Raw genomic sequence first — 57,671 nt, forward strand, 5'->3', positions numbered from 1 at the left:
ATCGAAGCTGAGAAATTCGACTGTCGTGCTATTGAATGTCTGATCCTTGATGAAGCAGACCGCATGCTAGACATGGGCTTTGGTAAAGTGGTTGAGCGTCTAAACCATGAGTGTCGCTGGCGTAGCCAAAGCTTACTATTCTCTGCAACCCTTGAAGGTAAAGGTGTTCGTGAGTTCTCAGAAAAGATCCTAAACGAGCCTGTAGAAGTAGAAGCGGAGCCTTCACGTCGTGAACGTAAGAAGATCCACCAGCTTTACCACCGTTGTGACAACATGGAGCACAAGCTAGCACTATTAGAAAACATTCTAAAAGAGCAAGCAGAGCGCACCATCATCTTCGTTAAAACTCGTGAGCGCCTAGCTGTGCTTCGTGGTCAACTAGAGACAATGGGGATCCCTTGTAACTGGATCCAAGGTGAGATGGCACAGTCGGCACGTAATAACATGATCACCCGTTTTCGTGATGGCGTGATCAACGTATTAATTGCAACCGACGTTGCTGCTCGTGGTATCGACTTACCAGATGTTAGCCATGTTGTTAACTTCGACATGCCACGTACTGCGGATGTTTACCTACACCGTATCGGTCGTACAGCCCGTGCAGGTAAGAAAGGTACCGCCATTTCATTAATTGAAGCACACGATCAAGCAATGATTGAACGTGTTAGCCGTTACATGAAAGAAGAAGTGCCAGAGCGCTTTATCGATGGTCTACGTCCAACAACGAAAAAACCATCAACGGTGAAGAAAAAGAAAAAAGTCGATAAAAAGACGAAAGTTGCGAAGCAGAAGAAAAAGCTTAAGAAAGCGAAAAAAGCATAATCGCAATAACGCTTTAAAATCTCACAAAAAAGGGCTGATGATTCAGCCCTTTTCTTTTATCTGTTTTCGTGTTGGCAATGCGTTCTTATTGCTCTTCACGCTTAAACACGAACTCTTTCTCTGTCGATTCAGCTTCAACAAAATAATAACCTGCGGTATCAAATTGCTTTAGTGCTTCAATCGATGAGATCTGATTATCTAAAATATAACGCGCCATCATGCCACGTGCTTTCTTCGCGTAGAAACTGATCACCTTATATTGACCATTTTTACAGTCTTTAAATACTGGAGTAATTAGCTGCGCATTTAGCTTCTTCGGTTTTACTGATTTAAAGTATTCATTTGAAGCGAGGTTAATAAGAATATCGTCGCCTTGCTCAGCTAATGCTTGATTCAGTTTGTCAGTAATAATATCGCCCCAGAACTGATACAAGTTAGTACCACGAGGGTTCGCCAGCCTAGTACCCATTTCTAAACGGTAAGGTTGCATTAAATCCAATGGACGCAATAAACCGTACAAACCAGAAAGCATACGCAAATGCTGCTGAGCATAGGCAAACTGCGCTTCCGTCATACTCTCTGCATCAAGACCAGTATAAACATCGCCTTTAAACGCTAAAATAGCCTGACGTGCGTTATCTTGAGTAAATTGTGGCTGCCACTCAGCAAAACGTGCCGCATTTAAGCCAGCAATTTTATCGCTCACTTTCATTAAGCTCGCAATGTCCATTGGCGTTAACTCACGACATACATCGATAAGCTCTGCAGAGTGCTCCGTTAGCTCTGGCAAAGTATAGGTTGATGTTGCCAATGGCGATTCATAATCAAGGGTTTTAGCGGGGGAAACCACAATTAACATAAGGCTTTTTCCTTTAAAGTCTGACTAGAAAAGACTATCACTAAACAACAAAAAAGCCACTTAGAAACTAAGTGGCTTTAGTTATTTCAGCAATAGGAGCACGCTATGATTTGCTCTTATCCCAAATACCTTCTTCTAGCTGGGCATGAAGCTCTGGGTAATCATTACTATCAAACGTTGGTACTTTCCCCTGTGATAACTGCTTATTGTAATCCGTCGCCAGTTTCACCACGGTGCCAGACAACAAGACAATCGCTACAAGGTTGATCAATGCCATCATACCCATCGATACATCCGCCATCGCCCACACTGTTGGTAGATCCGCTAACGCGCCAAACATCACCATGAACAGTACCACGACACGGAAAATGTTCAGTCCCGCTTTATGATTATGCTCAAGGAAGATCAAATTGGTTTCTGCGTATGAATAATTCGCCACTAATGAAGTAAAGGCAAAGAAGAAGATTGCCACGGCTATAAATACTGAGCCCCAATCACCCACTTGTGAACTTAACGCTCGTTGTGTTAATTCAATCCCCGTGACTTCACTGTGTGGTACGTATTCGCCTGACATCAAAATAATCGCAACCGTCGCTGAACAGATCACAATGGTATCCATAAACACCCCTAGCATCTGTACATAACCTTGCGAAGCGGGATGTGGCGGATAAGGGGTTGCAGATGCTGCCGCATTCGGTGCCGAACCCATCCCCGCTTCATTAGAGAACAAGCCTCGTTTCAAACCATTGATCATCCCTTGGGCAATGGTATAACCCAATGCGCCTGATGCCGCCTCTTCTAGACCAAATGCACTGCGGAAAATCATCATGATAATATCTGGCAGCTTTTCAATGTTAACCACCATGATAAACAGCGCTAACAGCAGATAACATAACGCCATTGCTGGTACTAAAATTTCTGCGGTACGGGCAATAGCTCGCAGACCACCAAAAATAATCACCCCAGTCATAATAACCAGCGCAATACCGACATACACAGGTGACCAACCAAATGCCACATGTGCCGCTTGGCTAATCGAATTTGCCTGTACCGAGTTAAACACTAAACCAAAAGCAACGATCAAAAAGACAGAGAACATCACGCCCATCCAGCGCATGCCTAAGCCCTTCTCCATATAATAAGCAGGACCACCACGGTAATTACCGTCATCATCACGGGTTTTATAAAGCTGTGCGAGTGCACTTTCAGCAAACGCCGTTGCCATTCCCAACATGGCAATTAACCACATCCAGAAGATCGCCCCCGGACCACCTAAAGTCAGTGCGACCGCAACCCCAGCCATATTGCCAGTACCGACCCTTGCCGCCAGACTGGTACACAAGGCTTGAAACGATGAGATCCCCGCACTGTCTGATTTACGACTATTTTTCATCACTTTGAACATATGACCAAAGTGACGGAACTGAATAAAACTCAAACGATAGGTGAAATAGATCCCAACACCGATCAGTAAATAAATGAGTACTGAGCCCCAAAGTAAGTCATTTAAAAAGTTTATTTGACTGGACAAGTGAGTACCTTCTAAAACGTAGTACGTATTTGATAAAAATATAAACCGCTAAATCATTAACAATTTAGCAATAAATTCACGCTGTTTTTCTAATCGTTATTCTTGATTAACAAGCGTACCCTGCTCTTTATAGTGTGGCTTAAAAAACCGAGCTTTATTACCACATCACATGTACTAAGGGTATATATTTACAGTAAATAATGAAAAATAGTTAAGCGAATCCAAACATAAATTCTGCACCACTGCGAGTTATTTACTCCAAATTTCGGTCATAAACAGGATATATTTGACCTTTTTCACATAAAAATTTCATCTTTGAGCAACAAATGAGAAACACTTCAATTTTACTCTACCCCATATTGTGATACTTAATGACCTTGTAGCTTATAGTTAGCTAGATCATAGGAAGAGGTGCTTTATGGATAGCTTTGCATTTGATGATATGTTCGCAACAGATACGGTTTCTCGTCGCACACGTGCTAAACCAGAAAAACGTAAATGGCGCGAAATTGAAGCCTTAAAAGATCGTCAACGACTTCGCCGCGAGCTTCAGGACATGGATATGTGTGGCAGTTATGATGCGGATGAATTCGACTTTTAACCTAATTGACCTAAACAAAAAATAAAACGCCAGCATCTCGCTGGCGTTTTGTTATCTGCGCTATCTCTCAGTTTATACTTGCCAATCGATCGGCGTTTTCCCCATCTCCGCTAATAACTGATTTGTTTTAGAGAAATGCTGACAGCCAAAGAAGCCTCGATACGCTGATAACGGTGACGGATGCGCTGAATGCAATACGTGGTGACGTGTTTTATCTATCTTCTTACCTTTCTTTTGCGCATGTGCACCCCACAACAAGAAAATCACGCCTTCAGTATTATCATTGATATATTCAATCGCGCGATCTGTAAATGTTTCCCAACCAATCTTCGCATGTGAGTGAGCATTACCTTGCTCGACAGTTAATACCGTATTTAATAGCAACACACCTTGCTCAGCCCATGGCTGTAAATAGCCATGCTCGGGAATAGTAAAACCGTCGATATCAGTCGCTAACTCTTTATACATATTTGCCAGTGACGGTGGTGTTTTCACACCCGGTAATACCGAGAAGCTAAGACCATGCGCTTGCTTAGGTCCGTGATACGGATCTTGACCTAAGATCACGACTTTGGTTTTCTCAAGTGGCGTACTGGTAAACGCATTAAAGACATCTTCTTGAGGAGGATAAACCACTTTACCAACATTGCGATCAGCATCGACAGCCTGCTCAATATCGGTGAAATATGCTTGCGTTTGTTGCTGCGCTATAAAAGTAGACCAACTGGCGGTCATAAATCACTCCTCATTTATAATCTATACGGCGTAAGGGTATCAAAAAACGATAAATCATAAGAGGAAGATCACCGCTTCCTCTATATATAGTTACTTTTCTGCCGAAAACGCACGCAGAGTGGCAATTTCTTGATGCCAGATATCAGGATTAATCGTCTCTAGAATAAGTGGGATATTATTAAAACGATCATCTCGCATTAAATAGCGGAAACAATCCCAGCCGATCTCCCCTTCACCTAAGCTGTGGTGGCGATCTAAATGACTACCCAAGCCACCTTTTGAATCATTTAAGTGCATACCACGTAAATAATGCATGCCAACCACATTATCAAATTCAGCGAATGTGCGATCAGTCGCGGTCTCACTGCTCAAATCATAACCAGCAGCAAAGGTATGACAGGTATCAATGCACACCCCAACACGGCTTTTATCTTCTACTTGATCGATAATTTCCGCTAAATGCTCGAAGCGCCAACCTAAATTTGACCCTTGTCCTGCGGTATTTTCGATCACTGCAACCACATCACTGACTTCTTGATGAGCCAAATTAATCGACTCTGCGATAAGTTTTAAACAATCTTTTTCAGAAATTTTTTTCAAATGACTGCCCGGATGGAAGTTCAAAAGGTGTAATCCAAGCTGGTTACAACGGGACATTTCATCAATAAAAGCCGCACGTGACTTTTCTAACTTTTCCGTCTCTGGGGCGCCTAGGTTAATTAAGTAAGAATCATGGGGAAGAATCGCATCAGCGTTATACCCCAATTGCGCACAGCGAGCTTTAAAAGCAGCGATAGCATCCGCTTCTAGTGGTTTAGCGACCCATTGGCGTTGGTTCTTAGTAAATAGTGCAAACGCATTTGCATTAATCTTTTCAGCGTTAGTCGGTGCATTAAATACACCACCAGCTGCGGAAACATGAGCACCAATCAACTTCATAGTAAAATACCTTACAAACAGCACTTGGCATTACTAGCCAAACGCACACAAAAAAGAAACATCTGATACATAACCAATCATTAATTATGTAGTAAAATTACAACATATTGATATTAAAATATTTTTTGTTATTTCATATTTTTTGTTGATTAACCATAAAAATGGCGTTAGATTGACTTAGCTCAATAAAACAGCCCTATTTAATTTAAGGTTTTTTGTTGTAATTTGATCTCAATCAATGCACAGGAGACCGAGTTGAACTATATAATAAATAGCTCAACAAAAATGGATAAATTTACGCCAAAACTCTTGGAGAAAAGTTATGATTACTGGTATTCAAATTACTAAAGCAGCAAACGACGAACTACTAAACTCTATCTGGATCCTAGACAGCGAATCAAACGAAGCACGTTGTGTTTGTGCAGCATCTGGTTTTGAAGCTGACCAAGTTGTAGCTCAATCAGACCTAGGCGATATCGAGTACCGTGAGCTAGCTATCGAAGCACCAGCTAAGATCGAAGGCGGTCAGCACCTAAACGTAAACGTTCTTAAGCGTGAAACGCTAGAAGACGCAGCTAAGCACCCAGAAAAATACCCACAGCTAACAATCCGTGTTTCTGGTTACGCAGTACGTTTCAACTCACTAACTCGTGAGCAACAACAAGACGTTATCGCACGTACTTTCACTAACAGCCTATAATTCTGTTAGCGACCTTAATTTAAGGTACGTAGCAATAAAAAAACGGCACAGAGTGCCGTTTTTTGTTATCTGTCTTTATGCTCTGCATGAGTAGAATACTAAAAAAGGAGCCGCAGCTCCTTTTTGATTTTCAATTCTCGCTCAATAAATCCCTATTGAACTGAACGTAATACGGCTTTCACAGCTTCAAAATCATTACCACGCTCTAGTGATAACAACTCCATCGCATTGTGCTTCGCCAAAGGCCCTGGTAATGGAATGTCTGTCTCTAAGATTTCATCAACCACTTCTTTAAATTTCGCAGGGTGCGCGGTACATAAGAATAGGCCAGTTTCACCTTCATTCAACTGCTCGTTAAGAATACGATAAGCAATCGCACCATGAGGCTCACACAAATACCCTTCTGCATCCATCTGCTTTAAGGTCTCAGCTGTTTGATCATCTGTTACCGCGCCATAGCCTAGCTCGCTCAAACCCCAGCCTTTAAGCTGACATAGCTCTTCGATACGTGGCCAGTTGTTTGGTTGACTCACATCCATCGCATTTGAAATAGTCGGTACTGTCACTTTCGGTGACCATTCACCTGTTTGCAAGTAACGTGGCACTGTATCATTAACATTCGTTGCCGCAATAAAGCGTTTAACTGGAAGACCAAGCGATTTCGCCAATAAGCCGGCAGTTAGGTTACCGAAGTTACCACTTGGCACTGAGATAACAACCTCTTTGCGCTCTGCTTTTGGCAGTTGTGCTACAGCTTCAAAGTAGTAACAGATCTGCGCCATTAAACGGCTAATGTTGATCGAATTGGCAGAGTTTAGACCAACTTCTTGGCGCAATTCTGCATCATCAAAGGCTTGCTTCACCAACGCTTGGCAATCATCAAAAGTACCGTTAACTGCAACAGTGGTAATGTTCTTGCCTAGTGTACAAAACATTTTTTCCTGTAGCGGGCTGATCTTGCCTTTCGGATACAGGATCACCACCTTGATGTTATCCATGCCATAAAACGCATGAGCAACAGCAGCACCAGTATCACCTGATGTCGCAGTCAGAATGGTAATTTTACCGTCACTATCTGTTACAGCAGCCAGTGATTGCGCCATGAAACGGCCACCAAAGTCTTTAAATGCTAAGGTTGGGCCGTGAAACAACTCTAACGCATACACGCCATCTTTTACTTTATTGATTGGTGCAGGGAATTGAAATGCTGTATCAACCATTTGGCTAACTGTCTCAGCACCGAGTTCATCACCAATGAAAGCCGATAAGATCTTGCTGCTGCGTGAGATAAAATCCATCTCTAGTAACGCATCAATATCACCTAACTGTGGCAACTCTGATGGAAAGAATAGGCCTTGATTACGACCTAAACCTTGACGTACCGCCTGACCAAATGAAACCTGCTCTGCGTGTTCTTTTAAGTTATATAACTTCATTGTTAAAGCTCACTTCCTGTTACTTTTGCGCCCAAGCTGTCAAGACGACAGACATGAACAAATCCTTCATCATTTTGAACATAATGTTCTTCAAGCCAACGTGCAAGTCGTTTAGCTACGTCTAAATCGGTACAAATACTAAACATGGTTGGGCCTGAGCCCGAAATCCCACTCGCAATCGCTCCAGCATCTAATGCATATTGACGTGCTTTAGCAAAGCCTGGCAGTAGTTTTTCACGATAAGGTTCTGCCACCACATCTTTGATCATTTTAGCGGCTAACAACGGTTGATTTGAGTGACAAGCGTGAATAAAGCCCCCTAAGTAACGACCATGAGCAATCACATCTTGACGACGATATTGCGCAGGTAAAATCGCACGGGCTTCAGCGGTCGGTACTTTGATCCCCGGATACGCCATCACCCAATACCAATCATCAAAACAAGGCACTTTTTGGCTGATAATACCCAGCTCTTCAACCATAAATTGCAAGCCCCCCAAGTAGCATGGAGAAACATTATCATAGTGAAGACCACCTGATATCTCGCCTTCCATTTCACCCATTAGCGCTAATAATTCGGTTTCATTGAGCGGTTGATCATGAAAACGATTAAGTGCATCAAGGGCTGCCACAATCGAACATGCGCTCGAGCCTAAGCCCGAGCCAATAGGCATGTTTTTCTCTAGCGTCATAGCTACAGGTAATAGTTTGATTGCTTTTTTATCTAGCTCACGGGCAAATACCTGCCAGCAGCGATAAACAATATTTTCTTCAGCTTGTTGCGGCAATTTATCAACAAATGCACCAACACACTGCAAGCTAAATGGCGTATCACCATCAGCCACTTTCACCCGATCACCTAACAAGGTGCCATCAATAGGAGAAACCGCTGCACCTAATACATCAAAGCCTACGCTGACGTTACCAATCGATGCAGGAGCATAAACAACAACACTCATTTTATACTCCTCGTTTCCAACCTAATGTACGCATCAGATCGGCAAACACACCTGCTGCCGTCACTTCAGTACCTGCACCGTAACCACGCAGTACTAATGGAATTGGCTGGTAGTAACGGCTATAGAAAGCAAGGGCATTTTCACCATCTTTGATCTTAAACATAGGGTCATCAGGGTTAACCGCAACAATTTTCACCGAGCACTTACCGTTATCAATTTCACCAACATAACGCAGTACTTTGTCTTCTTTTGCAGCATCTTGCGCAAGCTTAGTAAAGTATTCATCCGCTTGTGGTAAGCGTGCCATAAACTCATCAACCGATCCTGATGCATCAAAACCCGGTGGCAGCGCTTGTTCAACATTCACATCAGAAAGTTCTAACGCTAAACCTGATTCACGAGCCAAGATCAACAACTTACGCGCCACATCCATACCCGATAAATCATCACGAGGATCTGGCTCTGTAAAGCCGTTATTACGTGCAACCGTTGTCGCCTCGCTAAAGCTCATACCTTCATCTAACTTACCGAAAATGTAAGACATAGAGCCAGAAAGAATGCCTGAGAAACGCTGCAGCTCATCACCGGCAGCCATCAGATTTTGAAGGTTTTCGATAACTGGCAGACCAGCACCAACTGTGGTGTCGTACATAAACTTACGACGGCTTACACGTGCTGCTTGACGCAATTGTTGGTAGTACGCCATGCTCGCCGTGTTTGCCTTTTTATTAGGTGTGATCACGTGGAAACCTGCAGATAAGAAATCAGCATATTGCTCTGCGATGGTTTGGTCTGACGTACAGTCGATGATCACAGGGTTAATAATGTGATTACGTTGAACAAGTTGGATCATACGAGCAAGGCTTAATGGCTCGCTCACTGCACCCATTTGATCGCGCCAGTTATCTAAATTGAAACCGTCACTATTGAGTAGTAAGCCTTTGCTGTTTGCCATACCGCAAACACGGATCACAATGCCATCATCTGCGAGTTTGCTTTGCTGACGTTGGATCTGATCAACTAATTCACCACCGACACCACCAACACCAATCACGAACACATCAAGGAAGTGCTGACTGTTAAATAGATTTTCATGACACGCTTTCACCGCTTCAGATACTTTGTTTTGTGGAATAACCGCTGAAATGGCACGCTCAGAAGAGCCCTGTGCAATCGCAACAATGTTCACATCCACTTCAGCGAGTGAGGTAAAGAAGCGAGAAGCGACACCGTGAGAAGTACGCATACCGTCACCAACTAAGGTCACGATAGAAACATCATCCGAAAATTCAACAGGCTCTAATAACCCTTCTTTAAGCTCTAGCTCAAAGCTTTCACTTAATGCCTTTTCAGCTTGAGCACGATCCGAAGTTTCAATACAGAAACTGATACTGTATTCAGAAGAAGATTGAGTGATAAGTACAATCGATACGCCAGCAGATGACATCGCACCAAATACGCGTGCCGCCATACCGACCATGCCTTTCATACCCGGACCTGATACGTTAACCATGGTGAGATCTTTTAGGGTCGTGATCCCTTTAATCGCTAACTGATCTTCACCGGTATCTTGACCAATTAATGTACCTGGTGCTTGTGGACTAAAGCTGTTTTTGATCAGACATGGAATTTGGAATTGAGCAATAGGTGCGATGGTTTTCGGGTGAAGTACTGAAGCACCAAAGTAAGAAAGCTCCATCGCTTCTTGGTAGCTTAATGATTTAAGTAAACGCGCATCAGGCACTAGGCGAGGATCGCAGCTGTAAACACCGTCAACGTCAGTCCAGATCTCACAACAATCTGCACGTAGACAGGCAGCCAGTACAGCAGCTGAGTAATCAGAGCCATTACGACCAAGCGTCACTAACTCGCCTTTACTATTACCTGCAGTAAAGCCCGGCATGATGCAGACATGACCTTCAGGTAATGGCTGACGACGGAAGTTTTGCGTTGAGATCTCAATGTCTACATGCGCTTCAAGGTAACTCCCTTCCGCATATAAGTATTGAACAGGATCAATAAGGCTAGCAGGTTGCCCTTTTGCTTCAAGTACCGCTTTCATTGCCGCAATTGAAATACGCTCGCCCTTACTGATAATCGTCGCATAGACATTATCAGGGCAGAGACCTAATAACTTAATGCCGTGAACATACTCTTTTAATTGACCTAATGAGCTTACTAGCTTGGCATCTAACGCTGCTTTATCAAAACCTGGCTCAAGGGTTTTCAAACCACTAAATAACTCAACAAAAACTTGCTCAAGATCGGCAAGTTGAAGTGATGCATCGCCAGTTTTAACAGCGTTATCAATCACAGAAACCAGCTTGTTTGTCACTTTACCCGGTGCAGATAGCACCACAGAGACATCACCTTGCTGAGCATTATTCGCAATAATATCAGCAGCTCTTAAAAATCGCTCTGCATCGGCTAATGATGAACCACCAAACTTAAATACTCGCATTCCCTACTCCCGAGTCTCTATCCTGAACTATCTAGTTTTAACAGCTAGATATACTCAAATATGTGAATTAAAAATCGTTAAAAAAAAACCCGCAGCTCTTATGAGTTGCGGGCTTATTGTTAATCTTTGCGCGTATCAGCCCGCACTAACACCTAAAATGTTAATGGTAATAATCGTGCGTGTAGTGCCGTTAAAGCTGAATACTTTTTTCATGTTGCTATGAATTCTCTTTTTGCTGATAGTTTACGTTTACAGCAATCATGGGTTAGAGTCAATAATATCTTCACAATTACACAACACAACAGACAGCAAAGTTTTACCATTAATCAACCGTTCTCATTAACAATTGTCACTTGCTATATTGGTAGCCTAATGTGCTATGTTGCATAATTCATATAATACCGATACACCAAGAGAGGTACGCCATGAGTACAGCGATGGAATCTTTAATAGCTCACACTATATTGCAAGGCTTTGATGCCATGTATGGTCGCTTTCTTGATGTCACAGCTGAAGCTCAACAGCGCTTTGAAAAGCAACAATGGGGCAATGTTCATCATGCATTAAAAAAACGGATCAGCTTTTATGATCACCATGTGGAGCTGGTTACCAATCAAATCCAAATCATGCTCGGTGAACGTTATGCTAACCATGATTTTTTAATGGCCGTAAAAATCGCTTATCAAGATTTATTATTGGATTATCCTCGTTACGATATTGCTGAAAGCTTTTTCAATTCCGTTTATTGTCGTATTTTCAAACACCGCAACATCAATCGTGACAAGTTGTTTGTGCATACATCACAAGAAGATCGCGTTCCCCCTTACCCAACCTCATTAACACGACATTACCAAGTTCAAACAACCCTACGTGCGATGTTTGAACGTATGCTTGATGACACTCCATTCACCCTACCCTGGCAAAATAAAGCGCGAGATATCGACCACTTACTTAACTATTTGCAACGAGATCTCGGCGCAAAATTCGATCAAGGCACGACATTAGAGCTCATTCGTGAACCTTTCTACCGTAACAAAGCCGCATATTTAATTGGTAAACTGACCTTTGCTAATGGTGATTTTTCACCTTTTGTTATTCCTATTTTTAACGATCATAACCATGAGATTTATCTCGATGCTTGTATTTGTGATGTGAACGATATCAGTATCATCTTCGGCTTTGCCCGTTCCTATTTCATGGTTTATGCGCCAGCACCAGCAGCACTTGTGCGCTTTCTCTCACAACTGATTCCCAATAAAACACTAGCAGAGCTTTACACCGCTATTGGCTGTCAAAAACACGGAAAAACAGAGCTATATCGTGAATTTTTAGCTCATTTAGCAACAACTAATGACAAGTTTGTTATTGCTCCGGGGATCAAAGGAATGGTGATGTCGGTCTTTACCCTGCCTTCTTACGACTTTGTTTTTAAAATCATTAAAGACAAATTTGCGCCACAAAAAGACATTAACCACAACACGGTTAAAGAAAAATATCAGCTGGTAAAAGAGCACGATCGTGTTGGCCGCATGGCTGATACCCAAGAATACAGAAACTTTTGTTTCCCAAAAGAGCGTTTTAGTGACGAGCTTATTGCAGAATTACAAGCAATTGCTCCTTCGATAATCACTATTACCGACGACACCATTATGATCGCGCACCTCTATATGGAACGTCGCATGGTGCCATTCAATCTCTATATCGAAAATGCGAGTGATGACGAACTGCGCTACGCTATCGATGAATATGGCAAAGCCATTAAGCAACTTGCCGCAGCCAATATTTTCCCCGGAGATATGCTATTTAAAAACTTTGGGGTAACGCGCCATAAACGGGTGGTTTTCTACGACTACGATGAAATTACCTATATGACAGAAATGAATTTTCGAAAGATCCCGCCACCACGTTATCCTGAGGATGAGCTGGCAGCTGAGCCTTGGTACAGCGTTGGAATTAACGATGTTTTTCCTGAAGAATTTCGCACTTTCCTGTTAATTAATCCCAAAGTCAGAACGCTATTTGATGAACTGCATAGCGATCTATTTGATGCCAACTACTGGCAACAACTTCAGCAAAATATTAACGATGAAAATTACCCCGATGTGATCCCGTATCCTGAGGAGTATCGCTTTATACACCATTACATCAGCGATAAGGATAGCGCCACCTCTCTGTAATAAAGAAAGTACTATTTACATAAACAGGCGTTGTAGATCATACATTGAAAAACTCATTGCATATTTCTCACATCTGCAATGCCATTTTCAACGGCGATCCCCTACAGTTAGAAGCATAAAATAATAATTAGAGAATAAGCTGATATGGCAAGATTATTTTTAGGGATTATTTTTTGTTTGGGCTCTCTTTTTCAGCCGGTAATGGCAACAGAATTTGAAGACTTAGGCTTAACTTATGACGGTGGTAAAAAGCTATCGTCAGGCTGGTTTCTATCTTCACAATCACGTCATCAACAAGCCTTTGATGTTTGGCAGATCGACAGCGGCTATTCATATCCAATATCAAAAAATACGCAGGTTTATTTGAGCACCCAACTGACCTCAACCACAGAGCAACAACATGGATCTCGTGGTATAGCCTCTGGTGTAAAATACAACCTAACACCTAAAGTAAGCCTGCAAAGTGAAATTAATACAGCCACAATGGCTGAAAAAACCAAAGTCGGCATTGAGGTTAGTAGCCAATACAAAGTATCAGATAAATTAAATCTACGTGCTAGTGTCGATTATGAAGAGCTTGAACAAGTAATTGAATTAGGGTTGGGATTCAACTTTTAGTTATGTTAGTTCAGAACTGATAAATCTAATGCTGTTTTAGACAGAATAATGCCGTTTAAATCAGCGTAAATATAATCTCCCGGATACACTAGATTTTCATGGATATTCAACGTGACATTTAACTCACCCATCTGACGTTTAATGGTTTTTATTGGGCAAGCTCCTATCGCCTTTACCCCTAAATCCAATGTAGCCAACGTACCTATATCACGAACGGCCCCATTAACGATAATCCCTTGCCAATGGTTTTTAATGGCTAACAAAGCCAATTGATCCCCAAGTAACGCTCGTCGACAACTGCCATGACCATCAATCACCAGGACTTTACCTGTACCATCTTGCGATAATATATCGCGGACTAAGCTATTATCTTCAAAGCATCGCAATGTCACACACTGCCCATAGAAAATAGCTCTACCACCATAATCGTGGCAAGTTAAAGGAAGAAAGTAGATATCTTGTTCATAGTGATCACAGAGATCTGGCAATAAATCTTTCATTATTCCCTCCTAAAACCGTCCATATGTTACAAATAAGAATTTTAACAATACTCACTGGCATATTAACAACCAGCCTACCTATTTATAGTTAGTCGTTTTTAAAAAACCACCATCAACCCAAAGTGTAATTTACTTCGAATACTCACAGAGAATAATGCCATATTCCCGATTATTCATATTAAATAGTTAAAAATCATGTTTAGAGTAACAACACATAAAACATGCAACTAATCGATGACGATGTTACAATTAAAAAAATAACGTAAATAACATGTTGTTGTTAATGTAAGTTATAGCTTTAAAAACATACAAACGGTATGTTTTTGATTAATTTTTAATGTGGAATTAATCAAATCTCAGTGATTTTATCAAGATTGTTAAAAATCTTGATAACGAGCGCTAATGCTTCACTCTGTTTGATATAAATCAACAAAGTTATAAATAGCTATACTAAACAAACGTACAATATTGTTAGAGAGCTGTTAAGTGAATACAATCGCTGCATTAATTAGGGAGAGTGTAGCCAACACCTCAATTTTTGAGGTATTTCGATAGCATTTACTATCGGGAAAAGGATGGTGTACCAACATAGGCAGCGATTTCGTAACAAATAAGTATTTTTGTTAATACTTTGCCTATATGTGAATTTTTTTATAGAATTTAACTTATTCTGTTCATCGCAGATTAGTTTTTGATATTAGGTACTGCCAATGCAAACCCCTCACATTCTTATCGTAGAAGACGAGCACGTAACACGTAATACACTAAAAAGTATCTTTGAAGCGGAAGGTTACACAGTTTTTGAAGCAAACGACGGCGCAGAAATGCACCAGATGCTTTCTGAAAACCCTGTTCACCTAGTGATCATGGACATTAACCTACCAGGTAAAAACGGTCTTCTACTAGCTCGTGAGCTTCGTGAACAAGGCGATATGGCGCTAATGTTCCTAACAGGTCGTGATAACGAAGTTGATAAGATCCTAGGTCTTGAAATTGGTGCTGATGACTACATCACAAAACCTTTCAACCCTCGTGAATTGACGATTCGTGCACGTAACCTACTAACTCGTGCAATGAACCAAGGTCTTCCAACTGAAGATAAAAAGCTAGTTGAGCGTTACGAGTTCAACGGTTGGTCTCTAGAAATTAACAGCCGTTCACTAGTAAGCCCAAGCGGTGATCAATTCAAACTTCCACGTTCTGAATTCCGTGCTCTACTTCACTTCTGTGAGAACCCAGGTAAAATCCAAACTCGTGCTGATCTTCTTAAGAAGATGACTGGTCGTGAACTTAAGCCACATGACCGTACGGTTGATGTAACCATCCGTCGTATCCGTAAGCACTTCGAATCTGTTGCTGATACCCCAGAGATCATCGCAACAATTCACGGTGAAGGTTACCGTTTCTGTGGCGATCTAGGCGAAGAGTAATTCGTTTAGTGGTCCAATAAAAAAGGCTCCGAAAGGAGCCTTTTTTGTATCTGTGATAAATGAATATCGGTATTTTACTTACCGTACTGCTTCAACCATGCTTTCAATACTTCAATGTCGTTTTGATAGCAGTTTTTGATTTCATCAACCCAATCATTAATATTTTCCCACCAAGCTGGTAGCTCTGGCGATTGCGCTTTTTGCGCCACTTGCTGAATATGTTTTAGGCCAATAGAGCCGGCAGCCCCTTTGATTTTATGCGCTTCAAACTTAATCCCATCTTGATCTTTTGCGACCATGTTGGAGTCTAAAATCGCAATATAATCTGGCATCATTTTTTCAAACATCTCGATGCTAGCATAGACAGGCTTAGTACCAACAATATCAACATACGAGGTCAGCATTTCAAGATCGAGCAATTTATCAATCATACTTTCGCTTGGACCTGATTGCTCATTGTCAGATTCTAATTGCTCAGTCACTTCATCTTCTTCATAACTGCAACTGAGCACTAGATTTTCGATCACGCCAGTAATTGCTTTAACACTTAATGGTTTGCTGATCGCTTCATCCATGCCTTTTTCAAGATACTCAGTTTTATCACTGATCACATTGGCTGTCAGTGCAACTAAGGCTGGTAGATCTTGGTATTTTTCACGCAGTTTCTGGGCAATATCAAATCCTGTCATATCGGGAAGTTGGATATCTAACAGCACTAAATCGTAATCTTCAGGTTTGAACATGGCTAAGGCTTCATCACCTCGCATTGCCACCGTTACTTCATGACCTAAACTTTCTAGTAGTGATTTCGCAACCGTGATATTTAACTCAATATCTTCAACCATAAAGATGCTTAAACCTGTAAGCTCAGGTTTCACTTCAGTCACGATTTCTTCTTCAATCACATCTTCGACTAGCGGTACACGAATTTTTACTCTGAATGTACTGCCTTCACCGACTTCTGAATCCACCGTGATGTCACCGCCCATCAATTGCACTAACTGGCGAGATACCGCTAAACCAATTCCCGTACCCACAGCATGAATGTTGTCATCACCCTGTTTTACTTGGTAATACATGGCAAAGATATTATCGATTTCAGACTTAGGAATACCAACACCGCTGTCTTCTACTTCAAACACAATATCTGCATCATGTTCATGGATTTCACTGCTTACCGATAAAATCACCCCGCCTTGTTTGGTAAACTTGGTGGCGTTACCAATTAAGTTCCAAAGCACTTGGCGTAGTCGTGTACTGTCGACTTCAATATTCTTCGGCAGATCAGTTAAACATTCCAAATCAAAACGTAACCCTTTTTGCTCTGCCATTAATTGTGAGATATTACCCATCTCGTCAACAAACTCATGGAAATCTAACGGCTTTGGCATCAACTCTAATCGGCGACGATCGGACTTATCCAAATCAATAATGTCGTTAAAAATGTTACCTAGGGTGATCGCACTGACATGCACAGTACGCAAATAGCCACGTTGCTCATCAGTTAATTCGGTATCAAGCAACATACGGCTTAGACCGACAATACCATTAAGCGGAGTACGTAATTCATGGCTGATCGTTGAGATAAATGAGGTTTTATCGCTACTCGCTTTTTCTAGCGCATCTTCATACTTTTTACGCTCAGTAATATCTCGACCAAAGCCCATTAAACCTAAACGACGACCATTACGGCTATAAAATGGTACTTTACGTAATTCAAATAACGCCCGTTTACCATTGGGATAAACCAGCCATTGCTCATCAGTCATCGCGCTATTTTCATGAAATAGCTCTTCATCGGTTTTAATAATTTTCTTGGCAACTTCTTTAGGATAAACATCCCAAGGTGTTAAGCCCACCAACTCCTTCTCCGTTTTACCTAGCAATTCAGACATTGCGCGGTTACAGCCCGAAAACTGATTCTTTTCATTGCGGTAGTAAATCAAATCAGGGGAAGCATCCAGAAATGATTTTAATAATGCACTTTGTTCAGCAACGGCAAGCTGCGCATTTTCACGCTGATATACCTCATTTTCGAGATCCTGCATCGCTTCTTCGCGGGCTTCTTCCGCTTTCTTTCTTTCTTCTATCTCTAAATTCAACTGCGAGATATTATCTTGAAGCTGTTGGTTTAATTCCAAATCACGAGATCGCATCTCTTCTAATTTGGTCACCAATTTAGATAAACGTTGGCGAGACTCTTCTAATTGATCCACCACCACAGAGAGAAAGTACACCGCCCAAGGGGTGATCAATAAACCAAAGGTTACCGAGCGAACAATATCAATATCATTCACCGAGCCATGTAAGATCAAAGTCACACACACTTGGACAATGACAGCTAGTGCAACCAAGCCTAAAGCGAGTAATAAACTAAAACGAACAATCCCCAGCTTAACCAGAAGATCAACATAGAATTGAGCTAAAATTTTGACTTGTTTCATCACTGAATACCAAAAGAAGAAAGACATCGCGAAAGCGACGATTAAACCTGTTAATCATAAGCGCTCATGCTAATTGCGCCAAAATATAAGGTAAAACTTTAACCTTTACATACAAAAAAGCCCACATTATGCAGGCTTTATTGTTACATCCTATTTTAATTGTGGTAATTCATACACAAAAGCATCATTAATGAGACTACCTTGTGCACCATGACGATCGAGGCTGCGACCAATTTCTGTCATGGCTAACCAGCGGTTTTCACACCACATAGGTGCTAATAAGGTAGGACGTCGAGCAGCAGCAGATACACGGTGATATACCACATTGGCAGGCGTTAAGCGGATCATCTCCGTCGCTATATCGGTATAGTCTTCAAGGCTGATCGGATCTAAACGCTCAGCTTTAAACGCTTGCCCCATTTTACTACCTTCAACAATATGTAATGGGTGTAACTTAATCCCATCAACACCAACTGCAACCACTTTGTTAATGGTATCGATATTATCTGCTTTAGTATCTCCCGGTAATCCCACAATCAAATGGGTACAAACTTTGATCCCTAACGCACGAGCGCGCTGAGTGATCGCTTCATAGCAAGCAAAATCATGACCACGGTTGATACGTTTTAATGTTTTATCATTTGCGGTCTGCAAACCTAGCTCTAGCCAAATCTCATAACCTTGCTCAACATAACCAGACAATAGCTCTAATACCGCATCAGGCACACAGTCAGGACGAGTACCGACACATAAGCCAACAATATCGGCAGTCTCTAACGCTTCTTCATACATTTTCTTCAAGGTTTGTACTTCAGCATACGTGCTAGTGTATGCCTGAAAATACGCTAAATAACGTTTCGCACGATGGATTTCGCCTGCACGATCAGTTAGTTGCTGCTGAATAGGTAAATATTGTGTTTTTTCATCGGCAAACGACGCCACATTACAAAAAGTACAACCGCCTCTGCCGATGGTGCCATCACGATTAGGACAACTAAAGCCGCCATGTAAGGTTAACTTATGCACTTTCTCGCCATAGCGACGTTGTAAATCTTGACCAAATGTATTGACGAGTTCGTGGAGTTGCATTGCTTGACCTAATAGTAAATAAGTATGAGTAGCTGTAAAACCGCGATAAATAGCGAGCTGATATAAAAGGACACGCAAGATAGCATCAATCACACGTTCAAAGTTTGTGCTGAAACAAAAATACCGCGTTCTTATTCCTAGTAAGCAAGCAGCTTTAAACGTAAATAAAATACAAAAAGAGAAATTGATTACGAGCAAATACGATAACAATAAGAGTGCGCCACACTCAGCTTTTTTGCATTAAAACCCAATTGCGAATAATTATCAGGATTAGAGTGCTATTTTCATGTTTAATAATGCAACAAAATAGCAATATTATGATGACTAAGTGTTAATTTTTATTGGTAATTAATGTATCAAAATTGTAGGATAGTTACACTTGTGTGCAATTTCTGAACAATAAAAGCGGCTTTATCATCCTACTTTAAAGTGATTTATGTCGCCCTTTCTCAAGAAATATAGTGTATTCGTTCACACCTAAACGAACACAGCAAAATTAAGTTTGCCAAATAAAGGAACGTTTCATCCTTGCGCAAACACACAATCACCGCAGGTAGAACAGGACAGTTCATTTCAATACCGCATGATTGTGACAATAAATTAGGGATAACCAAGCCTTAGGAATATGGCTTGATGCAACTGGAAGGATGTATCTATGACAGATCAAGAGCTGAACGCTCAGGGACTTTATGTGCCTGAAATGGAGCACGATGCCTGTGGTATCGGCTTTGTCGCCCACCTTAAAAACCGAAAATCTCACCAGATTGTTACTCAGGCTCTCGATATGCTCGCGCGTATGGAGCACCGTGGCGGTCAAGGCTGTGATCCATGCAGTGGTGATGGTGCGGGTATTTTACTGCAAAAACCGCACGAGTTCTTATTAGAAGAAGCACTTAAACTGGGTATTAAATTACCAGCCTTCGACCAATACGGCGTCGGTGTCGTGCTATTTCCTAAAGATGAACATAAACGTCAACAATGCCGTGAGATCTTAGAACGTAATGCTAAACGTCTTGATCTTGAAGTGATTGGTTACCGTGTGCTTCCGGTTGATAACTCAATGATCGGTGAAGATCCATTGAGCACAGAACCACAATTTGAACATGTGTTCATTACAGGTGGTGCCAATCTCGATCCTGCGGTACTTGAGCGTAAGCTGTATGTACTACGTAACTACACGGTACGTGTTTGCCTTGAAAGCGTGTCAAACATTGGTGATGACTTCTACATCAACTCACTGTCATACAAAACGCTAGTGTACAAAGGTCAGTTGACCACAGAGCAAGTACCTCAGTACTTCCTTGATCTGCAAAATCCTACGATGGTAACAGCACTTGCACTGGTTCACTCTCGTTTCTCAACTAACACCTTCCCTCGTTGGCGTCTAGCACAGCCTTTCCGTTACATTGCTCACAACGGTGAAATCAATACCGTACGTGGTAACTTGAACTGGATGAAGGCGCGTGAAGCTATCCTTGAATCGGATCTATTTAGCCAGCAAGAAATTGAGATGCTACTGCCTATCTGTCAAGAAGGTAGCTCGGATTCATCTAACTTCGATATGGCGCTAGAACTACTAGTCCTATCTGGTCGTAGCCTGCCGCATGCACTGATGATGCTGATCCCTGAAGCATGGCAGGAAAATAAGAACCTCGATCCTAAGCGTCGTGCATTCTACCAATACCATGCCAACATCATGGAACCTTGGGATGGTCCTGCTTCTGTTTGTTTCACTGACGGTGTTCAAGTAGGTGCAACACTTGACCGTAACGGTCTACGTCCTTCCCGTTATACCGTGACCAAAGATGACTTCCTTGTGATGGCATCTGAATCGGGCGTGGTTGAAATTGAGCCTGAAAATGTCCAATTCCGTGGTCGTCTACAGCCGGGTCGTATCTTCGTTGCCGATCTAGAGCAAGGCCGCATCATTTCAGATGAAGAAGTGAAAGATGGTATTGCAAGTGCACAACCTTATGAGCAATGGGTTAAAGACAACCTATTAAGTCTTAAGACATTGCCAGAAGCTGACAACATGCACCACCAGCCAACACCTGAACGCTTACTGCATCATCAACAAGCGTTCGGTGTCAGCTCCGAAGAAGTGAACGACATCATCGTTCCCTTGGCAAAAACCGGTTATGAGCCATTAAGCGCAATGGGTGCTGACTGGCCATTAGCAGTGCTATCACACCAATCACAGCATCTATCAAACTACTTTAAGCAGCTGTTTGCGCAGGTAACCAATCCACCAATCGATCCAATTCGTGAACGTATGGTGATGTCATTGAATACTTACCTTGGTAAGGATCAAAACCTGCTAACAGAAACCCCTGCACACTGCCGTAAAGTTGAACTGGAATCACCTGTTCTTTCTAACGCTGAGCTGGAGAAAATCCGTGCTATCGATAAAGAGCATTTACAATCAAAAACGCTCGATATCGTATTTAGTGCAAGCGGTGAGGAAGGCAAACTAGAACGCGCCCTGAAACGTATTTGTCAGTACTCTGAAGATGCTGTTATTGATGGTTACTCGATCATTATCCTAACTGACCGTGCGGTAAACTCTAACCATGCAGCAATTCCTGCAATGCTGGCAGTCGGTGCTGTTCACCACCACTTAATCCGCAAAGGTCTTCGTGCGAAATGTGACATCGTAGTTGAGACGGGGGATGCTCGTGAAACCCACCACTTCGCCACACTTGTTGGTTATGGTGCGAATGCTGTTAACCCATACCTTGTAACTGAAACGCTGGTTGATCTTCAACGTAAGCGTAAGCTTGATCCAGAAGTACCAACAGACACCTTATTTGATAACTACCGTAAAGGGGTTAACGGTGGTCTATTAAAGATCTTCTCGAAGATGGGTATTTCAACACTACAGTCTTACCACGGCGCACAAATATTTGAAGCACTCGGTATTAGTAAAGCGGTCGTTGATAAATACTTCACTGGTACGGTTTCTCGTATTCAAGGTCTCACCATTGATGACATCGCACAAGAAGTGCTAGTTCGTCACCGTGTCGGCTACCCTACCCGTGAAATTCCTGTACAGGTACTCGATGTTGGTGGTGTTTATCAGTGGAAACAACGTGGTGAAAAGCACCTGTTCAACCCTGAAACGATTTCACTGCTGCAACAGTCAACACGTAACAAAGATTACAGCCAGTTTAAGCAATATGCGAAAGCAGTTGATGATCAAGGCGATAATGCTGCAACACTACGTAGTCAGCTTGATTTCATCAAAAACCCAGCAGGCTCTATTCCACTTGAGGAAGTCGAGTCAATCGAGAATATTCTTAAGCGCTTTGCAACAGGTGCAATGAGCTTTGGTTCTATCTCTTATGAAGCGCACTCAACGCTTGCGGTTGCAATGAACCGTATTGGTGCGAAGTCTAACTCAGGTGAAGGTGGTGAAGATCCAATTCGCTTTGAGAAGAAAGACAATGGCGATTGGGAGCGCTCTGCAATCAAACAGGTCGCATCAGGTCGTTTCGGTGTAACATCTTACTACCTAACTAACGCTGATGAGCTACAAATTAAGATGGCTCAAGGTGCGAAACCAGGTGAAGGTGGTCAATTACCAGGTGATAAAGTTGATGATTGGATTGGCGCAACTCGTCACTCAACCCCGGGAGTTGGTCTAATTTCGCCACCGCCTCACCACGATATTTACTCAATCGAAGACTTAGCGCAGCTGATCTACGATTTGAAGAATGCTAACCGCGCAGGTCGTGTCAACGTTAAGCTAGTATCAGAAGCTGGTGTGGGTACGATTGCATCAGGTGTTGCAAAAGCAAAAGCTGACGTAGTGCTTATTGCAGGTTTCGACGGTGGTACAGGTGCATCACCAATGTCATCGATTCGCCACACAGGTCTACCGTGGGAGTTAGGTCTAGCCGAAACACACCAGACCCTACTAAAAAATGGCCTACGTAACCGTATCGTAGTTCAATCTGACGGTCAGATGAAAACACCACGCGACCTTGCTATCGCGACTCTGCTGGGTGCCGAGGAATGGGGCGTAGCAACCGCAGCACTTGTGGTTGAAGGTTGTATCATGATGCGTAAGTGTCATAAGAACACCTGTCCTGTCGGTATCGCAACGCAAAACAAAACATTACGTGAGCGCTTTGATGGTCGTGTAGAAGACGTTGTTACTTTCTTCCAATACATGGCTGAAGGTCTACGTGAAATCATGGCTGAGCTTGGTTTCCGTACCATTGATGAAATGGTTGGTCAGTCTCAGAAACTGAAAGTACGTGAAAATATTAGCCACTGGAAGTACAAGAACCTTGATCTAAGCCCAGTGCTTTTCATCGAGCAACCGCGTAATGAAGACGGCGTGTACAACCAACGTGAACAAAACCACGGCCTAGAAACAGTACTTGATCGCAAGCTAATTGAACTTGCACAACCGGCACTTACTGAAGGCAAGGCTGTTGAGGCTGAACTGCCTATCATCAATACCGACCGTAGTGCAGGTACAATGCTGTCGAATGAAATTTCGAAAGTGTACAAAGACCAAGGTCTACCACAGCCAATGAACGTCAAGTTTAACGGTTCTGCAGGTCAAAGCTTTGGTGCATTCCTAGCCAAAGGCGTGAAATTTGAAGTCGAAGGCGATGCAAACGACTACTGGGGTAAAGGTTTATCTGGCGGTACGCTAGTACTTTACCCTGATGCGAAATCTGACATCGTTGCTGAAGACAATATCGTTGTGGGTAACGTTTGTTTCTACGGTGCAACCTCTGGTGAGTCTTACATTCGCGGTATCGCAGGTGAGCGTTTCTGTGTACGTAACTCAGGTGCACACGTGGTGGTTGAAGGTGTCGGTGATCACGGCTGTGAATACATGACAGGCGGTGTTGCGGTTATTCTGGGTCAAACAGGTCGTAACTTTGCTGCTGGTATGAGTGGTGGTGTTGCTTACGTTTGGGATCAATTTGATGACTTTGAAACCAAACTCAACCCAGAACTCGTTGATCTCGACCCAATCGAGAAAGAAGACCAAGAATTATTACTAAATATGCTAACGAAGCACGTAGCATTGACTGGTAGTACGGTTGCAGAGCTTTTCCTATCTAACTTCGAAGAGAACCTGAAGAAGATGGTGAAAGTGATGCCAAGGGATTACAAAGCTGTACTACAAAAGCGTAAAGCTGAAGCTCAAGACAAGGAAGCGTTGGAGGCCATCAATGGGTAAGCCTACTGGATTTTTAGAATTTGGCCGTGAACTGCCAAAAAAGTTGGATCCGAGTGTTCGTATCCAAGATAACAAAGAGTTCGTCCTAAACGACGAGTTCGGTGACAAGATCAATGATCAATCGGCACGCTGCATGGATTGTGGCGTTCCTTTCTGTCACAACTCATGCCCTATCGGTAATATCATTCCTGAATTTAACGATGCGGTTTACCGTGATAGCTGGGAAGAAGCGTGGAACATCCTAAGTTCGACCAACAACTTCCCTGAATTTACCGGTCGAGTCTGTCCAGCCCCTTGTGAAAGTGGCTGTGTACTGGGGATCAACCAAGATCCCATCACTATCTGTAACATAGAAAAGACCATCGTGGAAACCGCTTACCGTGAAGGTTATGCCAAGCCAAAAACGCCACGTTCTCGCACCGGTAAAACCGTGGCAATCATCGGCTCAGGTCCTGCGGGGCTTGCTGCTGCCGAGCAGCTAAACAGTGCAGGTCACACCGTGACTGTATTTGAACGTGATGAAAAAGTCGGTGGTCTACTGCGCTTTGGTATTCCAGATTTTAAACTGGGCATGGATATCATTGATCGTAAGATCAACTTAATGGCAGAAGCTGGTGTTAAATTTGAAGTTAACGCCCATATTGGTGTAGATATTAATGCTAAACAGTTGCGCCAAGAGTTTGATGTAGTCCTACTAACGGGCGGTTCAACAGTGCCACGTAACCTGCCAATTCCGGGGCGTGAGCTTAACGGTGTTCACTTTGCGATGGAGTTCCTAGCGCAAAACAACCGTCGTGCTAACGGTATGGATTTAAAAACCAAAGAAATCCATGCCAAAGACAAGCATGTGGTCGTCATTGGTGGTGGTGATACGGGCTCTGACTGTGTTGGTACATCAAACCGTCACGGTGCAGCCAGCATTACTCAGGTGGAAATCATGCCGATCCCACCAGAGAAACGTCCTGCAAATCAGCCATGGCCGTCATACCCAATGATCATGAAAACATCGACATCACATGAAGAAGGCTGTGATCGTTACTGGAACATCTTAACCAAAGAGTTTATCTCTGATGATAACGGTAACGTGAAAGGCTTACGAATCGCAGATATCGTTTGGCAAGATGCAAAACCGGGTGAACGCCCTGAGTTTAAAGAAGTAGAAGGCTCTGAGCGTGTTATTGCTTGTGATTTAGCTTTCTTAGCGATGGGCTTCTTACACCCTGAGCCAACAGGCGTACTTGCTCAACTTGATATTGCTCTTGATGAGCGTGGTAATGTGGCAACTACCGATTTTGCTACGAACCAAGCAGGTGTCTTTGCCGCTGGTGACATGCGTACAGGTCAGTCTCTAGTGGTACGTTGTATCAACGAAGGCCGAGAATCAGCACGTGCCGTTGATGCTTACCTAATGGGTAACACTAACCTTGAAGCAAAAGCCGATTCATTAATGCTTTCTTAACATTTTTTGTAAAGTAAGCTTCTTTGTTAAAGCCAGCTCTTCTGAGTTGGCTTTTTTATTGTTACGACTCTCAATATTATTTTTTTCGCTATATTTTCTCATTATCCCTTAATAAACCTGCACTTTATTCCTAATAATAAGACGCTCAGCATCAAACATTGCTCAGTATAAATGCTTACAACTTGCTATATTTTCTTATGGTAAAAGAAGTTATCGCTATTTATCTTAACTTCATAATATTTCACTCCATTTGTTATGTCTATTTGACCTTTTTGTAAATTATGGTTACTTTGATGAATCGCAGGAAGCTGAATTGATGATCAGGATGATTATCAGATTGATGCAGTAAACCTGCTTATTACAAGCAGGTGCAAGGGAGAGTTGCAATGTCACTGTATGACCCATCACTGGAAAAAGATAACTGTGGTTTTGGTCTAATTGCTCACACTGAAGGGCAAACCAGCCACAAACTTGTTCGTACCGCTATATCCGCATTAGATCGCATGACTCACCGTGGTGGTATCGCCGCTGACGGAAAAACAGGTGATGGCTGTGGTCTATTAATTAAAAAACCAGATAGTTTTTATCGTATTGTGGCCGAAGAAAAAGGCTGGAATTTATCGCGAGAATTTGCCGTTGGACAGATCTTCTTAAGCCAAGATCCTGTATTAGCTGAGCAAGCACGAACGATCATTAATGAAGAACTAGCCACCGAAACCTTATCGGTTACGGGCTGGCGTGAAGTCCCTGTTAATCCAGCCGTTTTAGGCCCTATTGCTCAAGAATCCCTACCTAATATTGAGCAAGTTTTTATCAATGCCCCAGCAGGTTGGAAGCCTCGCGATATTGATCGCCGCCTCTATATTGCTCGTCGCCGCATTGAAAAACGTATTACCGAAGATAGTGATTTCTATATTTGTAGCCTTTCCACTCAAGTAATTGTCTACAAAGGGCTATTCATGCCTGCAGATTTACCTAAGTTCTACTTAGATTTAGGTGATATTCGTTTAGAGTCTTCCATTTGTTTATTCCACCAGCGCTTTTCAACCAATACCCAGCCTCGTTGGCCGTTGGCTCAGCCTTTCCGCTATCTGGCGCACAATGGTGAGATCAATACCATCATGGGTAACCGCCAATGGGCCCGTGCCCGTGGTTACAAATTTAGCTCACCTCTGTTACCCGATTTACAAACAGCAGCGCCATTTGTGAACGAAACAGGCTCGGATTCGTCAAGCCTAGATAACATGCTAGAGCTGTTCTTATCAGGCGGTATGGATCTGTTTCGTGCTATGCGCATGCTTGTGCCACCAGCATGGCAAAACCACCCTGATATGGATCCTGCGCTACGTGCATTCTATGACTTTAACTCCATGCATATGGAGCCATGGGACGGTCCAGCAGGCATCGTGATGTCAGATGGTCGTTATGCTGCCTGTAACCTTGACCGTAATGGTCTTCGCCCTGCACGCTATGTGATCACCAAAGACAAGTTGATCACCCTCGCTTCTGAAGTCGGTATTTGGGATTACACCCCTGATGAAGTGGCGGAAAAAGGCCGTGTTGGACCAGGTGAATTACTGGTTATCGATACGAAATTTGGCAAGATCTGGCATTCATCAGACATTGATAACGAACTCATGGGACGTCATCCATATAAAGCGTGGATGGACAGCCATGTAAAACGCTTAACCCCATTTGAACAGCTAGGTGATGAACAAGCGGGCGATCGCTCTTTAACTGACGACGAGCTAGCGGTTTATCACAAACAATTTGGTGTGAACCGAGAAGAGCTTGATCAAGTCCTACGTGTCATTGGTGAAAATGGTCAAGAAGCGACAGGCTCAATGGGTGATGATGCGCCAATGGCAGTATTATCTTCAAAAGAGCGTCCGGTGACCGATTACTTCCGTCAAATGTTTGCACAGGTAACCAATCCACCTATCGATCCGCTGCGTGAAAAACATGTTATGTCGCTTGCAACCTGTATTGGTCGCGAAATTAACGTGTTCTGTGAAACAGATAGCCATGCCCAACGTGTCGCATTTGGCTCGCCAGTACTGCTCTACTCCGATCTCGTTCAGCTCCTTGAGCTTGATGATCAATACTATGCCAATAGCATTATTGATATTAACTACAACCCTACTGAAAAAGATCTAAAACAAGCGTTGATTGATCTTTGTGATGAAGCAGAGCGCGTCGTGAAAGATGGTGCCGTTCTCGTCGTGCTGTCAGATCGTGGCATCAACAAAGACAAGCTCCCGATTCCTGCTGCAATGGCGGTCGGTGCGGTACAAAAACGCCTTGTTGATAACAACCTACGTTGTGACACCAACATCGTAGTGGAAACAGCAACAGCGCGCGATCCACACCAGTTCGCTGTGCTACTAGGTTTTGGTGCAACGGCGGTTTATCCATACCTTGCTTATGAATCACTCGGTCAGCTTATCGATAGCGGTGCAATCAATAAGACCTACCGTGAAGCGATGACCAACTTCCAAAGCGGCATCAATAAAGGTCTGTTTAAGATCATGTCGAAAATGGGTATTTCCACCATTTCGTCATACCGCTGCTCAATGCTATTTGAAGCCGTTGGTTTAAGTGATGAAATCGTTGAGCTGTGTTTTAAAGGTGTTTCTAGCCGAATTGCAGGCGCTGACTTTAGCGACTTCCAACAAGATTTAGTCAACCTATCTCGCAGAGCATGGTTAAAGCGCAAACCAATCGAACACGGTGGACTACTGAAATACGTTCACGGTGGTGAGTTCCACGCCTACAACCCCGATGTTGTCAGCACCCTACAAAAAGCCGTGAAATCAGGCGATTATCAAGACTACTTAGCCTTTGCTAAAGAAGTTAATGAGCGCCCTGTTGCTGCTATCCGTGACTTATTTAAGCTAAAAGATGGCACAACCGCGATCCCTCTTGAGCAAGTAGAAGCAGCCACCGAACTGTACAAACGCTTTGACTCAGCCGCCATGTCTATCGGTGCTCTTAGCCCTGAAGCCCATGAAGCATTAGCTATTGCCATGAACCGCTTAGGAGGTTGCTCGAACTCAGGTGAAGGTGGTGAAGATCCACGCCGCTTTGGTAACGAGCGTAACTCACGCATCAAGCAAGTAGCGTCAGGTCGATTTGGTGTCACGCCACACTACCTTGTCAATGCTGATGTTATTCAGATCAAAGTAGCACAGGGGGCAAAACCAGGTGAAGGTGGTCAGCTACCGGGTCATAAAGTCACCACCGAGATCGCAAAGCTGCGTTATGCGGTACCGGGTGTCACCCTAATTTCACCGCCACCGCACCATGATATTTATTCGATTGAAGATTTGGCTCAGCTGATCTTCGATTTAAAACAAGTCAATCCAAACGCTTTAGTATCAGTCAAACTGGTATCTGAACCTGGCGTTGGCACTATCGCAACGGGTGTTGCTAAAGCGTACGCTGATTTAATCACAATTTCAGGTTACGACGGCGGTACAGGCGCAAGCCCACTCACGTCGGTGAAATACGCAGGTAGCCCATGGGAGCTTGGTCTAGCTGAAACCCAACAAGCACTGGTTACCAATGGGCTTCGCCACAAGATCCGCTTGCAAGTCGATGGTGGTTTGAAAACCGGTCTTGATGTAGTGAAAGCCGCTATTCTTGGTGCTGAAAGTTTCGGTTTTGGTACTGCGCCAATGGTAGCCCTAGGTTGTAAATACTTACGTATTTGTCACCTAAACAACTGTGCGACTGGGGTTGCAACGCAGGATGAAAAACTGCGTCGTGACTTCTTCAAAGGCCTGCCTGAGCAAGTGATGAATTACTTCATCGGTGTCGGTGAAGAAGTACGAGAAATTCTTGCCCAATTAGGTGTTGAAAAGCTTACCGACCTGATTGGTCGTACCGATCTTCTTGAAACTCTGGAAGGCTTTACAGCTAAGCAGACAAAACTGGATCTGAGCCCTATTTTAGCAGCACCAACACCAAAAGAAGGCAAAACACTGTACTGCAGCGAAGCTAATACACCATTTGATAATGCCGAGCTGAGCCAAGCCCTACTTGAGCAAATCCTACCTGCAATTGAAAGTCACAGTGGTGGTGATTTCTACTTCGATATTTGTAATACCGACCGTTCGATTGGTGCTCGTTTATCCGGTGAAATTGCTCAGCGTTATGGCAACCAAGGTATGTCAGCAAATCCTGTAACGCTACATCTTACGGGTACTGCAGGTCAGTCTTTCGGAGTATGGAACGCAGGTGGTCTAAACCTGAAATTAACAGGCGATGCCAATGACTACGTTGGTAAAGGCATGACGGGCGGTATTATTTCTATCCGTCCTCCGCAAGGCTCTGCCTTTAAATCCAGCGATGCCACGATTATCGGTAACACCTGTTTATACGGTGCTACCGGCGGTAAGTTATTTGCAGCAGGTAAAGCAGGTGAGCGTTTCGCAGTGCGTAACTCTGGCACCATTGCGGTAGTTGAAGGTGCTGGCGATAACGCATGTGAATACATGACCGGTGGTATTGTTGCCATTTTAGGTAAAACGGGCGTTAACTTTGGTGCAGGCATGACTGGCGGTTTTGCTTATATTCTTGATGAAGATGGTGATTTCGCAGGACGTGTTAACCCAGAACTTGTCGAAGCACTACCGTTAGATGAACTAAACATCCACCAAGAACACCTACGTGGTTTAATCGACCGTCACCTACAAGAAACAGGATCATGTCGAGCACAAGAGATTTTGGCGAACTTTGATCAATGGATCCCGAAATTCTATCTTGCGAAGCCGAAGTCAGCAGATATCAATACCCTGCTGGGTCACCAAAGTCGTTCAGCTTCTGAACTACGTCTTCAGGCGCAATAAGGGAGGGAAACCAAATGAGCCAGAATGTTTACCAATTTATTGACGTCGAGCGTATCGACCCACCAAAGAAGCCGCTAGATGTTCGTAAAATTGAGTTCGTTGAAATATACGAACCTTTTACGGAACAGCAAGCAGGTGCACAGGCGGATCGTTGTTTAGATTGTGGTAACCCTTATTGTGAATGGAAGTGTCCTGTTCATAACTACATTCCTCAATGGCTAAAACTCGCTAACGAGGGGCGTATTATTGAGGCGGTAGAGCTATCTCACCAAACCAACACACTACCTGAAGTGTGTGGTCGAGTTTGTCCGCAAGACAGATTATGTGAAGGCTCTTGTACCCTTAATGAAGACTTTGGTGCGGTGACGATTGGTAATGTCGAAAAGTACATTACCGATAAAGCCTTTGAGATGGGCTGGAAACCAGACATATCAGGGGTGGAGTGGACCGACAAGAAAGTTGCCATTATTGGCGCAGGTCCTGCCGGATTATCGTGTGCTGATATTCTTGTTCGTAATGGCGTAAAACCTGTGGTCTTTGATCGCTACCCTGAAATTGGTGGCTTGCTGACTTTTGGTATTCCGTCATTCAAACTTGAAAAAGACGTGATGATAAACCGTCGTAAAATCTTTACTGAAATGGGGGTTGAGTTTCAGCTCAATACTGAAATCGGTAAAGACAGCACGATGGAATCACTGCTATCAGAATACGATGCTGTTTTCTTAGGGGTAGGTACTTATAAAAACATGCGCGCAGGATTAGAGAACGAAGATGCAAACGGCGTTTATGATGCGCTGCCATTTTTAATTTCTAATACCTACAAAGTTATGGAGTTAGAAAACAGCGCACCCTTCCTTGATATGAAAGGTAAACGTGTGGTGGTGTTAGGCGGTGGTGATACCGCGATGGACTGTGTGCGTACTTCTATTCGCCAAGGTGCTAACGATGTGGTGTGTGCTTATCGTCGTGACGAAGCCAATATGCCCGGCTCTAAACGTGAGGTAAAAAATGCCCGCGAGGAAGGCGTAAACTTTATGTTTAACCTTCAGCCATTAGGCATTGAAGTCGATGACGCAGGCAAGGTTACAGGCGTAAAAGTAGTGAAAACAGCATTAGGTGAGCCTGATGATGCTGGTCGTCGCCGTCCTGAACCTGTTGCTGGTAGTGAGCATGTATTAGGAGCTGATGCCGTGATCATGGCATTTGGCTTCCAACCTCATGCAATGCCTTGGCTTGCACCGTTTGATGTAGAGCTAGATCAATGGGGACGCATTAAAACCTCATATGAAGCACACTTTGCATACCAAACTACCAATCCAAAAATCTTTGCCGGTGGTGATGCTGTGCGAGGCTCTGATTTGGTGGTCACCGCCATTGATGAAGGTCGAAAAGCGGCTGAAGGAATATTGGATTATCTTGAAGTATAACCAATAGAGCACTTTAAAAAGCGGAGGGGAAACCTTCCGCTTTTTTATTCGTGCCGTTCCTGAGTAACGATTACTTTTGGTATAAATTCTCTCGCTCATGGTACACTTATTCCCATTAATGGCACCTTGGGTGCGTCGCTTGAACAACAAGAGAACGAATCAATGAAAATCGGCATTATTGGCGCAATGGAGCAAGAAGTTGCGATCCTAAAAGCACAACTAGAAAACGGCGAAACCCACAACAAAGCAGGTTGTACTATCTACACTGGTACGCTAAATGGTGCGGATGTTGTCTTGTTACAATCAGGCATTGGTAAAGTAGCCGCAGCAGTAGGTACTGCAGTACTACTTGAAACCTTCCAACCTGATGTTGTGATCAACACAGGCTCTGCGGGCGGTTTTGAATCAAGCCTTAACGTTGGTGATGTTGTGATCTCAACAGAAGTTCGCTACCACGATGCTGACGTAACAGCATTTGGTTACGAAATCGGTCAAATGGCACAACAACCAGCTGCTTTCCTATCTGACGAAAAACTGATGGATGTAGCAGAGCAAGCACTGACAGCTTTACCTGAAAAGCCACACGCTGTTCGCGGTCTGATCTGTACTGGCGATGCATTCGTATGTAGCGCTGAAAAGCAAAACTTCATTCGCACCAACTTCCCATCTGTCGTTGCGGTTGAAATGGAAGCGGCAGCCATTGCTCAAGCATGTCACCAATTCAAAGTACCATTTGTTGTGGTTCGTGCAATTTCTGATGTTGCTGATAAAGAATCACCAATGAGCTTTGATGAGTTCCTGCCTCTTGCAGCGAAAAGCTCATCAATCATGGTTGAGAAAATGGTTGAGCTACTTAAGTAATCTGACTTAAGTTAACCACTCTAACGATAACAGCTGTCACGGATGATGGAATCACTTGTTGCGTTACTCACAACCAATAGCTCCCTACTCGCTTTGTGGGGGGCTTTGTTGTTGCATTGGGTTTTACCCATTCCCTATCCACTTCATCCCATTGTTATTTGGCAACGTCTTGCTCTTTTGATCGCAGAGCGTGTTAATCATCCCAAAGAAAATCCATCCCAACGCATTCTTGCAGGCTCATTAGCTTGGTTTTTAATGTCAGGCACAGTATTGATCTTATTGTTCGCTTTCAGCCAACTGGTTTGGTATCAAACGATTTTCCAGATGACATTACTGTGGATGGCAATTGATTGGCAAACCTCAGCGAAACTCGCCAAACAGTTTAATCAAGCCTATAACCTTGAGCACAAAGGGCGATGCCGAGAATTATTGGCCGATCACGTCAATCGTAATACGGAAAATTTATCCCTGCTTGGACTAGGTAAAGCAGGGGCTGAAACCCTATTACTTGGCTACGGGCGCAATGTGATTGGAGTATTATTCTGGTACGCCATTGGTGGTGGGATCGCTGCGATTATGTATCGCTTAGCAATTAGTCTTGCCCGTACGTGGTCACCGAGCCGTGAGCAATACCGTTTCTTTGGCCTGCCAGCGATCCGCATTGCACTTATTTTAGATATCGTACCGCTACGCTTATTTGCGCTATTAATTACCCTTGGTCAAAATGCCAAGCTCGCTTTCAAAGGGCTAATGCAACAAGGTGAAAACTGGCAGTTACCTGGGCCTGGCTGGTTACTTGTCGCCACCGGCCACAAACTGTCTTTATCTCTGGGTGGCCCTGCGATGTACAATCAAATAAAAATGGAGCGACCTCGTATTGGTGGCAAAATTGCACCTGCATCGCTTCATCTTGCTCAAATTCAGCAATTAATGACGAGCCGACTATGGTGTTGGATCATCATCGAAAGCGGCTTACTGATTCTTTTTCACGGACTAGCTTAATGCGCTTGCTACTTTTTATTGTTGTTCTATTCCCATTCTCCTCAACCTTTGCAGAACAATCACAGTCTGTTCAACGCATTATTAGTTTATCGCCACACATGACTGAGCTCGCGTATAGTGCAGGACTTGGCGATAAACTGATCGCTGCCAGTGATTACAGTGATTACCCAGAACAGGCAAAAAAGCTCGAGCGTGTCGCCAACTATCGTGGGATCAAAATGGAGCGTATTCTGGCGCTAAAGCCCGATCTGATATTAGCGTGGAAAGGCGGCAACCCAAATCGAGAAATGACACGGTTACAACAACTTGGGATTAAGATCTTTTATTCAAATCCAACTCAATTAACGGATATCGCCGAAACAATTCTCAAACTAGGCCAATTTTCCGATGATCCAAGCATTGCTCAAGCAGCAGCTAAGCAATTCAAGCAACAATTAGTACAGATAAAAGAGCAATACCAAAATAAGTCCAAGGTGCGTTACTTTTACCAATTAAGCGACAATCCTATTTTAACTTTGTCTGATGGTAACTGGCCTAGTCCGGTGTTTAGCGTATGTGGCGGTGAGAATATTTTTGCCACCAGCACAGCGGCTTATCCGCAGGTCAATCAAGAACAAGTTGTTGTGCGTCAACCTGACGTGATCTTTGGCTCAAGCCATGCAACAGCCAAAGAAAATAGCCCATGGTTAAATTGGCCAGGTGAACTGCCCGCAGTTGATAACCACCACCTTTACCAACTTAACAGTGATTGGTTAAACCGCCCAACCTTACGCACACTCAAGGCGATCAAACAAGTGTGTCAACTTCTGGATAAGGCAAGAAAGCACTGATCTTTGCTGTGAAAGACCTCACTAAAGATAGATTTTATTGTTGTGCCTAACACTTTTGCCAGTACAATCGCCTGCCAACTTACCCCCACTTCTCAACTTGATTAGGGATAAACATGCTCATCTATATTCTCGATATGTTTGGCACCGCCATTTTTGCGGCTTCGGGAGTACTTATGGCCGGAAGATTACGGATGGATCCTTTTGGCGTTGTTGTACTGGCCAGCGTAACCGCCATTGGAGGTGGTACCATTCGTGATATGGCATTAGGTGCGACCCCTGTTTTCTGGATCACCGATACCAATTATCTTTGGGTGATCTTTATTACCTGTATTCTGACAATGCTTGCCACCCAACGCCCTAAACGTATGCCTTGGTATTTCTTACCCGTTGCAGATGCGATTGGACTTGCCGTTTTCGTTGCTATCGGTGTCGAAAAAGCCCTTCGCTATGGTGCATCACCAATGGTTGCGGTGATCATGGGGGTTATCACTGGCTGTGGTGGTGGGGTCATTCGTGATGTATTAGGCCGAGAGATCCCAATGGTGTTACGTATGGAAGTCTATGCAACTGCCTGTATCATTGGCGGTATTGTTCATACCACAGGCTTGGCTATAGGGATCTTACCTTCAATTGCAGCAGTCATGGGAATTATTACTACCCTGACAATCAGGCTTGCAGCCATCCGCTGGAATTTATCCCTGCCTATTTTTGCCTTACGCAACTAATAAATAACCGCCGAAAGAGGCGGTTTTTTTATTACTTAGTGAAAAGAACAATCAAGATTTATTCTTCAATGGAAGAGGCGCGACGACGTTTGAAATGACGAACAACCCACCATGCAAGTACACAAACCAATACCACAACTACAGCCCAACACTGCATTTGATATTTATGATAAAACGCTAAAATTGGCCCTAATTCATCATGTAAGTAAGCCGGTGCAACACCGAAAACCAGCAACCATACCGTCACAGCTAAGAAGTTTCCGAGTAAGAAAAGCTGAACTGGCATTTGTGCAATACCACAGCCAATACACATGAACTGTTTAATGCCTTCGACAAAACGGCTGATCACAAGTCCTAACATGCCGTAACGATCTATAAATTGGTGCAATTTTGTAATGGTACGTGGTTTAATCCACTCTTTTTTCGTCACTATATGACCAAACTGGCGACCAATAAAGTAACCAATACTGTTACCAATAAAGCTGCTTGCCCAAGCTACTGTTAACACCATTGGCAGAGACATTTTACCAGTAGAGGCAAGTAAACTAGCTACAATCAATAATGACTGACCGGGTGCAGGAATACCCATACCTTCAACCGCAATGGCTAAGGCTAAAATATAGTATCCATACTCATGCAGTAACGGGGTCAGTTCGGTAATAATATGTTGAATCGATTCCATAGCCAGTCGATGTAATAAAAGTGAAAGGTAATTTTTGATAGTAGCTTGTCTCTTGAAGAAGGCATAACGATCAAAGCTAGAAAGTAAGCTTTCACAAAACACCAACCATTGAGATTTAAAGCCAAGTTATTATTTATAAAGATTATTTTTTAGATAATAAAAAAGGACGCCTAAGCGTCCTTTTCTGTATTCTCAATCACATAAGATTAAATTGATTATTTAATCGTCACGCGAGCAAACTTACGCTTACCTACTTGGAATACGTAGTTACCAGCTGCAGGTACTAATTTCGTATCTTCAACTTTCTCGCCATCTTGCTTCACCGCACCTTGGCGGATCATACGCATTGCATCAGAAGTTGAGTTAACTAGCGTTGCTTCTTTTAGAAGATTAGCAATTGGTAGACCAGCTTCGAATTCAAACTCAGGCATTTCGTCAGGTAGGTTACCTTTTTGGAAACGGCTGATGAACTCTTGAAGTGCAGCTTCTGCTTCTTCTTCAGAGTGGAAACGTGCAATGATTTCTTTTGCTAGTAGGAACTTCACATCACGTGGGTTCTTACCTGCAGCAACGTCAGCTTTAAATTGCTCGATCTCGCTCATTGGGCGGAATGATAGCAACTCAAAGTAGCTCCACATTAGATCATCAGAGATAGACATGATCTTACCAAACATTTCGCTTGGTGCATCAGCAATACCAATGTAGTTATTTGCTGACTTAGACATCTTCTTAACGCCGTCTAGACCTACAAGTAGTGGCATCGTTAGGACAACCTGAGGTTTTTGACCGTGAGATTTTTGTAACTCACGACCCATTAGTAGGTTGAACTTCTGATCCGTACCACCCAGCTCTACGTCAGTTTCCATTGCTACTGAGTCGTAACCTTGTAGTAATGGGTACATGAATTCGTGGATCGCAATTGGACGGTTTTCTGTGTAACGCTTTTTGAAATCGTCACGCTCTAGCATACGAGCAACCGTTTGATTAGATGCTAGACGGATCATACCTTCTGCACCTAGCTCTGATAGCCATGTAGAGTTAAACGCAATTTTCGTTTTAGCAGGATCAAGGATCTTAAATACCTGCTCTTTGTATGTTTCTGCGTTACGCAGTACATCTTCACGCGTTAGCGGTGGACGAGTTACGTTCTTACCAGTTGGATCACCAACCATACCTGTAAAATCACCAATAAGGAAAGTGACTTCATGGCCTAGTTCCTGAAAAGTACGCAACTTATTAAGAATAACCGTGTGACCAAGGTGAATATCAGGGGCTGTAGGATCGGCACCCAATTTAATACGTAGTGGACGGTTTTCTTTTAGCTTTTCAATCAGCTCAGCTTCAGGGATAAGCTCATCTACCCCACGCTTTATCTCAACAAGTGCTTGTTCAATGTTGGCCATTCTTGTTCGCTCCCACAAAATTGGCAAAAATAATCAGTAGACCATCTTACTTGAATAGCAGGCTTTTTTGAAACCAGTTAGACTGAACGTCGTTTATTTTTTCGGAATATATGTGAAAAAGTCAGTATGAAAGGAACTTCATCGCCTCGCTTCCCAAGGAAGAACCTCTTTTTTATCATTTTAATCAGTTTCGCTACTCTCGGTCTCATTGCATTACCTTCAGCAGAACATAATAATTCGTCTGATACTGAGCCTAAGTTTACCGTCGGTACCTCCTATCCGATTGCGATCTCCTCTGCTGCAACCACTGCCCTCTCAATAACAGAAGAGCAAGAAGAACTAACATGGAAAAAACATGTTATTGAAAGCGGTGAAAGTTTAGCGATCGCTTTTAATAATATCGGCCTTGATGGCAAAACCTTACACGCCTTACTAGAAACTGACGAGAACACCAAACTCCTTGAGCGACTTCGCCCAGGTAATATCATTGAGTTTGGATTTAATAAAGAAGGGCAACTGACGGAACTGCGCCATCCTCGTAATCATTTAGAAACGCTTATCGTTCGCCATAACGGTGAATCATTCACCAGTGAGCTCGATAAAAAAGAAATCGAAACCCATACCAATTTTGCCCATGCCACCATTGAAACCAGCTTCTGGAGTGCCGCTGATAAAGCGGGTTTAACAGCCAATCAAATCATGGAAATTGCAGCACTATTTGGTTGGGATATCGACTTTGCACTCGATATACGTAAAGGCGACAAATTTGAAGTACTGTTTGAACAACACTACCTTGATGGACATCCTGTTGATCGCGGTTCAATTTTAGCAGCTACCTTTACCAACATGGGGCAAACCTTTACCGCGGTTCGTAATGAAGATGGAAAGTACTACGACAAAGATGGTCAAGCAATGCGTAAAGCTTTCTTACGATCACCTGTCAACTTCCGTTATGTTAGCTCTAACTTTAACCCTCGCCGTCTACACCCCGTCACAGGGCAAGTGAAAGCGCACCGTGGCACTGATTATGTCGCACCTGTTGGTACACCTATTTGGGCGGCTGGTGATGGTGTGGTATTAAAATCAGCCTATAACAAGTTCAATGGTAACTATGTTTTTATCAAGCACAGTACTAAATATGTCACGAAATACCTGCACTTAACTAAGCGTATGGTCAAAACCGGGCAACGCGTAAAACAAGGCGATACCATTGGTACCTTAGGCGGAACAGGTCGTGTAACAGGCCCACATTTACACTATGAATTCTTAGTCAATGGCGAGCACAAAAACCCTCGCACAGTGGATTTACCACAAGCCAATTCGCTATCAGGTAAAGAGCAAACTGCATTTAAACAACGAGCAAAGCAACAGTTAGCAAATATCAACCAGTTGAGTCAGTTAGTGGCAAATAACAGTATTTTGCTAAACTAGCCTCAAATTAAAGACACAAAAAAGCCGACAAATCTGTCGGCTTTTTTATTGATCCATTTCTAACGTGATAAAACGTTACACACTGAATGATGCACCACAACCACATGTTGTTGTTGCATTCGGGTTATTGACGAAGAAACGCGAACCTTCTAGACCTTCAGTGTAATCAACCGTACCACCAATTAAGTATTGTAGGCTCATTGGGTCAACAACAAGGGTTACACCGCTGTTTTCAATGGTCATATCGCCATCGTTTACTTTTTCATCAAAAGTAAAGCCATATTGGAAACCACTACAGCCACCACCAGTGATGTAAACACGTAGTTTTAGATCCGGGTTTTCTTCTTCAGCGATCAGTGTTTTTACTTTATTCGCTGCAACGTCAGAAAAAGTTAGCGGCAAATTCGCATCGCTCATTACAAAACCTCTCACACACTTCTGTTAATTACGCTGATTATCTAATACCTGACTATGTTGTTCAAGTATTAGCCTCACTTGTTGGAGAGTCATGGCGTAAACGTTCTTTTTTAATTGTTCGGTGTAGCAGCTGCGAATAAATCGGTTGGCCGCCTAACATTTGAGCCAGCATAGTCGCACCGAGAGTCGTAATAATCAATGGTAAAATCAGATGATAGTTATTAGTCATCTCAATAACCAACAAGATCCCTGTAATCGGCGCACGTACTGTCGCAGCAAACAATGCCCCCATGCCAGCAATCGCAAACAAGCCAGGATCAATGCCTAAATCAGGGTATAAACCTTGCGTCACCATGCCGTAAAAAGTACCAAACAAAGTACCTAAAGCTAGCATAGGTGCGAAAATACCACCGGGCGCACCTGAGCCAAAACATAATAAGGTCGTTGCAATACGCGCAAAGAACAACAGCATTAACATGCCAAGGCCGTAATCGCCATTCGTCGCATGTGGGATCAGAAAAATACCGCCGCTAGTTAACTCAGGGAAGTAAAGTAGCAACAGACCAAAACAGCCGCCAATCAAAGTACCCGTGATTAAGTAACGTTTATGTTCATTACGATGGATTTTAATAAAGCCATCTAATGCAAAAATAATTAAGCGGTTAAACAGCACACCAAAACCACCAAACAACATCCCTAACACTAAAAATAACCAAAGGGATTTTAAGGCTGGTGCATCATACTGCGGCATGGAGATCACCGCTTCTTGACCACGTAATAAACGAAACACGATGTTCGACATTACCGCTGAGATCATCACACATTTTACCGAGATCAAGCTGTAACGAAATTGAGGACGCATCTCTTCGAGCACAAACATAATGCCCGCCATTGGTGCGTTAAAAGCCGCCGCTAAACCGCCAGCAGCACCTGCCGCTAATAAGGAGTGACGACCTTCTTTATCTTTAAGCCTAAAAATATCGGAGATCATACGACCGATATTACCGCCCATTTGTACCGTTGGACCTTCGCGACCCAACACCATACCTGAGCCTAATGCACCTAAACCACCGAAGAATTTCACTGGGATCACACGCCACCAGCGAACCGGGCGCATTTCCTCCATTGCCCCCTCAATTTCAGGAATACCTGAACCGCCCGCTTCCGGTGCAAAACGACTGACTAAGTAGTAACCAATAAAAGCGAGTATCGCGCTGACAATAAATGCCGCCAACCATAACGGTAAGACGCTGGTAATTTCGTTGCGTAGCCATTCCGTACGTTGCTCTGTGACCCAATTAACCCCAATTTCAAACATGGTGCCAACAAAGCCAGCAAGGATACCGACCAATGCTGATAAAAAGAGAACAGAGACAGGTGTTTTGTCTCGGGTAAGTAATTGCCTTACCAATGCACGTGGTTGAAGATGAGGAGGCATGTGGATCCCATGCGTTTTATCAGTCATTTTTCGGCCGTATTGTTAAAAGATTGCACGTAGAATGCAGAGAGGATAAATGAAACTATTAGACCTAAAAGAGTAATCCATGATGTGCATTTATTATACTGCTAATGTTGAAAAATAGCTTTGCAGCTGTGACTTGTATAACAAATTAACAGAAGTTTATTGCTCAGTTAGCGCAAATATTACCCATAAAACGCTCTCCCTAAAGCGACCCCTTTTAGGTACAATAGCTAATGATAATCCACATACTTCTCTGGCTTACCATCCTAGGACAGAAAACTCTGTGGATTGGAATAGCATCTGATTTATTGATATAGGATCTTACAATGAGCAATACAAGCAAATCAGCCGATTTATTTGCTAAAGCGCAACAGAAAATTCCAGGCGGCGTAAACTCGCCAGTTCGTGCTTTTGCAGGCGTTGGCGGCACCCCACTATTTATCGAACGTGCCGATGGCGCTTACATTTTTGATGCCGATGGCAATGCCTACATCGACTTCGTTGGCTCTTGGGGTCCAATGATTTTAGGTCACAACCATATCGCAATTCGTGATGCTGTGATTGATGCAGCACAGCAAGGCTTAAGCTTTGGTGCGCCAACAGCGATGGAAATCACCATGGCTGATCTTGTATCGAAACTTGTACCATCAATGGAAATGGTACGTATGGTGAGCTCAGGTACAGAAGCGACGATGAGTGCAATCCGTCTTGCTCGTGGTTTCACAGGTCGTGACAAGATCTTAAAATTTGAAGGTTGTTACCACGGTCATGCAGACTGCCTATTAGTAAAAGCAGGCTCTGGCGCATTAACGCTTGGTCAACCAAGCTCACCAGGTGTACCAGCAGATTTTGCTAAACACACCTTAACAGCGACCTACAATAACCTTGATTCTGTACGTGAAGCATTTGAAGCAAACCCAGATCAAATCGCTTGTATCATCGTTGAACCTGTTGCGGGTAACATGAACTGTATCCCACCAGTACCGGGCTTTCTTGAAGGTTTACGTGCGATCTGTGATGAGTTCGGCGCACTATTAATTCTTGATGAGGTAATGACAGGCTTCCGTGTATCTGAAGGCGGCGCACAAGGTTACTACAACATCAAACCAGACCTAACAACACTGGGTAAAATCATCGGTGGTGGTATGCCAGTAGGTGCCTTTGGTGGTCGTCGTGAAGTGATGGAATACGTTGCCCCAACCGGTCCTGTTTACCAAGCCGGCACCCTATCAGGTAACCCAGTTGCGATGGCAGCAGGTCATGCTTGTTTAACTGTGCTAACTGAAGAGGGTAATGAAAAGCGTCTCGCTGACATTACTAAACGTTTAGCTGATGGCTTTAAAGCGCTGGCTGACAAACATGGCATTCCATTGGCAGTAAACCAAGTAGGTGCAATGTTTGGTTTCTTCTTTACTGACCAAGAAAACGTGACTTGCTATGAAGACGTTACCAAGTGTGATGTTGAACGCTTCAAACGTTTCTTTAACTTAATGTTAGAACGCGGTGTTTACCTTGCACCTTCAGCGTATGAAGCATGCTTTACTTCGCTAGCGCACAATACTCAAATTATTGATGCGACACTTGAAGCAGCAGACTATGCTTTTGCTACGCTAGCTAATGAATAAGCGCTGAATTTTTTCAAAAAGATTGAATAAATTAAAATAAAAAAGGTCACACAGGGTGGCCTTTTTTTATGACTATTTTTTAGTATCTAAATAACTAAAAATTAGCTTAACTGAAGGCTATTACGCTAGGCTTGCTTATTGCCAGAAATATAATGCAAGCAAGGCCATGATGACTAAAATAATTAGCGCAATAGGTGGTCTGCGTTTTTTTTTGTCATCACAGCCACAATTACAACATCCCATAAGCCATCTCCACGATAAAAGGTATAATCATTGACTCTTGTATGATGATTATAATGATAATCTTTATCAATAACAGCGGTAATGATGAAAGCTTATTTATAAAAGGATATAAACCGTGTCACAGCCATTTAAAATCGAGCCTCGCCACTGGCTCCTTATTATTGCTTTATTTGTCGCTGCGTTTGCCAGCTACAAACTGATCGAACCTTACTTAGGTCCGATTGTTCTCGCGTTTATTATTTCATTGTTATTTGCACCACTGCATAAACGTCTACTTGCGTTAATGCCAACCCGTGCCAATACCGCTGCAATGTTATCGTGTTTTATTCTTACCGTGATCATCGTGATCCCATTGCTTATCGTGTTCTCATCGATTGTTCATCAAGGAACAACCGTCTCAAAAGAGAGCTATGAATGGATCACCTCCGGTGGCCCTAAAGAGTTATTTGCCCACCCTTACGCCCAAAAAGCATTAGGTTTTATCGATAAATACTCACCGTTCCATAACTTTGATCCACAAGTGGTGATCCAAAAAATCGCCACCACGGCATCACAAGTGGGTTCACAAGCATTAAACATCAGTGCCCATATCTTAAGTGATGCGACGAGTATCTTAGTTAACTTCATGATGATGCTATTTGTGTTGTTCTTCCTACTACGTGACAACGACAAAATGATCGCTGCTATACGCCACGTGATCCCACTGTCTCGCAGTCAAGAAGATGAAATCATGAACGAAGTCGAGCAAGTGGCAAAATCTGCGGTACTTGGATCCTTCTTAACCGCTGTTGCACAAGGTATTGCCGGTGGTTTCGCCATGTGGTTATGTGGCTTCCCAGGCTTATTCTGGGGCTCGATGATGGCCTTTGCATCATTAATCCCGGTTGTGGGTACTGCACTGATTTGGCTACCTGCGTCTTTATACTTGCTGCTGGTTGGTCAATGGGAATGGGCACTGTTCCTTGCAGGTTGGGGCGTGATTGTAGTCGGCTCAATTGATAACGTTGTGCGCCCACTATTAATGCAAGGCAGTTCAAGCATGAACACCTTACTGATCTTCTTCTCCATCATTGGTGGTATCCAACTGTTTGGTTTGATCGGTATGATTTATGGTCCAATTATTTTTGGTGTCACATTGGTTCTGTTCAAAATGTATGAAGTTGAATTTAAAGACTTCTTAGAGCAACAAGATAAAAACTAATCAGCACCTTTCATGCCGCTTTCCAAATCGATAGTTGATTGAAAGCGGCATTTTCTTATCTCTCTCCTTGGCCAGCACTGTAGATTTCTTTCCAACCGCTCATAAATATGGAACAATTCGCCCCCAAATTTATGATGTCTACATTGAGGCCAGTTACATGTCTTATTGCGCCGCGAGCCAGGTCGTTGCTCGTCAATCTGAGTTTTTCGAAAATCGTAAAGTCCTTATCGCTGGCGAGTTAAGTGATACCTTCGCATCAGAATTGTGCCAAACAGCACAAACGGTGTCTGTATTTACCACTAACTACGGCTTCTTCAATGACATTCAACGCTTTAGCAATGTAAGCAGTTACTTCGGAGCAGAACTTACTGAGACGCCAGATATCGATATGATTTTGCTTTACTGGCCGAAAGCAAAAGCAGAAGCAGAATACCTAATGACCATGCTACTTGCTAAGTTTGGTACTGGGGTTGAAGTGTGTATCGTTGGTGAAAACCGCTCTGGGGTGCGCAGTGCAGAAAAACTGTTTGCAGAATATGGCCCACTAACAAAATACGACTCAGCACGTCGCTGCAGCTTCTATTGGGGCCGTTGTGATAACACGCCTAAAGCTTTTAACCTTGCTGATTGGTTCCGTAGCTATCCAATTGATATTGCTGGCGTACAGCTAACTGTTCGCTCATTACCGGGTGTATTTAGCCATGGTGAGTTTGATAAAGGCTCTGAATTGCTGCTCAATAACTTACCGAGTCTACACGGTAAAGTACTGGATTTTGGTTGTGGTGCAGGTGTGATTGGCGCTGTAATGAAAGCCAAATATCCAGCTATCGATCTAGAGCTTTGCGACATTAGTGCCCTTGCGATTGAATCAGCGAAAGAGACCTTTAAGGTAAATAACCTAGAAGCAAGCAAGTTCACTGCAACTGACGTGTATAAAACCCTAACCGGCCCTTACCAATTCTTGATCAGTAACCCACCGTTCCACGCAGGATTAAAAACCTTCTATGCGGCAACCGAGCAGTTTATTGAACAAGCCCCACAATACCTTAACCCACAAGGTCAAATGGTGATTGTGGCAAATAGCTTCTTACAATATCCACCTCTAATTGAAGCAAGCCTAGGTCATTGCGAAATTACTGCTAAAACCAACAAATTCAATATTTACGCCGCAACCAAATAATCGTTAATTTGGTTTTGACGTGATTATCGTAAGGGCGACAGTGTTTCGCCCTTTCTTTTACCCTTTTTACTCCGTTAAAAACGTTAATTCTGTGTTTTTACCCACGCTTCCTTACTGTAATACTTGATCCCTCTAAACAACCCAGTGTAAAAGTATCATATTAATAAATATGGACTTAGTGATGGCTAACGAACGGAAAAATTGTCAAAACGACATCAATATCGTTGCCTTACAATTTAACGTGAATCCCTAATCCGCAATTCAGATCGTATTACAATCATATTATTCAGGCACCGGAATGCAGAATACTACGCGATTTAAACGTCTCCAACATACGTTAATGTTGGCTTTTATTGTGCTCAGCATCACCCCTTTGGTTTTATCAGCCTTATATTTCCTCAACTCACATACCAAAGATCTCGCTGCACAAAGCATCAATCACTTAGCCTCTTTACGCGATAACAAGCAAAAGCAGCTCTACAGCTTTTTTGCCGCCAAAGAATCAGAGGTGAAGAGTTTCGCTCGCTCAGAATTATCCAATAACAGTGGCGGTCGTTTTTATGGTCTTGTGGGTGCTTATCATCAGTTAGGCAACATCGAACCTCAGCTTACCGAGCAAGGACGTGCGAATTATTTCTCACAAACCCTGACCAAGAAAAACGATAACAACAACCAGACGACCTATGTTGGGCATGAACGTTATCGTTTAATGTATAAGCGCTATAATGCGGTTTATAAAGAATATCTAAAACGCTCTGATTTCAAAGACATCATGTTGGTTGATTTGTCAGGTAACGTGGTTTATTCCGTTCATAATCACAGCTTATTTGGTATTAATTTGCTTAAAAATCAGCAAGCATCACCTGCGCTAAAGCAGACCTTTGAAACCATTAAGCAAAAAACCAAACTAAGCCAGAAACAACCCGATCAAGTACCTGTTACATTTACCGATTTCAGCCAAACAGCTAATCATGGTGATACAACAGCATGGTTTGCCGCTCCTATTATTCAGCAAGGCTATTTGCACAGTTACGTGTTTATGGAGCTAAGTAACAAAGCCATTTCTGAGCTTATTCAAGATCTGGGTAACAATGCTAATTACGTCCAAACGCTGCTGATCGGTCAAGATCATAAGCTGCGTTTTTCAGCAGAAGCCGATTTACCTAAAACCTTACAAAGTGAGAGCATTAGCCAAGCATTGGCAGGGAAATCAGGAGTGGGTAGTTTTAAAAACTACAATCACATTCCTGTACTCAGCGCCTTTTCGCCGCTCGATATTTTAGGTAATAAATGGGCATTAGTGGTTGAATTACCAGAGAAAGAAGCCTTTGCCCGCATTACCGAGTTAGAGAAGATCTTTGGCATTGGCATGATCACCGCCATTCTCTTAGTGATATTTGTTTCTCACCTACTTTCCAACTCTATCACTGCGCCATTGTTACGTTTAACTTGGGCTGCAGAGAAAGCCTCTGGTGGTGATTTGGATCAGGTTATTGAAGGCACTGAACGTAGTGATGAAATTGGTCGTCTTGCGATCAGTTTCTCTCGCATGCAACGCTCTATTCGCGAAAAAATCAGTTTGATCAGAACCCAAAACGACGAGCTAGAACAAAGCCTTAAGATTATTCAGCAGAAAAATGATGAGCTACAAACCGCAGATAAACTAAAAGATGAATTTCTGGCGACAACGTCCCATGAACTGCGTACACCACTTCATGGCATGGTCGGTATTGCAGAATCATTATTGGCAGGCGCTAATGGTCCACTGCAAGATCCGCAGCGTCGTCAGCTTGAAATGCTGATCAACAGTGGGCAACGCTTAACGAACTTGGTTGATGATCTGCTGGATTATCACAAGATGCGTTATGGCGATCTTGATATTCATCGCCATGCTATTGATTTATCAGCAGCAGTTCGTTTGGTTTTAGAACTTTCAAGCCACCTATTAGGTAATAAACCAGTACGTATCATTAACCAAATACCAGCGGATTTACCACTGGTGGATGCCGATGAACAACGCCTAGAACAAGTGCTATACAACCTTGTTGGTAATGCAATTAAGTACACATCTGAAGGGAAAATTATTATCTCTGCCACTGTGCTTGAGCAGCAATTACGAGTACAAGTCGTCGATACAGGTCAAGGCATTCCTAGTGAGCAGCTTGAGCATATCTTTGAACCATTGATCCAAGCAAATTCTGGCTCGGCTAATTATCGTCAAGGGGCTGGGCTTGGGCTATCAATCAGCCGCCAACTGATTGAATTAATGGGCGGTCGCTTATACGTCAGCAGCCAGCCAATGGTCGGTACCACCTTTAGTTTCACCTTGAATTTGGCGACAGAGGCACAAATTAATGCGATTTCTCATGAGTCCACCAGCCAACATTTCCAAGCACCGTCATTAGATTCAAGCAGTTGTGAAAGTAGTAATTTACCAGAAAACCCGAATGGTGACTTGATCCTAGTTGTTGATGACGAGCCAGTTAACCTTCAGATCCTAAACAACTTTTTACGTTTAGCGGGTTATCGAGTGAAAACAGCAGAAAGTGGTCCACAAGCACTCGCAATGGTGGAAGAGCAACGTCCAGATCTGATTTTGCTTGATATTATGATGCCAGAAATGAGTGGCTATGAAGTTTGTACCACCCTAAGAAAACAATACTCTATTTTTGAGTTGCCTATCATGATGCTATCAGCCTTAGGACAGATCCAAGATCGCATTAAAGGCTTTGAGTGTGGCGCTAATGACTATTTAACCAAGCCTTTTAATAAAGAAGAGCTCATTGCACGTATTCAAGCTTACCTACAAGCTAGTAAGACTGAGCATGAAAAGCAAAAGAACCACAGCTTGCAGCAAGAAATCCATCGCAGAGAGCAAGTAGAAATCAGCTTAATTGAAGCGCAAAGCCGTTTACTGGGGTTATTGGATTCCACCACAGAAGCGATCATTTGTGTCCAAAATGAAGGCCGGATTCGTTACGTCAACAGTGCTGCAGGTAAGTTATTTAAACGCCCACCTGAGCAGCTAGAGCGCCATACACTAAGTGATATTTTAGCGGCTGAATTACCAGACACCATCACTGAGAGCCACCATTACAATGGGAAATTAAGCTTCCTGATCGGTGAGCAAGTGCAAACACTGTCAACCGATATCATTAATTTGCCACAAGAGTCTGGGCTAAAGCAGATGTTCGTATTCGACAGTCAAGGGCCATCGGCGGATCACCGTATTGGTTTACTCGAAAATGCAGTAGATATGTTGTCTGAATTTGCCTTTAACGGTGATAAAAACAACCTGCAACAGCTACGTGAACTGGGTGGTGAGTTTACTCGACTGGCAGACAAGCTCGATAGCAATAGTCAAAATAAAGGGCAACAAATTCGAGAGTTACTGGTTGATTCAATGAAGAACACCCTTGAACTCTGGGAAAGCGAATCAAATAAAACCAAATTTGAACTAGCAGAAGAAAGTGGGTTATGGCGCGTTTATCTAGACCGTAGTACGTTACAAACGCGTACTCTAGATAAATACCTTCATATTGAAACGCTACCTAAAACGCCACGCTGGCGCACAGTGATTAACACCATGGATTATGTTCTTGAACGCTGTCATCAACCAACAGCTGCACGTCAAGAGCTCGTCACCATGCGTGATAAACTGCACCATACCATTAGTACCAGCTAAATTATTTATCACTCTATAAAGGCTCCTTGGGAGCCTTTTTTATTATCTCTATAATGACTATCGGCATCTTTACTTCATCATAGCGACAGTATCAACATCCCCTTAATCGACCAAACAGACAGACTCACAGCGACAATAACCGACGACATACTCACTTATTTCTAGCCTAAAAACATTATCCTTTAGTCTTATAAATTCGTTTTTTTAAATAAGAAAAAATCTCATTAAAAAACGTAAAAATGACCTAAATCACACTCTTATTTCTGCTTACTTTTAAGCCAATATTGCAAAAAAACACTCTTAAAAGACCTTAAGAGGAATTAGTTTTTGTTTATGAGAAGCGAATCACAACAAACTCAGGTGATAAATTTTCCGCACAGAAAAAACGGTACAAAAAACATGTATTACATAGGAAAACACAAAAAAAACGAAAACAAAACATTAAAAATCAAACACTTAATATGACCACTTTCAATCGTACCATTTACCTTAGGAGCTAGTTAAATGTGATGTAATACACATTTAACATTAAACTGAAAGCGGTGTAAAAATCAGAAATTAACGTTTTTGACGTGGATTTTAGAAGTTTTAACGTTTTTAACGGGAAGCCAGATTGACGATTTAGCGATTACGGAGAATATTTAAGCCACTGAGAGCTTACAAGGCCATTCATCGGTTCAGCGTTACTCAGTTCCGTTGAAGTAGGTTCGAGGGCTCCAATGATGGAGCAAACTTTAATTTCCATTAAGTGAAACAGAGCAAAGAGTAAGGAACAGCTATGCTTGCCAATATTAACAAAACTAAGTTAGCACTTGCAGTTGTTGCAGCAGCAACCGCTTTCACAGCACCAGTAGCTTCAGCAGCAGAAAAAAGCCAGCTAACAGTCGTACCAGATTTTTACCCTACAATGGTACGTAACTTTAACCCATTCCTAGCGACTAACCTTCGTACAACAACTGAGTTCGTTTACGAGCCACTCGTTGTATTTAACCAAATGAAAGGTAACGAGCCAGTAATGCGTTTGGCGAAAGACTACTACATGTCTGACGACCTAATGCAAGTAACGTTCGAAATCCGTGACGGCGTTAAGTGGTCTGACGGTAAAGCGTTCTCTGCAGATGACGTTGTATACTCTTTCGATCTAGTTAAGAAGAACCCAGAGCTAGACCAACGTGGTATCAACAAGTGGGTTAAATCAGTGAAGAAAGACGGTAACAAAGTTATCTTCTCTCTAACTGAAGCAAACTCTAACGTTCCATTTGAAATTTCTTTCGTACCAGTTGTGCCTAAGCACATCTGGAGCAAAGTTGAAAACCCAACAACTTTCACTAACGAAAACCCAGTAGGTACTGGTCCATTTACTGAGATCGATACTTTTACTCCTCAACTATACGTTCAGTGTCGTAACCCTAACTACTGGGATAACGCTAACCTAGAAGTTGACTGTCTACGTGTACCTCAGATCGCAAACAACGATCAGTTACTAACTAAGATCATCAACTCTGAGCTAGATTGGACTTCATCGTTCATTCCTGACATCGACAGCACATACGCAGCAGCGAACCCTAATCACAAATACTGGTACCCAGCAGCGGGCACTCAGTCATTCATGTTGAACTTCAAGTCGCCTAAAGAAGGTAACAAAGAAGCAATCAACAATGTTGATTTCCGTCGTGCATTCTCTATGGCTATCGACCGTCAAACAATCATCGACATCGCGTTCTACGGTGCGGGTACACCAAACGACTACGCATCTGGCCTAGGCGATGGTTTCAAAACTTGGTCTGATGAAGCTGTACACAACAAGTACAAAGCATTCAACACTTACAATGTGAAAGGTGCTAAAGAGCTTCTAGCGAAAGCTGGCTTTAAAGATACTGACGGTGACGGTTTCGTAGAAACACCAACTGGTAAGAAGATCGAGCTTGAAGTTCAATCTCCAAACGGTTGGACTGACTTCAACAACACTGTACAGCTAGGTGTTGAGCAGCTTCAAGAAGTGGGTATCAACGCGAAAGCTCGTACTCCTGACTTCGCTGTTTACAACGAAGCAATGCTAAACGGTACTTATGACGTAGCTTACACAAACTACTTCCACGGTGCAGATCCACACCTATACTGGGATAGTGCGTACAACTCACGTCTACAGTCTGGCGACGGTATGCCTCGTTTCGCAATGCACTACTTCAAGAATGCAGAGCTAGACAAGCTACTAGACAGCTTCTACAAGACAGCAGACAAAGCTGAGCAGTTGAAGATTGCTCACGGTATCCAGAAGATCATTGCTGAGAACCAAGTAACAATCCCAGTAATGTCTGGTGCGAACAACTTCCAATACAACGAAACTCGCTTCACTGGTTGGTGGAACGAGAAGAACCCTCAAGGCCGTCCAATGGTATGGGCAGGTGTTCCTGAGCGTCTACTTCAAGTACTGGATCTAAAACCAAAAGCATAATTTCTGCTTAATATTTGCGGTGCACACCTTGTGCACCGCCTCTTCCCCTCAAATCCTTTCTTCTATAAAAGGTATGGCGCCTTGCGTCAGGGGGTTTTACGTCCTGAATTCAGCTCAGGAAGGCAAGCTGGATGTGTAAGGTGTGAGTTATGGGATTTTTTCTACGTCGTTTATCGTTTTATTTTGTCGCGCTAATTTTCGCGGCCACGCTAAACTTTATTATTCCGCGTGCGATGCCTGGTGACCCAGTTACCATGATGTTCGCAAACGCAACTGCGCAGGTAACTCCTGAGCGTATCGAAGCCATGAAAAAGCTATTAGGCTTTGTTGATGGCCCACTATATGAACAATACTTTTCTTACCTAGCTAACGTATTTACGTGGAACCTAGGTACTTCTATCAAATTTTATCCTCTATCAGTTAACGAACTGCTAGGTGGCGCTGTAGGTTGGTCTCTATTCTTAGCTGGCTCTGCAGTAATCCTTTCTTTCTGTATTGGTTCTGTACTAGGTATTTTCGCGGCATGGAAACGCGGCAGTACTTATGACGCATTCATCTCTCCGGGTATGCTAGTTGTACAAGCGGTACCACCGGTTGTTATCGCAATGCTAGTAATGTTTACCTTTGCTATTGGCTTACAGTGGTTCCCTACAGGTAACGCATTTACCCCTGGCGTTGTTCCTGATTGGACGAGCTGGGCGTTCTACAAAGACGTGATGTACCACGCCGCACTACCGCTATTCTGTGCGACGGTAATTCAGATTGGTGGCTTCTTGATCAACATGCGTAACAACATGATCAACCTGCTAAACGAAGATTACATCACCATGGCTAAAGGTAAGGGCCTTAGCGAAAACCGTGTGGTATTCAACTACGCAGCACGTAACGCAATGCTACCAAGTGTAACCGCACTTTCTATGGCGCTAGGTATGGCTATCGGTGGTCAGCTGATTGTTGAAATCATCTTTAACTACCCAGGTCTTGGTACGGTGATGCTTAACGCAATCCACTCTCGTGACTACCAAGTTCTTCAAGGCCAGCTACTTATTATGACTATGTTCATGCTGTTCTTTAACTTCATGGCCGACATCCTGATCGTTGTGCTTGACCCTCGCCTACGTAAAGGAGGCAAATAATTATGAAAGCCTTATTTAAATTATTATCAGGTAACCCTAAGGCAATGTTTGGCCTAGGTATCATCAGTGTCTTTATCCTTGCTGCTATCTTTGCGCCGTTTATTACTGAGCACAACCCAGATAAAAGAACAGGTAAACCACACGAATACCCAGCATTTGTTGTAAAAGCAGCACAAGAAAACCCTGAAGGTTGGGTGGCTGAAAACTTAGCAACCAATAAGCGTACCCTGCTGATGTCTAAAGATGCAGAGCACGTATTAGGTACCTCTCGTATGGGTCGTGATATCTGGTCACAACTTGTATACGGTGCTCGTACATCACTAGCGGTAGGTTTCGGTGCGGGTCTAATGGTGTGTTTCTTAGCAACGATCATTGGTATTTCAGCAGGTTACTTTGGCGGTAAGGTTGATGAAATCTTAACAGCAGCGATGAACATCATGCTGGTAATGCCACAGCTCCCACTGCTGTTCGTTATCGCAGCCTTTATCGGTCAAGCAGGTCCAATGACCATTGCGGTGGTTATCGCCATGACCTCCTGGGCATGGGGTGCACGTGTTGTTCGTGCCCAAACCCTATCGCTACGTGAAAAAGAGTTCGTAAAAGCGGCTGAAGTATTAGGTGAATCATCATGGCGCATTATCTTCGTTGAAATTTTGCCAAACCTGATCTCAATCGTAGGCGCAAGCTTCATCGGTTCAGTAATGCTTGCAATCATGACCGAAGCAACACTGTCATTCTTAGGTCTAGGTGATCCAAACACCATCAGCTGGGGTGTGATGCTGTACAACGTACAAACGTCATCTTCAATGCTTGTTGGCGCTTGGTGGGAGCTATTAGCACCATGTCTTGCACTAACCTTGATTGCGATTGGTCTTGCTCTTCTGAACTTTGCTGTCGATGAAATCGCTAACCCGCAATTACGTTCTCACAAAGGCATGCGCCGTTGGAAAAACTTAGCAAAAGAAAATGCTAAAGCAGAAAAAGCACAAGACGCTGTGGAAGCTCCTCAGCCAGCCCTACAAGGGGGAGAAAAATAATGACTAATCCACAAATCTCAATTCGCAACTTGTGCGTTGACTATATTACCGATGCCGGTGATGTACGCGCAGTAAACAATGTCAGCTTTGACATTGGTAAAGGTGAAATTTTTGGTTTAGCAGGTGAATCAGGCTGTGGTAAATCCACTGTTGCATTCTCACTGATGCGCCTTCATAAGCCGCCAGCATTCATCACCGGTGGTGAGGTTATCTTTGATGGCCACGGTGACATTCTGAAGAAATCAGATCTTGCGATGTCAGCATTCCGCTGGAGCGAAATCTCGATGGTATTCCAGAGTGCGATGAACGCCCTAAACCCAGTATTAACAATGGAAGAGCAGTTCTGTGACGTAATTATGCGTCACACGAGCATGACCCGTCAGCAAGCTGTTCGCCGCGCTGAAGGTCTGTTAGAAATTGTTGATATCCACCCTAGCCGTTTACGCGACTACCCTCACCAGTTCTCTGGCGGTATGCGTCAACGCTTGGTTATCGCTATTGCACTGGCGCTAAATCCTAAGATGATCATCATGGATGAACCAACAACGGCACTTGATGTTGTGGTTCAACGTGAAATCCTACAAAAGATTTACGCACTTAAAGAAGAGTTTGGTTTCTCTATCCTCTTCATCACTCATGACTTGTCATTAATGGTCGAGTTCTCTGACCGTATCGGCATCATGTACTCAGGTGAGTTGATTGAAGTTGCGCCATCAAAAGAAATCTTAGAAACACCGTTCCACCCATACACAGAGGGCTTGGGTAGCTCATTCCCTCCGCTGACTGGTCCAAAAACGAAGTTAACAGGTATTCCAGGTAACCCATTGAACTTACTTGAAATCCCTCAAGGTTGTCGCTTCCAAGCTCGCTGTAGTAAAACAACAGAAGCTTGTTTTAAAACGCCAACCCAACTAACGCAAATTGAACCAGGACGTTTATCAAACTGCCACCTATTCACTAAACGTGGTTAATAAAAATAGGCAGTATTTAGGAGGCATTATGAGCAAACCTACCGGAAACCCAATTATTGAAGGTAAAAATCTGATCAAAGATTTTGCCGTTAATAGTAACTCTCTTAAAAAATCAAAGATGCGTGCAATCAACGACGTGTCTTTCAAAATGTACAAAAGCCGTGGTCTATCTGTGGTTGGTGAATCAGGTTCTGGTAAATCAACAACAGCAAAAATGATCGCAAAAATGTATGCGCCAACAGATGGCACTATTGAATATTTTGGTCGTGACATTCAGTCCATCACTAAACATGATGACTTAATGAAATACCGCCAAGGTGTACAAATGGTATGGCAAGACCCGTTCGGTTCTTTAAACCCTACTCATACTATTTTCCACCACATTGCTCGCCCATTGCTGATCCACAACAAAGTGAAGCCAGGCAATAAGAAAGAGCTAGAAGAAACGGTATACAACCTACTAGAGCAAGTTGGCCTGATCCCGCCAAAAGCGACAGCTGCGAAGTTCCCCCACCAGCTATCAGGCGGTCAGCGTCAACGTGTTAACTTAGCACGTAACATCGCTGTTGGTGCTGAAGTGGTACTTGCTGATGAACCAACGTCAATGCTTGATGTATCTATCCGTGCAGGTGTTCTTAACCTGATGGAAGAGATGAAATTCGAACGTGAAATGGCACTACTTTACATCACGCACGACATCGCAACAGCACGTTATATCGCAGAAGATCTGGCGGTAATGTACGTCGGTCACATGGTTGAATGGGGTGATACGGAAGAGATCATTCACGATCCACAACACCCGTACACCCAGTTACTGGTATCAGCAGTGCCTGATCCAAGTAAATCCATCCATGAAAAACTAAAAGGTAACAAAGGCGAGATCCCACTATGGACACCAGAAAGCGCAGGTTGTCCATTTGCAGGTCGCTGTACTCATGCAACTGATAAATGTCGTGAACAACTACCAGGTGTGACGCAGTTATCTGATAACCACTTTGTACGTTGTTACTTATACGAAAACTAATAATAGCTCGTTACTAAAAACGACTTATCCGCGTTATTGGTCGCCTTAGCTGTTAAATGGTGGTTTCAATTCGTTGAAACCACCTTTATTTGGCGACACTAGGAGGATCCATGCAGCTGTTAACTAACCATCTGGGTTATGAGCGTTTCAACGTAAAACACGCTTTATTACAAACAAACTCTGAGTCTCTAACAGGTACCGCAGAGTTAGTCTGTAACCAGACCAACACCACAATTATGCAGCTGCCATTACATGCCTATGGCAACATAGCGCAATGGCATACCGGTAATATTTACCTAATTGACTTCTCTGCTTGCCAACAAATCGGTGAGTTCCGTATTCGCTATGCTAATAGTGAATCCACTGTTTTCACCATTGCTGAAGGTGTGTTAATGCAACAAACATTCAGTGATGTGCTTCATTACTTCAAATCTCAACGCTGTGGCGGTATCTACGATCGCGCCGATCAACAAGCCGTACTATTAGGATCCGATCTAACCGTTGACGTACATGGCGGCTGGTATGATGCCTCTGGTGATGTCAGCAAATACTTAAGCCACTTATCTTTTAGTAATTATTTAAATCCACAACAAACCCCGATGATTGTGTGGAACATGCTAAAAGCCTACGACGAATTAGATCAACAAGCAGATGTGGCGGATTTCACCCGTGCACGTCTACTTGAAGAAGCCACATTCGGTGCCGATTTCTTACTGCGAATGCAAGATCCGCAGGGCTATTTCTACATGACGGTATTCGACAAGTGGAGTAAATCACCACAACAACGTGAGATTTGTGCCTATTCAACCCAAGAAGGCATTAAATCTGACGATTACCAAGCTGGTTTCCGTCAAGGTGGTGGTGTCACGATTGCAGCGCTTGCCAGCATTTCTCGTATTGCTCAACTGGCATCAAGCAAGCGTTTAGGTGCATTTTCAGATCTCGATACTGAGTGCTACCTACAAGCTGCAGAAATGGGGTACTGGCATTTAAAACAGCACAATGTTAGCTACTTAAATGACGGTATCGAAAATATTATTGATGAATACTGCGCCCTTCTTGCTGCGGTTGAGCTATTTCGTAGTACCAATCAAGAGCGCTACCAAACAGAGATGCGTGAGTGGGCTACACGCTTAGCTAAACGTCAAATGTCTGATGACACCGTGACACATTTTTGGTCTGCAACTGACAATGGCGAACGCCCTTATTTCCACGCAGCAGAAGCAGGCTTACCTACTATTGCACTAATGCAGTATTTAAGTGCAGAGACTGATGCCAAGGTTAAACAGCCGATTGAGCAAGTGTTAGCGCAAGCGCTTCGCTTTGAGTTAGCTATCACGAAAGAAGTGACTAACCCATTTAACTACCCTCGCCAATACACAAAAGCGGTAGATAGCGACAAGAAAACCGCTTTCTTTGTCGCTCATAACAATGAATCAGGCTACTGGTGGCAAGGTGAAAATGCGCGCCTCGCTTCATTAGCAACCATGGCTTTTATGGCACAGGATTACGTTCAAGATCCACAGCTTCGTCAAGATCTAATGCACTATGGTCAGCACGCCCTTAACTGGATCGTTGGCTTAAACCCATATGACATGTGTATGTTGGATGGCCATGGTCATAACAACCCAGATTACTTACCGCATCTAGGTTTTAGCAATGCGAAAGGTGGGGTTTGTAACGGCATTACTTCAGGCTTTGAAAACGAACAAGACATCGCATTCAATCCTGAAGGCCAAAAGGACGATATGCTGCAAAACTGGCGTTGGGGGGAACAGTGGATCCCTCACGGTGGCTGGTACTTACTTGCAATTACCATGCAATTTAAGGAGCGTCACCATGGCTGATATTCGTTACTTAGTGGGCGTTGATGGCGGTGGTACGTCTTGCCGTGCCCGTATTTGCGATATCAATGGCAACACCTTGGGTGAAGCAAAAACCGGCAGTGCCAATATTTTATTAGGCAGCAGTGTTGCAATGGCATCAATCAATGACGCAATTGCTACCGCAGCTGAGCAAGCAGGACTTAATAGCAGCCATTTTCGTCAAATGTCAGTTGGA

General features: G+C 43.3%; 40 protein-coding genes (2 of these 40 only partly in view). 26 read left to right on the plus strand and 14 right to left on the minus strand.

The genetic code is table 11. From position 1 onward, the window contains the following. Positions 1-822 carry the 3' portion of an ATP-dependent RNA helicase SrmB gene (gene srmB, locus Q7657_RS20960; RefSeq protein WP_053987938.1) on the plus strand. 414 nt of this gene lie to the left of the window's left edge, so 822 of the gene's 1,236 nt are visible here — the last part of the coding sequence; its start codon lies off the left edge, out of view; the stop codon is at positions 820-822. Between the two features lie 85 nt (positions 823-907). Here the strand turns inward: srmB and yaaA are convergent, their stop codons facing one another. Together yaaA and Q7657_RS20970 are read right to left on the minus strand one after the other, a co-directional pair. After that, a complete protein-coding gene (gene yaaA / locus Q7657_RS20965) occupies positions 908-1,681 on the minus strand; it encodes a peroxide stress protein YaaA (protein WP_107166838.1) in 774 nt (257 codons plus the stop codon). Between the two features lie 103 nt (positions 1,682-1,784). Next, complete coding sequence (locus Q7657_RS20970; RefSeq protein ID WP_053987940.1) at positions 1,785-3,212, minus strand: alanine/glycine:cation symporter family protein; 1,428 nt, start codon at positions 3,210-3,212, stop codon at positions 1,785-1,787. 418 nt (positions 3,213-3,630) lie between these two features. Between Q7657_RS20970 and Q7657_RS20975 the strand changes: the two genes are divergently transcribed. Continuing rightward, positions 3,631-3,813: a DUF3545 family protein gene (locus tag Q7657_RS20975; protein WP_008988462.1), complete on the plus strand. Its 183-nt coding sequence runs from the start codon at positions 3,631-3,633 to the stop codon at positions 3,811-3,813. A 72-nt stretch (positions 3,814-3,885) separates the two neighbouring features. Here Q7657_RS20975 and ung read toward each other — a convergent pair whose 3' ends face one another. Together ung and nfo are read right to left on the minus strand one after the other, a co-directional pair. Further along, positions 3,886-4,548 carry a uracil-DNA glycosylase gene (gene ung, locus Q7657_RS20980; RefSeq protein ID WP_107166839.1) on the minus strand — a complete coding sequence of 221 codons (663 nt, stop codon included), beginning with the start codon at positions 4,546-4,548 and terminating at the stop codon, positions 3,886-3,888. A gap of 90 nt (positions 4,549-4,638) precedes the next feature. Then, positions 4,639-5,487 carry a deoxyribonuclease IV gene (gene nfo / locus Q7657_RS20985; RefSeq protein WP_107166840.1) on the minus strand — a complete coding sequence of 283 codons (849 nt, stop codon included), beginning with the start codon at positions 5,485-5,487 and terminating at the stop codon, positions 4,639-4,641. 322 nt (positions 5,488-5,809) lie between these two features. Between nfo and grcA the strand changes: the two genes are divergently transcribed. Beyond that, a complete protein-coding gene (grcA, locus tag Q7657_RS20990) occupies positions 5,810-6,187 on the plus strand; it encodes an autonomous glycyl radical cofactor GrcA (protein WP_008988465.1) in 378 nt (125 codons plus the stop codon). Positions 6,188-6,339: 152 nt separating this feature from the next. Here grcA and thrC read toward each other — a convergent pair whose 3' ends face one another. Genes thrC through thrA form a run of 3 tightly spaced genes read right to left on the minus strand, consistent with a single transcriptional unit; the run spans position 6,340 to position 11,043 of the window. Beyond that, positions 6,340-7,623 carry a threonine synthase gene (thrC, locus tag Q7657_RS20995; protein WP_107166841.1) on the minus strand — a complete coding sequence of 428 codons (1,284 nt, stop codon included), beginning with the start codon at positions 7,621-7,623 and terminating at the stop codon, positions 6,340-6,342. Positions 7,624-7,625: 2 nt separating this feature from the next. Continuing rightward, entirely contained in the window at positions 7,626-8,582 is a 957-nt protein-coding gene (thrB, locus tag Q7657_RS21000) for a homoserine kinase (RefSeq protein ID WP_107166842.1), read from the minus strand. A 1-nt stretch (position 8,583) separates the two neighbouring features. Further along, positions 8,584-11,043 carry a bifunctional aspartate kinase/homoserine dehydrogenase I gene (gene thrA, locus Q7657_RS21005; RefSeq protein ID WP_107166843.1) on the minus strand — a complete coding sequence of 820 codons (2,460 nt, stop codon included), beginning with the start codon at positions 11,041-11,043 and terminating at the stop codon, positions 8,584-8,586. Positions 11,044-11,468: 425 nt separating this feature from the next. Here thrA and aceK point away from each other — a divergent pair, with 425 nt between their 5' ends. Together aceK and Q7657_RS21015 are read left to right on the plus strand one after the other, a co-directional pair. Then, entirely contained in the window at positions 11,469-13,220 is a 1,752-nt protein-coding gene (aceK, locus tag Q7657_RS21010; RefSeq protein WP_053987946.1) for a bifunctional isocitrate dehydrogenase kinase/phosphatase, read from the plus strand. Positions 13,221-13,364: 144 nt separating this feature from the next. Beyond that, on the plus strand, positions 13,365-13,838 hold the full coding sequence (locus tag Q7657_RS21015; RefSeq protein ID WP_053987947.1) for a hypothetical protein: 474 nt from the start codon (positions 13,365-13,367) through the stop codon (positions 13,836-13,838). 5 nt (positions 13,839-13,843) lie between these two features. Here the strand turns inward: Q7657_RS21015 and Q7657_RS21020 are convergent, their stop codons facing one another. Continuing rightward, positions 13,844-14,338, minus strand: a complete 495-nt coding sequence (locus tag Q7657_RS21020; RefSeq protein WP_107166844.1) for a putative 4-hydroxy-4-methyl-2-oxoglutarate aldolase — start codon at positions 14,336-14,338, stop codon at positions 13,844-13,846. A gap of 710 nt (positions 14,339-15,048) precedes the next feature. Here Q7657_RS21020 and arcA point away from each other — a divergent pair. Further along, entirely contained in the window at positions 15,049-15,768 is a 720-nt protein-coding gene (gene arcA / locus Q7657_RS21025; RefSeq protein ID WP_008988472.1) for a two-component system response regulator ArcA, read from the plus strand. A gap of 74 nt (positions 15,769-15,842) precedes the next feature. On the opposite strand, the gene arcB is transcribed toward arcA, so the two are convergent. Then, positions 15,843-18,212, minus strand: coding sequence for an aerobic respiration two-component sensor histidine kinase ArcB (gene arcB / locus Q7657_RS21030; protein ID WP_107166845.1), 2,370 nt, complete (start codon positions 18,210-18,212; stop codon positions 15,843-15,845). Positions 18,213-18,362: 150 nt separating this feature from the next. Beyond that, on the minus strand, positions 18,363-19,301 hold the full coding sequence (gene mnmL, locus Q7657_RS21035; protein WP_107166864.1) for a tRNA modification radical SAM protein MnmL/YtqA: 939 nt from the start codon (positions 19,299-19,301) through the stop codon (positions 18,363-18,365). 655 nt (positions 19,302-19,956) lie between these two features. Here mnmL and gltB (Q7657_RS21040) point away from each other — a divergent pair. The 8 genes from gltB (Q7657_RS21040) to Q7657_RS21075 all read left to right on the plus strand — a co-directional run bounded on the left by gltB (Q7657_RS21040) (position 19,957) and on the right by Q7657_RS21075 (position 35,658). Next, positions 19,957-24,504, plus strand: a complete 4,548-nt coding sequence (gene gltB / locus Q7657_RS21040) for a glutamate synthase large subunit (protein ID WP_107166846.1) — start codon at positions 19,957-19,959, stop codon at positions 24,502-24,504. Beyond that, the gene (locus Q7657_RS21045) at positions 24,497-25,963 is read left to right on the plus strand and encodes a glutamate synthase subunit beta (RefSeq protein WP_107166847.1); all 1,467 of its coding nucleotides are present in this window, start codon (positions 24,497-24,499) and stop codon (positions 25,961-25,963) included. The genes gltB (Q7657_RS21040) and Q7657_RS21045 overlap by 8 nt, the downstream gene beginning before the upstream one ends. Before the next feature lie 386 nt (positions 25,964-26,349). After that, positions 26,350-30,813 (plus strand): glutamate synthase large subunit, encoded by a 4,464-nt coding sequence (gene gltB / locus Q7657_RS21050; RefSeq protein ID WP_107166848.1) that lies wholly within the window; start codon positions 26,350-26,352, stop codon positions 30,811-30,813. A 14-nt stretch (positions 30,814-30,827) separates the two neighbouring features. After that, positions 30,828-32,240 (plus strand): FAD-dependent oxidoreductase, encoded by a 1,413-nt coding sequence (locus Q7657_RS21055; protein ID WP_107166849.1) that lies wholly within the window; start codon positions 30,828-30,830, stop codon positions 32,238-32,240. A gap of 162 nt (positions 32,241-32,402) precedes the next feature. Continuing rightward, on the plus strand, positions 32,403-33,101 hold the full coding sequence (gene mtnN, locus Q7657_RS21060; RefSeq protein WP_107166850.1) for a 5'-methylthioadenosine/S-adenosylhomocysteine nucleosidase: 699 nt from the start codon (positions 32,403-32,405) through the stop codon (positions 33,099-33,101). A gap of 45 nt (positions 33,102-33,146) precedes the next feature. Further along, positions 33,147-34,103, plus strand: a complete 957-nt coding sequence (locus Q7657_RS21065) for a cobalamin biosynthesis family protein (protein WP_023931022.1) — start codon at positions 33,147-33,149, stop codon at positions 34,101-34,103. Continuing rightward, positions 34,103-34,933 carry a vitamin B12 ABC transporter substrate-binding protein BtuF gene (btuF, locus tag Q7657_RS21070; protein ID WP_107166851.1) on the plus strand — a complete coding sequence of 277 codons (831 nt, stop codon included), beginning with the start codon at positions 34,103-34,105 and terminating at the stop codon, positions 34,931-34,933. The genes Q7657_RS21065 and btuF overlap by 1 nt, the downstream gene beginning before the upstream one ends. A gap of 113 nt (positions 34,934-35,046) precedes the next feature. Continuing rightward, positions 35,047-35,658: a TRIC cation channel family protein gene (locus Q7657_RS21075; protein ID WP_107166852.1), complete on the plus strand. Its 612-nt coding sequence runs from the start codon at positions 35,047-35,049 to the stop codon at positions 35,656-35,658. A 58-nt stretch (positions 35,659-35,716) separates the two neighbouring features. Here the strand turns inward: Q7657_RS21075 and Q7657_RS21080 are convergent, their stop codons facing one another. Together Q7657_RS21080 and tyrS are read right to left on the minus strand one after the other, a co-directional pair. Beyond that, entirely contained in the window at positions 35,717-36,340 is a 624-nt protein-coding gene (locus tag Q7657_RS21080; RefSeq protein ID WP_107166853.1) for a DedA family protein, read from the minus strand. Positions 36,341-36,555: 215 nt separating this feature from the next. After that, positions 36,556-37,743: a tyrosine--tRNA ligase gene (tyrS, locus tag Q7657_RS21085; protein ID WP_107166854.1), complete on the minus strand. Its 1,188-nt coding sequence runs from the start codon at positions 37,741-37,743 to the stop codon at positions 36,556-36,558. Positions 37,744-37,869: 126 nt separating this feature from the next. Between tyrS and Q7657_RS21090 the strand changes: the two genes are divergently transcribed. Further along, positions 37,870-39,174 (plus strand): peptidoglycan DD-metalloendopeptidase family protein, encoded by a 1,305-nt coding sequence (locus Q7657_RS21090; protein WP_107166855.1) that lies wholly within the window; start codon positions 37,870-37,872, stop codon positions 39,172-39,174. Between the two features lie 75 nt (positions 39,175-39,249). Here Q7657_RS21090 and erpA read toward each other — a convergent pair whose 3' ends face one another. Together erpA and clcA are read right to left on the minus strand one after the other, a co-directional pair. Beyond that, the gene (erpA, locus tag Q7657_RS21095; RefSeq protein WP_008988486.1) at positions 39,250-39,591 is read right to left on the minus strand and encodes an iron-sulfur cluster insertion protein ErpA; all 342 of its coding nucleotides are present in this window, start codon (positions 39,589-39,591) and stop codon (positions 39,250-39,252) included. Positions 39,592-39,652: 61 nt separating this feature from the next. Beyond that, entirely contained in the window at positions 39,653-41,056 is a 1,404-nt protein-coding gene (gene clcA / locus Q7657_RS21100) for a H(+)/Cl(-) exchange transporter ClcA (protein WP_053987960.1), read from the minus strand. 323 nt (positions 41,057-41,379) lie between these two features. Between clcA and hemL the strand changes: the two genes are divergently transcribed. The 11 genes from hemL to Q7657_RS21155 form a co-directional block, all read left to right on the plus strand. Next, entirely contained in the window at positions 41,380-42,678 is a 1,299-nt protein-coding gene (gene hemL, locus Q7657_RS21105) for a glutamate-1-semialdehyde 2,1-aminomutase (RefSeq protein WP_008988488.1), read from the plus strand. A 358-nt stretch (positions 42,679-43,036) separates the two neighbouring features. After that, positions 43,037-44,122: an AI-2E family transporter gene (locus Q7657_RS21110; RefSeq protein WP_053987962.1), complete on the plus strand. Its 1,086-nt coding sequence runs from the start codon at positions 43,037-43,039 to the stop codon at positions 44,120-44,122. A 157-nt stretch (positions 44,123-44,279) separates the two neighbouring features. Continuing rightward, on the plus strand, positions 44,280-45,302 hold the full coding sequence (gene rsmC / locus Q7657_RS21115) for a 16S rRNA (guanine(1207)-N(2))-methyltransferase RsmC (protein WP_053987963.1): 1,023 nt from the start codon (positions 44,280-44,282) through the stop codon (positions 45,300-45,302). A 298-nt stretch (positions 45,303-45,600) separates the two neighbouring features. Beyond that, positions 45,601-48,987, plus strand: a complete 3,387-nt coding sequence (locus Q7657_RS21120; RefSeq protein WP_258178281.1) for a response regulator — start codon at positions 45,601-45,603, stop codon at positions 48,985-48,987. Positions 48,988-49,765: 778 nt separating this feature from the next. Further along, positions 49,766-51,442, plus strand: a complete 1,677-nt coding sequence (locus Q7657_RS21125) for an ABC transporter substrate-binding protein (protein ID WP_053987965.1) — start codon at positions 49,766-49,768, stop codon at positions 51,440-51,442. A 149-nt stretch (positions 51,443-51,591) separates the two neighbouring features. Then, entirely contained in the window at positions 51,592-52,578 is a 987-nt protein-coding gene (locus tag Q7657_RS21130) for an ABC transporter permease (RefSeq protein WP_053987966.1), read from the plus strand. Positions 52,579-52,580: 2 nt separating this feature from the next. Then, positions 52,581-53,615 carry an ABC transporter permease gene (locus Q7657_RS21135; RefSeq protein ID WP_107166856.1) on the plus strand — a complete coding sequence of 345 codons (1,035 nt, stop codon included), beginning with the start codon at positions 52,581-52,583 and terminating at the stop codon, positions 53,613-53,615. Next, positions 53,615-54,586 carry an ABC transporter ATP-binding protein gene (locus Q7657_RS21140; protein WP_053987968.1) on the plus strand — a complete coding sequence of 324 codons (972 nt, stop codon included), beginning with the start codon at positions 53,615-53,617 and terminating at the stop codon, positions 54,584-54,586. Before Q7657_RS21135 ends, Q7657_RS21140 begins: the two co-directional genes overlap by 1 nt. Before the next feature lie 28 nt (positions 54,587-54,614). Then, on the plus strand, positions 54,615-55,610 hold the full coding sequence (locus tag Q7657_RS21145) for an ABC transporter ATP-binding protein (RefSeq protein ID WP_053987969.1): 996 nt from the start codon (positions 54,615-54,617) through the stop codon (positions 55,608-55,610). A 110-nt stretch (positions 55,611-55,720) separates the two neighbouring features. After that, entirely contained in the window at positions 55,721-57,457 is a 1,737-nt protein-coding gene (locus Q7657_RS21150) for a glycoside hydrolase family 9 protein (protein WP_107166857.1), read from the plus strand. Then, a protein-coding gene (locus Q7657_RS21155; protein WP_053987971.1) for a glucosamine kinase nucleotide-binding domain-containing protein crosses the window boundary here: on the plus strand, positions 57,450-57,671 show its beginning. 663 nt of this gene lie beyond the right edge of the window; 222 of the gene's 885 nt are visible here — the first part of the coding sequence; it begins with the start codon at positions 57,450-57,452; its stop codon lies off the right edge, out of view. Before Q7657_RS21150 ends, Q7657_RS21155 begins: the two co-directional genes overlap by 8 nt.

Origin of the sequence: Candidatus Photobacterium acropomis (genome assembly GCF_030685555.1) — a bacterium.
Lineage (GTDB): Bacteria > Pseudomonadota > Gammaproteobacteria > Enterobacterales > Vibrionaceae > Photobacterium > Photobacterium lucens.

What these genes read in the sequence shown, in the direction of transcription:
- tyrS (WP_107166854.1), bottom strand. Translation starts at nt 37,743, where the DNA reads ATGGCCAACATTGAACAAGCACTTGTTGAGATAAAGCGTGGGGTAGAT.
- Q7657_RS21145 (WP_053987969.1), top strand. Translation starts at nt 54,615, where the DNA reads ATGAGCAAACCTACCGGAAACCCAATTATTGAAGGTAAAAATCTGATC.
- Q7657_RS21125 (WP_053987965.1), top strand. Translation starts at nt 49,766, where the DNA reads ATGCTTGCCAATATTAACAAAACTAAGTTAGCACTTGCAGTTGTTGCA.
- rsmC (WP_053987963.1), top strand. Translation starts at nt 44,280, where the DNA reads ATGTCTTATTGCGCCGCGAGCCAGGTCGTTGCTCGTCAATCTGAGTTT.
- arcA (WP_008988472.1), top strand. Translation starts at nt 15,049, where the DNA reads ATGCAAACCCCTCACATTCTTATCGTAGAAGACGAGCACGTAACACGT.
- arcB (WP_107166845.1), bottom strand. Translation starts at nt 18,212, where the DNA reads ATGAAACAAGTCAAAATTTTAGCTCAATTCTATGTTGATCTTCTGGTT.
- Q7657_RS21065 (WP_023931022.1), top strand. Translation starts at nt 33,147, where the DNA reads ATGGAATCACTTGTTGCGTTACTCACAACCAATAGCTCCCTACTCGCT.
- gltB (WP_107166848.1), top strand. Translation starts at nt 26,350, where the DNA reads ATGTCACTGTATGACCCATCACTGGAAAAAGATAACTGTGGTTTTGGT.
- yaaA (WP_107166838.1), bottom strand. Translation starts at nt 1,681, where the DNA reads ATGTTAATTGTGGTTTCCCCCGCTAAAACCCTTGATTATGAATCGCCA.
- thrC (WP_107166841.1), bottom strand. Translation starts at nt 7,623, where the DNA reads ATGAAGTTATATAACTTAAAAGAACACGCAGAGCAGGTTTCATTTGGT.
- Q7657_RS21055 (WP_107166849.1), top strand. Translation starts at nt 30,828, where the DNA reads ATGAGCCAGAATGTTTACCAATTTATTGACGTCGAGCGTATCGACCCA.
- Q7657_RS21045 (WP_107166847.1), top strand. Translation starts at nt 24,497, where the DNA reads ATGGGTAAGCCTACTGGATTTTTAGAATTTGGCCGTGAACTGCCAAAA.
- Q7657_RS21075 (WP_107166852.1), top strand. Translation starts at nt 35,047, where the DNA reads ATGCTCATCTATATTCTCGATATGTTTGGCACCGCCATTTTTGCGGCT.
- Q7657_RS21015 (WP_053987947.1), top strand. Translation starts at nt 13,365, where the DNA reads ATGGCAAGATTATTTTTAGGGATTATTTTTTGTTTGGGCTCTCTTTTT.
- thrB (WP_107166842.1), bottom strand. Translation starts at nt 8,582, where the DNA reads ATGAGTGTTGTTGTTTATGCTCCTGCATCGATTGGTAACGTCAGCGTA.
- Q7657_RS21135 (WP_107166856.1), top strand. Translation starts at nt 52,581, where the DNA reads ATGAAAGCCTTATTTAAATTATTATCAGGTAACCCTAAGGCAATGTTT.
- hemL (WP_008988488.1), top strand. Translation starts at nt 41,380, where the DNA reads ATGAGCAATACAAGCAAATCAGCCGATTTATTTGCTAAAGCGCAACAG.
- grcA (WP_008988465.1), top strand. Translation starts at nt 5,810, where the DNA reads ATGATTACTGGTATTCAAATTACTAAAGCAGCAAACGACGAACTACTA.
- erpA (WP_008988486.1), bottom strand. Translation starts at nt 39,591, where the DNA reads ATGAGCGATGCGAATTTGCCGCTAACTTTTTCTGACGTTGCAGCGAAT.
- ung (WP_107166839.1), bottom strand. Translation starts at nt 4,548, where the DNA reads ATGACCGCCAGTTGGTCTACTTTTATAGCGCAGCAACAAACGCAAGCA.
- gltB (WP_107166846.1), top strand. Translation starts at nt 19,957, where the DNA reads ATGACAGATCAAGAGCTGAACGCTCAGGGACTTTATGTGCCTGAAATG.
- Q7657_RS21080 (WP_107166853.1), bottom strand. Translation starts at nt 36,340, where the DNA reads ATGGAATCGATTCAACATATTATTACCGAACTGACCCCGTTACTGCAT.
- Q7657_RS21120 (WP_258178281.1), top strand. Translation starts at nt 45,601, where the DNA reads ATGCAGAATACTACGCGATTTAAACGTCTCCAACATACGTTAATGTTG.
- mnmL (WP_107166864.1), bottom strand. Translation starts at nt 19,301, where the DNA reads ATGCAACTCCACGAACTCGTCAATACATTTGGTCAAGATTTACAACGT.
- btuF (WP_107166851.1), top strand. Translation starts at nt 34,103, where the DNA reads ATGCGCTTGCTACTTTTTATTGTTGTTCTATTCCCATTCTCCTCAACC.
- Q7657_RS21150 (WP_107166857.1), top strand. Translation starts at nt 55,721, where the DNA reads ATGCAGCTGTTAACTAACCATCTGGGTTATGAGCGTTTCAACGTAAAA.
- mtnN (WP_107166850.1), top strand. Translation starts at nt 32,403, where the DNA reads ATGAAAATCGGCATTATTGGCGCAATGGAGCAAGAAGTTGCGATCCTA.
- thrA (WP_107166843.1), bottom strand. Translation starts at nt 11,043, where the DNA reads ATGCGAGTATTTAAGTTTGGTGGTTCATCATTAGCCGATGCAGAGCGA.
- Q7657_RS21090 (WP_107166855.1), top strand. Translation starts at nt 37,870, where the DNA reads ATGAAAGGAACTTCATCGCCTCGCTTCCCAAGGAAGAACCTCTTTTTT.
- Q7657_RS21130 (WP_053987966.1), top strand. Translation starts at nt 51,592, where the DNA reads ATGGGATTTTTTCTACGTCGTTTATCGTTTTATTTTGTCGCGCTAATT.
- Q7657_RS21140 (WP_053987968.1), top strand. Translation starts at nt 53,615, where the DNA reads ATGACTAATCCACAAATCTCAATTCGCAACTTGTGCGTTGACTATATT.
- Q7657_RS20975 (WP_008988462.1), top strand. Translation starts at nt 3,631, where the DNA reads ATGGATAGCTTTGCATTTGATGATATGTTCGCAACAGATACGGTTTCT.
- Q7657_RS21020 (WP_107166844.1), bottom strand. Translation starts at nt 14,338, where the DNA reads ATGAAAGATTTATTGCCAGATCTCTGTGATCACTATGAACAAGATATC.
- nfo (WP_107166840.1), bottom strand. Translation starts at nt 5,487, where the DNA reads ATGAAGTTGATTGGTGCTCATGTTTCCGCAGCTGGTGGTGTATTTAAT.
- clcA (WP_053987960.1), bottom strand. Translation starts at nt 41,056, where the DNA reads ATGACTGATAAAACGCATGGGATCCACATGCCTCCTCATCTTCAACCA.
- aceK (WP_053987946.1), top strand. Translation starts at nt 11,469, where the DNA reads ATGAGTACAGCGATGGAATCTTTAATAGCTCACACTATATTGCAAGGC.